The sequence below is a fragment of the Methylotuvimicrobium sp. genome (assembly GCF_050611805.1).
In the GTDB taxonomy this organism is placed as follows: Bacteria; Pseudomonadota; Gammaproteobacteria; order Methylococcales; family Methylomonadaceae; genus Methylotuvimicrobium.
On sequence record NZ_JBNGHF010000012.1, the window covers coordinates 1 to 40975 of the forward strand.

Consider the following 40975-nt stretch of genomic DNA (forward strand, 5'->3'; position numbering starts at 1 on the left):
TCAATTTTTGAAAACTTGGCTTGCAATAAACGAGGAGTCCATATATGAGTATAAGATTTCCGACTCTTTCAATAGCCGTATTGCCATCCATATCGACTATGGATGGCAATAACTGTCCTAAGCTAAAACCTCTCCTCAGCCCTTCACTGAGAGAGATCTGAGGAAGCGCCAAGGGCTTCGAGAAATCAAGCCGCTTTCGAAAACGCCAATGTACCGCCTTCGACATCGACAACAATTTTGTCGCCCGGACAGAATTTTCCACCAAGAATCTCTTGAGCGAGCGGGTTTTCCAATTGATGCTGTATCGCGCGTTTCAGCGGTCTTGCGCCGTAAACCGGATCGAAACCGGCTTCGCCGAGTTTATCCAGAGCCGCCTCGCTCAACTCCAAATCGATGTCGTGATCGAGCAGGCGTTTACGCAAATAGCGAATCTGAATATCGGTAATCGCACGAATTTGATCGCGGCCCAGCGGATGAAATACGACAACATCGTCGATACGGTTGATGAACTCGGGACGGAAATGATAGCCAACCACTTCCATCACGGCCGCTTTCATTGCCGCGTAATTTTCCTCGCCGGCAAGCTCTTGAATACGGTCGGATCCTAAATTCGAGGTCATCACGATGACGCTGTTGCGGAAATCGACCGTCCGTCCCTGCCCGTCGGTCAACCGGCCGTCGTCGAGCACCTGCAGCAGCACGTTGAACACATCTGGATGCGCCTTTTCGACCTCGTCGAGCAAAATCACCGAATAAGGCTTGCGCCGCACCGCTTCTGTCAAATATCCTCCTTCTTCGTAACCCACATAGCCCGGAGGCGCGCCGATCAGACGCGCGACCGAATGTTTCTCCATAAACTCGGACATATCGATGCGCACCATCGCATCCTCGGTATCGAACAAGAATTCGGCCAGTGCCTTGCACAGTTCGGTTTTACCGACGCCGGTTGGTCCCAAGAACAGGAAAGAACCGTTCGGACGATTAGGATCGGAAAGCCCCGCCCGCGAACGACGGATCGCGTTGCTGACCGAAATCAGCGCTTCGGTTTGTCCGACCACGCGCTTTTGGATCTGCTCTTCCATGCGCAATAATTTGTCGCGCTCGCCTTCCATCATTTTCGAAACCGGAATACCGGTCCATTTCGAAACAACTTCGGCGATTTCCTCATCGGTTACCTTATTGCGAAGCAGTTTCATTTCCTGCATCTCGGCTTGCGACGCCAAATCCAACTCCTTGACCAGCGAAGGAATCACGCCGTATTGCAATTCGGACATGCGGCTCAAATCGTTCGCGCGACTGGCGACTTCCAATTCCAACCTGGCTTGTTCCAGTCTTTCCTTGATCGCGGTTGTACCTTGCAGCGCAGCCTTTTCAGCCTTCCAGATTTCGTCAAACTCGGAATATTCTTTTTCCAGATTCTCGATCGCTTCCTCGAGGCTTTCCAAGCGTTTCTTAGAGGCATCGTCGGTTTCGTTTTTCAGCGCTTCGCGTTCGATCTTCAATTGAATCAAGCGCCGTTCGAGTCTATCCATCGCTTCCGGTTTCGAATCGATTTCCATGCGGATGCGACTGGCCGCCTCGTCGACCAAATCGATCGCCTTGTCCGGCAATTGCCGATCGGAAATGTAACGATGCGACAGCGTTGCAGCAGCGACGATCGCGGGGTCTGTAATTTCGACGCCATGATGCACTTCGTATTTTTCCTTGAGGCCACGCAATATTGCGATCGTATCCTCGACGTTCGGCTCATCGACCAGGACTTTTTGGAAACGGCGCTCCAAGGCCGCGTCCTTTTCGATGTATTTGCGGTATTCGTCTAGGGTGGTCGCACCGACGCAATGCAACTCGCCGCGCGCCAAAGCGGGCTTAAGCATATTGCCGGCATCCATCGCGCCTTCCGCCTTACCTGCACCGACCATCGTATGCAATTCATCGACGAATAAAATGATTTGTCCGTGTTGCTTGGCAATGTCGTTAAGCACCGCTTTCAGGCGCTCCTCGAATTCACCGCGGAATTTGGCGCCGGCGATGAGCGCGGCCATATCAAGTGACAACAATTGTTTGCCCTTGATACCTTCGGGAACCTCGCCATTGACGATGCGTTGCGCCAAGCCTTCGACGATCGCGGTCTTGCCGACGCCGGGCTCGCCGATTAGCACCGGATTGTTTTTGGTACGACGCTGCAAGACTTGAATCGTGCGTCGGATTTCGTCGTCGCGGCCAATCACCGGATCGAGCTTGCCTTGTTCGGCTTGCTCGGTAAGATTGATCGTATATTTGCTCAAGGCTTGACGTTGCTCCTCGGCGTTGGCATCGTCGATGTTTTGTCCGCCGCGGACATTGTCTATGGCTTTTTCGGCTGCCTCTTTCGTAACGCCGGCTTTTTTTAGAATATCTTGTAGAGCGCCCGATGTTTCGGAGGCGGCCAATAAGAATAATTCGCTCGAGATGAATTTATCGCCGTGTTTTTGCGCGAGCTTGTCGGTCACATTCAACAAGCGCGACAATTCGTTGGAAATCTGCACGTCGCCACCGATTCCTGAAACGGTCGGAGTGCGTTCAAGCACCTTAGTTAATTCAGCCTGCACGATATTCGGGTTCGCGCCGATTTGCGACAACAGCGGACGAATACTGCCGCCGTCCTGGTTTAATAACGCCAGCATCACATGGGCCGGTTCGATAAATTGATGATCCTTGCCTAAAGCCAAGCTTTGCGCATCGGCCAACGCCATCTGAAACTTGCTGGTCAGTTTATCCATTCTCATGTTGTTTACCTCATCGGTGAATTTGTATATTACTCCTAACATGGAGGGTAACCGGCTGTTTTTCAAGCTCGCCGAGAAAAATTACTCTTTTTTCCGGCCATGTTCGCGTTAATCCGAGAAAAAGTATTTCAGCTCGTTTCTGTCGTTACTGGACGCTGGAGCGTCCAGGGCTGCATTCCCACGCTGGAGCGTGGGAACGATAATCTTTCCTCTTTCCCCTTTCCCCTTTCACCTTTCACCTTTCACCTTTCATCTTTCACAAACTAGCCTTACCCACATCCATTAAGATAGAATCTTAATGGCCTACAAGGAGTAATCATGTTTTTGCGCAATAATCGTTTTGTCAGACAGATCTTCAGCAGTTTTTTGGATTTAGCCCCTATTTTGGTCGTGGTATTGGTTTTTCAAATCGCGGTCATACAACAACCCATTCCCGATGTACTCAACTTGATCGTTGGCTCCTTGTTTGTTGTATTGGGCTTGACTTTTTTTATGCTCGGCCTTGAACAAAGCCTGTTTCCGATCGGCGAGTCGATGGCTTATGCGTTTGCCAAAAAAGGCAGCTTGTTTTGGCTGTTGTTTTTTTCGTTCTGCCTCGGCTTCGGCACGACCGTTGCCGAACCGGCGTTGATTGCCGTAGCGAGCGAAGCGGCCAATGTTGCAGCAAAAGGCGATGTCATCGAAAACACCGAAACCGCTATCAATCAATACGCTCTCGGCTTAAGACTGACTGTTGCAGCATCTGTCGGTTTCGCTATCCTAATAGGCGTACTCAGAATTATCCGAGGCTGGCCTCTGCACTATATAATCATCGGCGGCTATTGTACGATTGTCGCGATGACACCGTTCGCTCCTGCTGAAATCATCGGCATTGCTTACGATTCCGGAGGCGTGACGACTTCAACCATAACGGTACCGTTGGTGACCGCTTTAGGTGTCGGTTTAGCCAGTTCTATCAAAGGCCGCAATCCGATGATCGACGGTTTCGGTCTTATTGCTTTCGCCTCGCTAACACCGATGATGTTCGTCATGGCTTACGGGATGTTGGTATGATCGATTGGTTAATTCATTTTTCTCAAGGCTTTTTGGAAACCTGCCGCGACGTTTTGCCGATAGTAGCTATTATCATCGGTTTTCAAGTATTGGTCATTCGTAAACCCATTCTTCATCCGGCACGAACCTTTCTCGGTTTCGTCAATGTCCTAATCGGTATTACGTTTTTTCTGGACGGTTTAAAAATGGCGCTGTTCCCGCTCGGCGAATTGATGGCCACGCAATTAACCGCGCCGGAATTTCTCGGTATTGCGGCCGATACAGAACAGGCCGATTGGCATGACTATCTATGGGTCTATTTATTCGCCGCTTCCATCGGTTTTGCCACGACATTGGCCGAACCTTCGCTGCTGGCAGTCGCGGTTAAAGCCGAGGAAATATCGGGCGGTGCAATCGGCGCGTGGGGACTTAGAATCGCGGTCTCGATCGGCGTTGCATTCGGCATCTCATTAGGCGCCTATCGTATTGTTACCGGAACTGAACTTTATTATTACATCATTGCCGGTTATATCGTTGTAATTATCCAAACCGTCTTCGCGCCTAAACTCATTATCGGATTAGCCTACGATTCGGGGGGCGTCACAACGTCAACCGTGACCGTACCATTAGTCGCCGCATTGGGGTTGGGGCTTGCTTCGACGGTACCGGGACGCAATCCCTTACTTGACGGTTTCGGTTTAATCGCTTTTGCTAGTTTATTTCCAATTATTACTGTTTTGGCCTATGCACAGCTCGCCGAGTGGCGAAATAAAAAACGAAATTCATCCAATCAAAGCCCATCCAAATAACCGAGGAATGCCATGCGTTTCAAATTAATCATCGCCTTTGTTGAAGACTCAAAAACCGATCTTGTGCTCGATACCGCCCGAAAAAGCGGCGCCAAGGGCGCAACCGTGATCAACCATGCCAGAGGTGAAGGCATGAAGCAATCCAAGACCTTTTTCGGCCTGACCTTGGAAACTCAACGGGATGTATTGATGTTTCTGGTTGAGGAACATTTGAGCCGCTATATCCTCGAAAAAATCGCCAAAGCAGCCGAATTCGACGCCACATCAGGCACCGGCATCGCTTTTAAAATCGATGTTGAAGATGCGATCGGGGTGATGCATCAAGTCGAACAATTAACCCAAGAACTGGAAGATGAAATATGATCGATAAAACTAAAATCATTCATGTCAGAGACGTCATGAAAACCGACTTTTCGATGATCGAAGGCTCGGCCTCGGTCAGCGATGCATTAAAGCTGATGAAGTCGCAAAAAACCTCGGTACTGGTCGTCAATAAACGCCATGAATTCGACGAATACGGCTTGGTTACCTCCGGCGATATCGCACGCCATGTATTGGCTAAAGATAAGGCTCCAGACCGCGTAAATGTCTATGAGATCATGGCTTGCCCGGTGATTCAGGTCTCGCCCGATATGGATATCCGTCTTTGTTCAAGATTGTTTGCAAACTACAACTTAGTTCGCGCGCCGGTTATCGAAAACGGCAAGGTTATCGGCATGGTTAGTCCGAATGCACTGGTGCTGGACGGCATGTACCGAAACCTTTAATGGTATTAGGCTTTAAAAAAAGCTACAATTTTGCCCGATCAGAAAACCGATCTTGAGTGAACGCCTACCTGTTTTAGGTTGATGTCCGGCAATCAATCAGGTCGTTCTGCGTCACACAGTAAGTTAATATTAGTAGGAGTTTTAAAAAAATGGCAACAGGCACTGTAAAGTGGTTTAACAACACGAAAGGCTTCGGCTTTATTGAGCCGTCGGAAGGTACGGAAGACGTCTTCGTTCACCATTCAGTCATCCAGGGAGAAGGTTTTAAAACATTGAGCCCCGGACAATCGGTACAATTCGAAATCGAATCGGGCCCTAAAGGCCTGACAGCCGCGAACGTTATTCCAGGCTAACGGACGCTTCGCTCAACGAAAAAGGCCCTTACCTGGATGGAAAGGGCCTTTTTTAATGTCTTAACTAGAGCGTCGCCACACACTTGCTAAAGGTTATAAAATCGACCTAGGAAATAGACGCCAACTAAAGAATAACCCGAAAGCACTGGCCATCAAGAAAAAGGCTGCTGGTATAGGCACCTCGGACAAACTTGGATCCAATACCCGAGAGGAAACTGCCGCTTGAAATTGGTGGTTAGGCAACTGATTATTGAATAAGATAAAAAATGGATCCGAAGGCGTAGGTCGTTGATCCGAAAACAGACTCATTTCCACTAAATAAGCTCCAGCAGGACCGCCATTCGCTGTTCCAGGGTTGGTTTCCAGAAACCAATTCAAATGCGTATGCAATAAGCCATTGGCGGCAGCCGAACCTACTATCAGAGATTCCGCACCGGACACGCCTTTTCCTGAATAGTTCGTAGAGCCCTCGGTTTTGGGCGGACAGATAAGACGGCCGCAGCTTTGATCAATAACCGGATCTAATAGTCTTCCACCGGCTAGCCTAATCTGAACATTATCCGGTGCAATATTCCAGGCACCTGTTGCGGGATTCCAGAACTCCATCACACCGAGTGCCTGATAAAAAACCACCTCGTTTCCAGCAAGCGCACCGGCGGCAGACTGAAACCCGGGATTGTCAGTTGCATGCTGCCCGGAAAATACAAAATGTGTAAAAGCGGTGACATAAATATCTTTACCGGTTTCAAAATCGGTCGGCAGAGTATTGGGCGGAAGCCCCAAACTTTCGACGCCGGCAATATCGCAGCCAAGCTCGGGACGCGAACAAAAACCGGCTTGGATACTCGAGCTTACACGAGACACCTCAATATCTTGATGAAATGACGCCAACGCCTGAGTAGATGGTATAAAAAAAACCGCAGCCAGCAACAAGCTTGGCCAAACGATGGGTTTAATCGACACACTCATTGTATTCTCCCGCCCCTTGAAGGCCTTATAGTCAAAAAGTTGATACTATACCTTTCGCACTTCAAATTTCGGCAGTGCCTAACTAGGGACCGATCACCCCAGTACCGAATCTTGATCTACGATGGGTATAAAAAAATTTAAACGGTTTACCTATTGCCTGAGACTTCGGGCAAATATCCGTTTTGATTTTGAGCTCTACAAACTCACAATATTATTATTGCAATAATATAACATTACTTATAATATTTTTACCCAGACTTATTTGTAAAAAACTGGCATAATTTCTAAACCATATTATTCAATATCTTAGGCCATAGGTACTGAATTTGTTAAGACTGGATAGCTTTCACTTCCCTCGTTCATTCGTCTGTTTCGTGGCTAAAAATAGGCCCGGAAACCTATTTCCAAACTCATTCCGGGCTCCGGTGCAATGTTGCGTAAAAAAGATGTGGAATTGCGGATCGGCGAATCGCTTAAATTCGAGGCCTTTCCAAACAGAAGGACTCTTTGCCCCGACTCCGCATGCCAGTCATATGAAACGTCGAGATCGAAACGGTGATAAGAAGGCGTCTCGGTTTCATCGATTCCTGGCCTGTCTTGCGCCAAGGCCTGGGTAAAACGTAGCGCACCCTGCCAAGCGTTTTTCTGCAAACCGACTTCGAATCCGTAACGTTGCGGCGGCAAACGCGGCACGTCGCCCAGCGTCCTATCCTTAAAACGCCCGCGAACGTAATCGGAGAATAAGGTCAGATGCGGCATACCCCAATCGAACGACGGGTGAATTTTAATTTCCACTTCGTAACCGTAAAATTCCGCATCGTCGCCGCGAAAACCAAAGACAGGAAAACACCCTTCCAACTTGACACAAGCAGCTACTAATCTATTGCCTTCCAATTCGAAAAAGCCGAATTCAGAAGTTAAATTCTCCTGATAAATGAAATCTTTGACATCCTTTTGATAAACATTGCCTTGTAATGAAATCAAGGCATCATCGTAACGAATCCCGAGTTCGCGGTTACTTGCCCGCTCAACCGACAAATCCAAGGTACCGATATCAAAAGTGCGATTGGCCGGGTGCGGCCCTAGCGAATACAATTCATGGATATCCGGCGCGCGCTCCGAGTTTTGCCATGCCAAATAAATCGAACCGCCTTCGAAAGGTCTGTATGTAATACTCGCGGCCAACGAACTGGGTTTATGCGTCAATTTGCGAGTCGGCACCTCAAGCGCCTGCCCGAAAACCGTCCCTTTCAATAGTTTTGCATTGGGCTCGGTCACCTGCCGTTCATAACGGCCGCCGAACTCCAAGGTTAACTCATCGAAAAGATCCAGTTTTTCGGTAAAAAACAAACCCAAAGAATCGATTTGCGACTGAGGAACAAGATCGATTAGCTTTTCCCCTTCAATTTTCGGACTTTTAGCCAAAAACTCGCGTTCTTGCCATTGCAAACCCAAAAAACCGGACCACTGATCGATCAATCGATGCTCTAGTTCAAAACGAGTTTCCAAAACCTCATTGGTAAATAAGACCGAAAATTCAGACTCGCCTTCTTCATGTTCGTAATCGACAAAACCGGTCTTGACCGAGACCGACTCGATGTAGGGAATTGGATTGAACAACATGGCCTCGACATCGTAACGTCGCTGCTCCATCGCAAAACGCACCGCCTCGCCCTGATCGCTCCCCCCCGGTGCCACTCCGACATGACTATGGCCGCCCGGGTCGCCCGGCGGCAAACCGTAAGCCTTATAGGTATGGTTGTAACTGGTTCCTATATAGCCGAGATCGCCGATCAAGGAGATCCCGGCCGAACCGCCCCGGCTTTCCCCATCAGTATTTTTGATTTCGCCTTTGCTGTTGTTCAAAGGCGCATCGGTTTTCAGTTGTTTACGAAGCGCCGCTTCATCTAATGCGAAGCCCGGAATCCGGGTATTTTCGTTGCCGCGTTGAAAATAATCGAGATGGACGGCAACGTTACCTTTGCCGGCGTCGATGCCGACCATGCCGGCATTTTCTTTGGGATTGTGGTCATAGCGGTACTCGGCAGTGCCTTCGATCGGTTTTAACGGTACGCTATCGGGAATGCGCTTATGCTTGACATCGACGACGCCGCCGATTGCCCCGCTGCCGTAACGCAAGGTAGCCGGTCCTCTGTGAATCGTAATACTATCGGCAAGTAACGATTCGGCCGCGACCGCATGATCCTGACTCATCGCCGACGCGTCGTGCGAGCCGATTCCGTCATGCATCACTCGCACCCGAGGACCGCCCATGCCGCGAATGATCGGCTGGCCGACTCCGGGACCGAACGAAGCATTGTAAACCCCCAGTTCGCGTTCCAAGGTTTTGCCCAAGGTACTCGCCGATTTCAAGCGTAAATCGATATCGGATAATTCGGATGTCGAATCAGCCGTCGGCGCGATGCCTTCGATGACCATCTTTTCAAGTTCCACATCGTATTCGCCGGTTTCGGGCTCGGTGCTTTCGGTTGTTTCTATCGAGTCTTGTTCAGCACTTTCGAAAACAGTCTCGCCGTTTTCAGAATCATCCGCTTCGGATGCCCAAAGCATGCCGCTCGCCGTTAAAATGCTCAACGTTAACGCTATCCAATTAATGACGGTGAGAATTTTCATGGTTCAGAGACCCGGCAAACGGTAAAGCACATCTCTTGCGCCTGGAATTTCAGGACGAATCTCAATCAGTTTTTCCAGCCATTGACGCGCGGTTTCAGGTTCTTTTTGGGCTTTGCCGATCGCCATGCTGACAATTTGAGCATAAGCCAGCGTGAAATCGGGACTGGTTTCAACCGATTGCAAATAGCCGCTCAATGCTCTGGCTTCGTCCTCGTTGTGGTTGATCATCGTCGCAAAATAAAGATTACGCGCCTTGACGAAGGCATCAACCCTTTCGGTAAATTCGGCATTGGCGTCACTGCTCAAGGACGACAAGGCGCTTGCTTGTTTAAACTGTAACGAGTTTAACAACGCTGCGAAGGAGGCATAAGAAGCAACGCCGCGTTTAAGAGTAAACTTCGGCGCATCGAATAAAATAACGGGGTGATCATCGGTATTGATTGGAGCACCTTCGGCATAATCGGCCAACATGCGATGATCGGCCAGAAAATGCCCCGCCAATTGCACGGAACTTCGCACCGCCGCCAAATGCAGGTGTTGTTTTAAAGGTTGATTGAAGCCGATCGTGCTTTCGATTGCTTCGGGACGGGCCGTATCCCCGGACAATGCAATCAAAGCCAGCGAGGGATAGCCCAAATCGAAACCCGCCAACCAAGCTTCGGTCTTACCGAACACCGATTGAAAGGTTTTGATCACCGAACGCAGCATCGCTTCATCCATTTGATATAGAGGCAGCCATTGGCAATAGAGCCCTCCCGGCATCAATCGCTCTGCAATCGCTTGGAAATGTTCTTTGGTATAGAGCAGACCGCCGCCATCGCGGCCGGGATGAAATAGATCCCCTATCACTACATCATATTGCTGAGACGACGTTCGAACATAACGTCTGGCATCGGACGTATAAAGACGAACACGAGGGTTCTTGTGTAATTCGGCATTGTACGGCGAAAAATAAGGCAATAACGCCAAGGATTCCGGCACTAATTCGACCGCATCGATCCGGGATGCTCGATGAGTCAGCGCGGCGCCGGCGGTTACGCCTGTTGCTACGCCGAGATACAGAACATCGGACGGCTTCGGGTGTAACAACATCGGCACATGAGTTTGCATGCGTTGCAGACGCAGTGCGCGAACGCCTGTTCCGCCCATTTGGAAACGATTGTTGACACGAAGATTGCGTTCGTTCTGCTGTTCGATTACAGCCACCGAGGCCATCGCGCCTTCCCGGTACTCCAATACCGACTCGCCGGGCCTAAGGGTAACGATCTGCAAACGACCGGGTAACAGCAATACCAGGATTGCCGGTAGCGCATAAGCCCAGCGGGGTAAAATCGAAAACTTAGGCAATAGCAGCCAATAAGCCAATGCAATGCCGATCAATGTCCATTGGACACCGAGCAGCGGCACCAAAACGACACCCGCGACCAAAGGGGCTGCCAAGCCGCCGGCCATATTGACACCTAAGGCCCAACCGACGCCACCCGTAGCATGCCGGGCCGATTGTGCAAGATGACTAAATAAGGCACCCATGATTAAAGTCGGCGGCAACAGCACCGGTAAGGCCACGGTCAATTCGGCTAACAGCACAGCATCTAAACTATCGCCGAGACCGGTTCTTACCCACCAATATAAACCATGCGTTAAATAAAGCACCGAAAGTCCGGTGAGACAAAACAAACTCAAAGAGAACAACAAGCTCGTCAACAAACGATCGCCATCGCGGTTGCGACCGAAGCGGTGATAAAGCCCTGCGCCGATTGCTGTGCCGGTCAAATAAACGGCCAGCACCGCTGCAAAACTGTAAACGGTGCCTTCTAGCACCTGAGCCATCACCCTTACCGTAACGACTTCATAGGCGATACCCAAAAACCCTGTGATCAACAAGCGCCAAAACAGCGGCAACGGTTGCTTATGCGCCTTTATGACTCTCGTTTTTTCGGGAAGCGATAATTCAGACTTTAGAAAGTAAAACAATCCGGCGGATAATGCGACCAAAGCATTGATAAATGCCAATGCAAACAGTGTTTGACGGTACCCTAATAGCGGCATCAGAGCATAGCTTGCAACCAGCACGCCCAGCACTGCACCGGCCGTGTTGACCGAATACGCCAGCGCTATTTGACGCGGATCGGCTTTGATTTGCGCTAACCAGCGATCGGCTGCCGGCAGCGTTGCGCCCATCGCCAGTGTAGCCGGTAACAATGCGAAAAACGGTACGAGAAAGGCGACAAACCAAAAATGCAGTAAGCCCGGCTCGACGCCAAGCCAAGCTCGCGCCCAATCATTGGCGGTTGGAATGACAAACGCGCTAACCAACGCCCAAAGGCCGATGATCAACTCCAGACCGGCGTACCATAGGGCAGGACGCCGGCTCACGCTGACCCACTTGTCCAGCACAAAAGCACCTAAAGTAAGCCCTCCGAAGAAAGCCGCAACCACTGCCAACATCGCGGTGAGTTCGTGTCCCAGTCCGACCGCAAACATGCGCGTCCAGACCAGTTGATAGCCCAGACCCGCAACGCCGGATAAAAAAAGCAACACTACCGCGACGAATGAAGCCATTGTTAATAAAACCTATAAATCACAAAAACGTTTCGACGCCATTTAAGGCGACGAAACGTCATTAACTAAAACGGATGGAGTGAGGAAAACTTAAGCTCAAGCAATCATGACTTTCCGTCGACCAAATCCCAACAATGCCAATGCCGACCCGAATAGCCAAACCGCCGCGGGGACTGGAACGGCGGCGATCGCTTGCTCGAATGACTCGTGTCCGAAGGTCCCGCCTTCATTCAGGTGAAACGCCAAAAAGAATTTATCGGAAACATTACCGATAGGTGTCAATCCAGTATCATTAAGCGTATCGAACACAGACAATTCCAACAAATAAGCGCCATCGTCCGGATTAACGCCGCCGGCTTTGCCGATTTGGAATTCGACATGAGTATGCAGACCGCCGCTGCTACTTACAGACCCGATAAAACCCTGATCACCAAGGCCATTGGTTGCAGAAACAATGTTGGTTATCGAAGCTTTCTCAATCTCAATTTGTTCATTAAAACCTGTGGAAAGCCAGCTCGAAGAAAGTACATCCCATTTTTTCAAGGTGTTTTCGACTTGGTACCAAATTAGACTATTGCTAACTAAACCGAAACCATTGAACCCCGGATCGTCGGTTCCGTAAGGATTGCCGAATTCACCGAAATCGGCTTCAAATAATTTATAACCGCCGGCCAGCATCGCTTCATTGTGCGGATCGACAATGATTTTATTGTTCTGCAAGGTCAGTTCGATATCCGAATGCGCCAATGCATTCGAACTCATAAAAACGGCCAAAAGGCCGATCGAAAAGAGTTTTAAGCTTTTCATGTTTAAAGACTCCCAATAAAAATAAGAATGAAGAATTGCTGCAGCAATATTAAATCGCCAATGAAATGTTATAATGTAACATTCAAAATTGCAAGCCACTTCTCATTTTCTCCATTCATACCGTTCGCACTTCAAATTCCAGCCAATTTCTGCAAGTTGATTTCTTAACCCAATAGTGGAGTTGATAATAATTTGTCACGTAGACTGAAATTTAAATTGCTTTCCTGATAAGCCGGCTATATTATAAGAACCGTTTATTTCAACGCCATCCTGGTATGGCACATTACAAGTAAAAGAGAGTGTTATGTCCGAGTTAGTTACAGGTACCGTTAAGTGGTTCAATGATGAAAAAGGTTTTGGATTTATTGAACAAGAAGGCGGCAAAGATGTCTTCGTTCACCACAGCGCAATTAACGGCACCGGCCGGAAAACTTTGCGTGAAGGCCAAAAGGTCACGATGGAAGTGAGCCAAGGTCAAAAAGGCCCTCAAGCAGAGAACGTAACACCTGCTTAAGTCCGATTAAAAAAAACGCCCGTTTCTAACGGGCGTTTTTGTATCGAACGATTGATACAATCTTTGTCATAGTCTTTCAAATCGGCTTCGTGACGTTTTTTGTTCGCGACAAAAAGTCAGCTAAACGAATTGACTCTTTGAAAATGCCTGTCTTTCGCGATCGCAAGTATTGCCACCGCAATTACATTCGTTTAATTTACTTCTATCGGTTCTTAGCTGCATTTTTGATCCCGCTTGACGGCAATTGATTGCTTAGCAGCACGCATGATATAACATAACTTCCTAGAGTAAGCCGAGCGAAGCGCGTATCCGATTAAACCATCTCGTTTATCCCAAAACAGTATTGACTATGAAAAGCCGATTCTTAATCCCATTCCTGTCGCTTTACCTATTTTCCGACCCTACCTTGTCGGAAAAACGCCATCATGATGCTCATATTCATGGCGTCGCCGAACTGAATATTGTCATCGAGAACGATAGTGTATTAATCGAATTCGAGTCCCCTGCGATCAATCTGATCGGCTTTGAGCACAAGCCTAGAACCGATGCACAGCAACTCGAATTGCATAATGCTTTGGCGTTATTGAATGACGTCGACATCATTGCATCGTTCGAAAAAGGCGAATGCCGCGCAGCCGAAACGCATATCAGCGGACCTTTCGACGATGACGATCAAGAAGAATCGGAACACGGCGAACCGGAAGAACATTCCGAATTTCATGCTACTTATACCCTATCGTGCCAAAACGCATCGACCATCGACTCTGTCCGCACTCAACTATTCGACCGTTTTCCCGGCTTTGAAGCCATTCGAGTTCGCTGGATCGGTAGCAAAGGGCAAGGCACGGCACTCTTGAACAATCAATCGTCGATTTTTTCGATCGAATAAAACCTATTCTTCCTCGTAATCTTCGATCGTTGCGACTTGCATCGAATAGGCGGATACGGCCTTGCCGGTGCCGACATCCTTACTAAATAGCGAGGTATTCAATACCCCTTGAAACCAAAACGGCATATAAAGATCTTCCAGCTTAAAGCCTTTCGGGTAGGCGACATGAATCAACTGATTGGGCGGCGGCGGCGGAACATGGATACAAGCCCCGAAATACGGCACCACGAAAAACTCGGTAACCTGATGTTTGTCGTTAAACTCCAAAGGCACCATAAAACCCGGAATTCGAACTTTAGTTTCGTTTAATTCCGGCCTCACGTCGGTCGAAACCAAAGCCTTTTGATAGGCACTGTCCGCCGCCTGCTCGATGGCTTGACGCACTTGATTCGAAATCTGCGAATCGAGCGGGATTTCTGGCGTGTCGTGCGTGATCTCCGGCCCGTTCATTAGAGCATCCAAATCGCTTTGCGGCATCAAGTCGGTCCACTCGAGGGTCTTATAATTATCCGCCGACACCGACAAAACCGGCATCGCCAACGCCAAGCACAAGATGAGTTTTAACAAGGTATGAACTATTTTCATCGGAAAGTAACCTATAGTGATTTAGTGTAACATTATAGCTTTTAGCAACACACTCTCGCACCCGCATGACAGATTTCGACTATGCACTCGATCTACAAAACGTCTCTTTCAGTTGGCATAAACGCCATGCGCCGGTATTGAAGATTACCGAGTGGCGAGTCGAACCGGGCCGGCGTATTTTTTTGCACGGCGCATCCGGCTCCGGCAAATCAACCTTACTGAGCTTAATCAGCGGGATACTCGTTCCGACAAGCGGACACATCAAAGTGCTCGACACCGACTTAACAAAAATCGGCGGCATGGCCCGCGACCGTTTCCGTGCCCGCCATATCGGCGTTATTTTTCAGCAGTTTAATCTATTGCCCTATCTTTCTGTTGAGGCAAACATCAATCTAGCCGTCAAGTTCGGCAACCGTCATGACGCCAATAATAATGAAATTAGCGCCTTGACCCAACGCTTGGGCCTCGATCGATCTATTCTTACCCGCAAAGCAGGTCAACTGAGTGTCGGCCAACAGCAGCGCGTCGCTGTTGCTAGAGCCTTGATCAACCATCCCGAATTGATTATCGCGGACGAACCGACTTCTTCTTTGGACAGCGATACGCGCGATGAATTCATGCGCGTTTTACTCGAATCGGCCGCTCTGAATCGAACCACGGTTATTTTTGTCAGTCATGATAAATCGCTGGGGCACTATTTCGACCAAGAAATCAGCCTACATGATCTGATGCAAGCCGGAGAATCGAAAGTATGATGTTAAAACTGGCCATTGCCAGCCTTTGGAACCGAAAACTTACCGTAACGCTGACCGTGTTATCGATCGCGGTCGGCGTTTTTCTATTACTTGGCGTCGAACATATTCGTAGCGAAGCCAAGAACAGCTTCAGTAAAACGGTCTCGGGCGTGGACCTAATCGTCGGCGCCCGCACCGGCCCTTTGAACTTGCTGCTTTACTCGGTATTTCATATCGGCAATGCTTCGAACAATATCTCTTGGCAAAGCTACCGGGAATTCTCGCAAAAACCCGAAGTGGCCTGGAGTATTCCGATTTCGCTCGGCGACTCGCATAAAGGCTATCGCGTGGTAGGCACCAGCCGAGATTTTTTCGAACATTTTCATTATGGGCAAAAGCAAAACCTAGCATTTAAATCGGGCCGCGCCTTCGATGGCGTCTACGAAGCGGTAGTCGGTGCACAAGTCGCCAAAACGCTAGACTACCAACCCGGCCAATCGATAACGCTGGCGCATGGCATCGCTAAAGTCGGCTTCAGCAAACACGACGACAAACCGTTTATTGTGACCGGCATTCTCGCCCCGACCGGGACGCCGGTCGACCAAGCCGTTTATGTTAGCTTGGCGGGCATCGAAGCGATACATATCGATTGGCAAGGAGGTGTGCACATACCGGGCCGTTCGATTGGCGCCGAAGACGCGCTCAAACATGACTTAACGCCGAAATCAATAACAGCCTTCATGGTCGGTTTAAACTCGAAAATCTCATTGTTTTCACTGCAACGGGAAATCAATAACTACCGAGACGAGGCCTTAGTCGGCATCATGCCGGGCATCACGTTGATGGAACTGTGGCAAATGATAGGAGCGCTCGAAAACATTCTGCAATTGATTTCGATACTGGTATTGTTTGCAACGCTTATGGGACTGTCGACGATGCTGTTGGCCTCGATGAAAGAACGCGAACGCGAAATGGCGGTGTTACGCGCAATTGGCGCGCATGCCGGATCATTGTTTTTCTTAATCGAAATCGAAGCCTTGGTTGTCACAGTAACCGGAATCCTAGTCGGCAGTACGGCCCTTTGCATTGCTCTATTGACTGCGCGGACGGAACTCAGCGAACAATACGGCCTATTTATCGGCATCAATCCGTTTACGCCGCTTACATTCCAATATTTACTTGGAATTTTAGCGGTCTCTTTTGTACTGGCACTGCTACCGTCGGTTTCAGCGTATCGCAATTCGCTGGGCAGCGGTTTGGTTGTCAGAACTTAGCTAAGCGGTGAACGGTGAACGGTGAACGGTGAACGGTGAACGGTGAAATAATGCGGCATTTAATCCATTTGTCAAGCCCTAATTTCCCCTTTCCCCTTTCCCCTTTCCCCTTTCCCCTTTCCCCTTTCACCTTTCCCCTTTCACCTTTCCCCTTTCACCTATTTCAAGACTCCCCCAACCCCTCTCCCCGCCCATGATGTTTATGCCGTTTTTCTCCGCGCTCCATACGCTTCAACCAATAGGCTGCTTCTTGTTTGACATCGGCCACATTCAGCACCGCCTCCAACGACTGACGAGCCAGCGCTTCATCTTGAGACTTGAGGGCCGCAATACCCAACCACAAACGCACATGCGCCTTGCGCTTCAAGCCGCCTTTGCGCAAGCTTTTTTGAAACGCCTGTTTGGCTAACGCCCAATCGCCGCGTTGCATTGCAATACGTCCGGACAACATATAATCCTCGCCGTTAGGGGACAGCGCCGCTGCCTCGGTCAAAATCCGGCGGGCTCTATCGTGTTCTCGCGCCAATTGCCAGCAACCGAACAAGAGCTTCAAGTTTTCATAATTGCGAGGCATCCGCTTATTCTCGATTTCCGTTTCCAGCAATCGGGCTGCCTTAGACGGATAACCTTGTTGCGCATGGAATTTCACTAAATTCAAAACGTCTTCTTGCCGGACTTCACCGATATAATAAGCCAGCATCATCGTGGATATAGCCCGGTCATGGCGATTTTGCTGGGTGTAGAGACCGCTTAGATAACGCCACCATTGACGCTTGTTAGGCGAATCGGCGATCAAGCGTTTAACGAGAGGCTCGGCTTTCGCAAAATCTTTGCGATCGACATAAAGCGACAATAACAATTGAATCCACTCGGACGGAGGCGACTTTTTTAGGGCCACGGCTCTTTCCAAATGACGGATTGCCGAACGGGACATGTTCGCACGATAGGCGGCATAGGCCACCATATAATAACTATCCGCATCGGCTTTCGGTTCTCTTTGCAGCCACCGCTCCAAATGCGTCACGCTCTCCCGGTAAGCTTCCAAATGAAAAGCCGCTTGACCGGCAATGTTACGCAATCCATGTTCCGCATCGGCGTCGAGCAGTTTACTGTTTAAAGCCTCGTTAGCGGCTTGCCTGGCCCCCCTAAAATCGTTCGCTCCGGAATAGGCATAAGCCAGATATTGCTGAACGACAGCATGATCGTAGGATTTGTCGGCAGTCTTGCTTTGGATTGTTCTCAATTGACGCAAGGCTTGCTCGGATTGGCCTTTCCGTAATGCTACATCGGCTTCTTTGAGAACCTTGAAAGTTTCTTCGCTAACGGCTTTTTCCTGTGCGTGAACAGCCAGCGCGCCAAACAGAGTCAACCCAACTAAAAAAGCGGTCCTAAACAATCGAAAATAAGTTTGTTTATTCATTAATTCAACGTAAATGCAAAAACTTGCCGAGCGCGCACCGGTACTGGATTCCCTTGTTCGTCGCGACGCGGCTGAAAACGCCAGCGACGTACGGCACGCAATGCCGAACGATCGAAAGCACCGGAAGGCTTACTGTTGATTATGACCGGATCGGTCACGGTCCCTTCGGTCGTCACCGTAAATTCAATGAGGACTTCGCCCTCGACCCGGCGAAAGCGTAATCGATCAGGATAGTTAGGTTGAATACGCGATATGGCTGTCAACTCATCGGCCATGATGAAAGACGGTGCAGCCGGAGCGGAACCTCGCCCGGATCCCGGGACAGTTCCAAACTTGCCCGTCTTGCTTTGTCCGCCACTAATTACGGACGGCAATGTTGGGCCCGAAATATTCATCCGAGGACTTGCCGGCACATCGACTCTCAAAGCCGGTACTTGCAAGGGTAAGGCTCGCAAATCGGCAGCCGGAGAACGTTGTTGCGGCATCTGCTCGGAGAAGGTTTCCGTTTTTTGCGGCTCGGGTTTCGGTGGCGTTTTTCTCGGCGAACGCGAAATCGCCTCCGGCTCCGGCCTTTGCCGGATAAAGTCGAAAAACGCCGAATCAGTGGTTCGAATCCATTGCTTACCCTGTTCGGCGGTAACCAATTGGATCATGACCCAAAACAGCAGCAAGTTGATCGCCGATGCAGCCGTGAATGTCAGCACCAGTCTCATAACTCTTCAGTCGCTGCCACCGCGACGCGGGCGATTCCGGCCAGTCGCGCCTGATCCAAGACTTGCATGACGAGCCCGGTTTCGGAACGTTTGTCGGCCAGAATCAGTGCCGAGGCCTCCGGTGCTTCGGCATGCAAGCGTTCGACATGACCGCGTACCGCGCGAACGTCGACTTGTTGTTGCTCGATCCAAACTTCGCCGTCTCTGGTCACGGCAATCAGAATGCCGGCCTGATCCTGGCGTTCGGCGGTCTGCGCCGTCGGGCGGTCGACCTCGACGCCGGTTTCCTTGACGAACGACGAATTGACCGCAAAAAATATCAATAAAATGAACACCATATCGATCAACGGCGTCACATTGAGCCCGGCTCCGAAACTCGGCGGGCGAGTATGTTGACGTTGCATTAACGTAATCTCATCATTCGGTTAATTGCGAAGTAAATTTTTCGCGCGCACGTCTGGCGCGGGATTCGAGATTGGCGGCGAAGAACAAGCCCGATAAGGCCGTAATTAAACCCGCCATCGTCGTGATTAGCGCTTCCGATATGCCTGCGGCCATGCCGCGCGCATTGCCGGCGCCGAACGCATTGATCACTTCGAAGACCTTGATCATCCCCGATACGGTCCCAAGCAGCCCGAGCAATGGTAAGATTTGCGTCAATATGTCAACCGTCTTGAGTCCGCGCAACACTTGCGAAAAATATTGCGAAGCCAAGCCTTCCTTCAAGCGTTGCTGGCAAAAATGCCGCGAAGCCGAACGATTTCGCCAATAATCCAATAATTCGGCCTGCAAACGCGGCAATTGAAAATAAAAAAACCAGTACCGTTCCAATATCAACGTCCACATCAACACCGATACCACGAGAATCGCCCAAAGCAAACCGCCGCCTTGATCGAAAAAACTCAGCACCTTTTCCATAGTATTTAAAGCTCGGTTGTCGGTTGCTCGTATTGTTCGAACAATCGAGTGCTTTGTTGATCGAGAATTTCGACGATACGGTTGGCCTGGGCATGCAAGAAACTTTGCAGCAGCAATAACGGTATCGCAACGGCCAAACCAAGTTGCGTCGTCACCAAAGCATAAGAAATGCCGCCGGCCATCAATTTCGGATCGCCGGTACCGAATAACGAAATCGACTGGAAGGTCTCGATCATACCGATCACGGTACCGAGCAATCCCATCAACGGTGTAACCGCGGCAAATACCGTCAATGCCGTCAATCCGAAAAACAAACGACTGCTTTCCTGACCGACCGCCTCGTCGAGACGCGCGGCCAGAATCTCGCTACTTCTAGCCTGTACCGAAACGATGCTGTTTCTGAGCCGGCCCAAAGGATTATTGTCGAGATTCTCATCCTTAAGCAATTGGCCTTTGATACGCAGCCACGCCATCGACAGAACCGCACCGCGCCATAACACGATTAAAAAGCCGGCGGCGCCGATCGCCAGTATCAAATAACCGATCGCACCGCTCTGATTGATTCGTTCGATCAAGTCAGGCGATTCCACCAACAAGGCTAAAATCGCGCCTTTCGACGGATCGACCGCCATCATGCGCCAACCGTCCTGGGCCTCTTCCAATTCGAAAGCCATACGCTGGTGTCGCGGCGCGGGCTGCCGGGCGAGTTCGACCAATTTATGCCCGTCCGGTAAGAAACGCAGAAACTTGCCTTCCGACACGGCATTGAACGCACCGATACGCGTCACGGTTTGCTGTTTTTCCTCGCCGTCCAAAGTAATAACCGGACCGGTAAAGCGCGTGACCTTGCCGGTTTCATGCATTTCATCGATCAAAACCAGCCAGAGGCTTTGCAAGGTTTCCATCGACACCGCCGATTCGCGTTGAATGATCTTATTCAGAAACTCGCCTCGATCCCGATATTGCGCCGAAATCATCGAACGGTCCAGCAACGAGCCGATTTCGGCCGCATTTTGCTGAACCATCGCGAATAATTCGTTCAACTCGCCGGCTTGAGAAGCGATTTGCCCGTCCATCTCGGCCAGCTTGTTTTCGTTTTCTTGAAACGAACTCCGCAGTTTCTCCGCCTTTTGATCGGCGACGGCCAATTCATTACGCAGTTTATTCAGTTTGGCTTGCTGCCGATCGCGCTCCTGAATGAAAAGAAGTTCGCGTTCTTGATCGAAACGAATATCCTTGGCAGCCTCTCTTCGAACCTTGCTCACCAATTCGTCTAAGGTCGAAGCAGCATGAACCGAGCCATTCGCCCACAAAAGAAGAAAAACTAAAAACCAATTCAGCCTCTTCATGGCTTAACCTCCGGCGCTACGACAGGCAGCATCAGCAAATCGGGCGGCGTTTGTTTTTTCGCAACGCGAATCGCCTTCTCGAGCGAATCCCGTTGCGCCGCATCGAGCGCTATCCATTTTTGTTCCGACGGCAACCAGAAACCGCCTTCGTCACCCTTAAGCGTCAGATAATACAAACCGACCCGACCCAGCCGTAAAAATTCGACCGAGCGAGGCTCGCCTTCGCCGTTCAAGGTGCCTTGATAGGATTCCAAGTTATGCCCATACTCGGCCTCGACGCGATAGGCTTCCATGATGCGCCGATATTTTTCGGTCACGGAGACGTCGGAGCGGTGCATCATTTGCTTTAATTGCTGCAGGCGTTGCAAGCGTTCATCAAGCAGAAAAGGCGTATCCAGGCTAACGAATTCATCCAGCACATCGATCATGCGTTGTAGAAACGGCACGATCTGCTGCTGCATCTCGACGATATCGCGCATTTGGGTTTCTTTTCTATGCATTTCGGCTTTTTGATCGTCGACCAATCGCGCCATTTGTGTGACGTATGCCGATAAATCCTCCAGCCGGACGGCTCCGCTGCGATATTCGTCAAGCATGGCTTGATTCTGATCGTCCAGTTTATCGATGCGTTTTTGAACTTGAGCGCCTTGCTGCTGAGCGGAAAGTTGTTCCTGCAAGGCTAGATCGACGGCTCTTTGCGCGGGAGCTTGTGCACTAAAGACGATGGCGCCTAGCCCGAACATACTTCGTAAAAAATGATTCATGGTTTTTATTGCACAAGAAGAAAATACAGAGGAATGATACAAAATAACATAAAACACCGCGAGATTTTTGATAGCGGTTTTACAAAGAATTGTCAGATCAGTGACGCAAGCATCTTTAGCACTTTTAGACAGCGCAGATCTTGCGAAACGAAAAGAGATTCGATGCCTGCCGTCGGAATAGCCAGCCACAAATCGAGTTACACTGACTATTATCAACTGACATTGTCAACCGAGGCAGATAGTGGGAAAGACTTATCCGGCTTGCCGTCCTTGGCTGCGAATATCTTTATTCCGTCACCCGACGAATGAAAATGGATTTAAGCTTCTCCCAGCTCCAAAAAAATAGCCGGGTAAAACCTAAAAGCGGTCGGTCCTACCATTCATAATTCAGCGTCACATAGACATTGCGGCCAATGCCGGGTAAGCGATCCCCAACCGCTATCCCGCTGGCTTCATTATTGAGGGAGCGGTTCAAACCGTTCAAATGCACCCGGTAATCTTTGTCGAGCAGGTTTTCGACACCTACGCCAAGCTGCAGACCCTTATAGAGTTCAGCCTGGCCTCGAATGTTCCAGAGCGCATAACCCGAGGTTTTCGGTTCGGCATTGAACTTCGATACATCGCCTTGCCGCCAATAACCGACAACTTCGGTCCCTAAAGTCCACTTTTCGTGATCATAAAACAGCGAAATCAAGCCATTCAAAGGCGCGATACGATAAAGATTGTCATCGGCATCGGCCCGATCGCCTTTGACGTAACTGATCATGCTGTCGACTCGCCAGTTGTCCATGAACCGGAAACCGGCTTCTACGTCTGTACCGTATAGAATCGCATCGATATTGTTATATTGCAGCAAGGGATTGGGATTTTGATTGGCTGCAATCGTTTTTGCCACGCCGTTGGGCCCGGGAGTTCCCTGAATATAATCGTCGACATAGCGATAAAACGCACGCGGAGCGAAATAAAACGAACCGTGTCGCCAAGTAATGCCTAATTCACCCTGGTAAGATTTTTCCGGTTGCAAATCCAGATTACCTATATAGAGATAACCGTCTGCCAAACCGCCGGTCGCTTCAAACGGCGCCCATAGGAAGCGCTCCTGATAACTTGGCGAACGAGTCTTACGCGCGAAACCGAGTTCCACTTCCAGATCATCGGTCACATTATGACGAATGATACCGGTCAGGTCGTAATTGAAATCGGTTTTCTCACGATTTTGACTATTGAAATTGTTAGCCAACGTGGTTAGCGGGGGAGGCGTTCCAGTCGATGAAACCGTTCTTGAATTCATTTCGATATGATTGACCCGCGCGCCGAGCTCGACGGTCCAATCCTGTATCGGCGAGACAATCCATTCGGAGAAAAAACCGTAACGATCGCGCTCGGCCCCGTTGAAATTTTTTATCGAGAAATTAGGGTCAGTCGGATTAGTCACTGTCGCGTCATGATTCGCATTGTCGCCGTCGGCTCCGACCGTCATCGTACCTGACAACAGTGGAAAATCGATCGCCAATTTATAGCCGAAGCCGTCCGAATAATTATCTGAAACGCGTTTGTTCTGATTTTGCTGAGCGATCGTATTGCCTCTAACTCTTCGCAAACTGAAGTTATCCATCGTGTGCCGGATGTCCTGATAGTTGTAACTGGCTTTGATACCAACAACATCGTTGATTCTGCCGGCGTAGCTTCCAGTCAAGATGCCGCCTTCGGAAACGGTAATATCCATCGGCAACGCAGGTGTACCGGTCGGCCGCGTATAGTTATAGTTATAATCGACATCGAAAACATGGTCTTCGTAGCGGAAACCGTAGCCTACCTCGGCCGCTTCACGGTCGTGCTTAGTAGGAATATTGGCGCCGCCGGGAAATTCGAAATGATTGCCGAATTCCTTGCTACCGTAGGCATGGATTCGATGATTTTCATTCGCCAAGCCGTTATATAAGGCGCCATACCAACCGTCGTTGACGCTGTTGAAACCGGCCGAAAACTTGCCGGTCCAGTCAATCGGCTCTCCTTCCTCGGTAAATTCGGGACGCTTGGTTTCCTGAACGATCGCACCCCCGATCGTCTCGATGCCGCTGCTAACCGGCGCGATACCGCGGTACACTTTCAACAGACTGGTCATTCCCGCCGGCACATGACTCAACGGTGCATCCATGGAATTAGTACAAGCCGGTTTATAGTTCATGCCTTTAAAATCGACATTGACTCTGTCGCCGAACAACCCCCGATATTGGGCTATTCCGGACAAGGGGCCGAGCCCGTTGACATTAGCACCTGGTACACGCATCAGCAAATGCGCAGCATCATTAATACCCCCCTGTTCGGGCAGAACACCCGTCATATTCGGACGAATGATTTCACCGCGAATTTCCATGCGTTCCAGTTCGACGGTTTCTTTTTTCGGCTGCGTCTCTTCGTCGTTATCCGCATCCTGGGCAATTAACGGTTGAGAAACCATAAGCGTTACGGGTATGGCGATTAAATTTGCGGAAATAGATTTTTTAAACTTCATAAGACTCAAAAGGTTAGCTTGTTAAATACACATCAGCGCAATAAAAAATGGGGCATTCAACGAAAAATTTTTCAATAGAAAGATCATAAATTTGATAGATTGCAAAGAACAACCCGCAACACATTGGGTTAGGCCGAATAGCCTCAGAAGATAAGCACAATATAGCTTTTGAAATAAATAACTTAATAATAAACTTAACAAAAGCTGGCGCATGAAATTATACAATATCCATGCCACAATTAATTAACGACAAACCGACATCCGTTATCCTGCCAATCGATACTAGGAATTTAATTACATTACTCTTTCATGCTGAACGATTTTTATCCGCTAATGTTTAATATCTCTAACTTTGAAAGTTATCTGCGGAGAGCGAAATAATTCAATAGGGCATATCCCCTATTAATGGAGCATTTAACACACCAATAGGTCATTTCACACACATCAAAAAATGAACTCCACGTCAAAATCGCAACAACTGCAGCAATTTCCAATTTGGGGTATCAAAAAGGGCGTGGGGGCGGGGTGCTTGGCGAGGATGTCGGCAGCAGGGAGCTGCCACCAAGCCTCACGGATGGGCTTACAGCGCTCCTCGACAGGTATACCCCACACCTAAGATTAGGGGGCTGCTCAAACTGAGAATTGCTGCAACGACTGCGTTTTTTGATTAAATCTGTTACACCTAATCTATTGATTTTGTCCATCGGCCGCTAACATTTGCTTTACTTCATGCCAAACCGAAGCCATTTTTTGACGCACCGACTCATAATTTCCCGTCACCTTTCCTCGACCGGCTTCTGCTGTCGTAGCGGTTTGATCCACGACGATAAACGCTCCGGGGATCATGCCCATCCAACAACTCCACGGGACCACCCCACTTTCCGGCGGCGTAAACTCAATCGTTTGCTCGCCTTGCTGCAGCTTGATTTCCAATCCGTATTGAGGCACGACGATCGCGTTGTTGCATGGCGTCAACTCCTTACTATCGATTACCCATTTGACCGGAATGCCTTTGCGCAAGGTAAATTGATTCGGCGAATAACCGCTTCTTAACACATCCATGTGAATAATCTGTTCGGAGGGAAATTCTTGAGTCTCGGCAACGACCGGTGAAAAATGCAGCGACGCCCGTGCCAGCATTGTATTGAAATCCATGCCGGTACCGGTGACCGCCAAACCTCGATTCAACATGATCGCTCCCAATGCCATCACGATCGCACCGGATGCCTTCAATAATTTCGGCGTTAAATTCACCGACAATAGACTGGTTAGAAAGCCGAATCCCATCAACAATGGCAACGTGCCGAGGCCGAAAAAAAACAACAATACCGCGCCTTCGGTCCAACTGCCGGTGCCGGCTGCCATGACATACATCGCTTGCAAAGGACCGCATATGATCATCAAACCGTTCAATAAACCGATGATGAACGGATTACTGTGTTTGCGGTATTCCTTGCCGATAAAACGCATTACAAAACCGGGAGTTTTGATACGAAAATGACTCAACGACGGAAACCAATCCAGCATGTGCAATCCGAACAATATCAAAAAAATCCCGGCAGCGACGCCGACCGCTCCCTGCGTATAAGGCGTAAAGGCGACAACCGCTCCAAACGCGCCGAACAAAGCGCCGATCGAAGTATACGACAACGTTTTACCTATCCCATATAGAATATGCGCCCCGTGTGCCTTGTGTCCTTTCGCGGTGCTTTTGGCCGTGTAGCCGATGATCAACGGACCACACATGCCGACACAATGAAAGCTGGTGAGAAAGCCGACGATAAACAACAAGCCGTAACTCATATCTCTACCAAGCTTCGGCATGTCGGCGTGATTCATGAACCAGCTATCCAACCATAAAATGAGGCCGATGCCCGACAAAGCAATGATTATGAAGACAATTTTTTTTGTTGCGGTGATAACCGAGTGTTTTGCGGAAGTTTCGTTTGTCGTACTCATGAGCCGTTATTGACTTGAATAAATGCGTATTAATCGTGAGAATCGAATCCACGTTTTTTTTGGACCCTTTTTCACTAAAAAGAATCCTCTTAATTAAAATGGATTTCAGGCAGTTTTCCCAGGCATTATTAAGGCAATTCCCATGCCTGCTTTTTTACATCACTCGAGAACACTAGAGCGCCGCAATTACCGTGCATGCGCCGATAATCTTTATATACATTTCGCACTTCAAATTTCGGCAGTGTCTTAGGAGGCGCCGGGGTGCTCGACAAAGGCTTTGCCAGCATGGAGCTGGCATAGAGCCTACATGGACGTATTCACGGCGTCCTTTGACGGGCACCCCGGTGCCGAATTTTGATCTCCGATAGGTATATCTTTCGCATTTCAAGTATCAGCATTAGCATATTGAGGTAACGGGGGGGGTCGGAAAAGGCTATGCCAGTCCCTCAACTACTCCCTTTATACTCAAAAATTAGCTAACTTTGTGAAGGCATGGGGTGTGGCTAGCGAGGATGTCGGCAGCAGGGCAGATTTTTGCTCCATGCAAAATCTGCATTCACGCCATCCTTGGCGTTCGAGCGCTGCCGTCAAGCCCCCATGGACGGGTTCACGGCGGTCCTCGATAGACATATCCCATGCCTTTTTATTCTTAGACGGTTTTTTTAATCAAAAGGGAGTAGCTTTAGGTGTTGGGTCTTTGACGGGCACCACCCCGGTACCGAATTGTGATCTATGTTGGGCATTTATCAAGAAATCCTTAGACCAGACGAATAAACAGACTTAATTTTCTCCCAAGCCATCAAAACATGGGCTAAGTCACTCATGGCTCGACAATGCCGCTAAAACTCTTCCTGATTACGTATAAGCTTCAGCCTATTTGAAGTCCAGACAAGGTTTTGTGTCGCTATCGCGACGTATATGTGGCGTCGGTTCGCGGACCGACAGCCGCGATACTGCTACGAAACCCATCCCTGGGTTTCGCCCTGCGGGCCAGCTAAAGCTGTTCAAAATCGCTCCAGGCGATTTTGTCTTTGCTTGTCCAAAGAAAAGTATCCAAAAGAAAAGACACCCGGAGGCCGCTGCATCCTGCGCGCTGACGATTTTGCCGAGGGTTTTCGGAAGGGCTATCCCTAGCCCTCCGAAAACGAGCGGCATCCCTGCCGCCCCCCTGGCGGGCTATTCTCGGCAAAATCGTCAGTGCTCGGCGCGGCCTAACGGGGCCCGGGCGGGAGCTCTAAGCCAAAGTAAATTGGCTGAAGGTTCTAAGTAATCAGGAAACTCTTTGCCAACGACAAGAAAAAATCTAACGTCTATGTAAAGGCATCACCTCCCTCTGCGAAGGACCGACATATAATTGCCTCGGCCGCCCAATAACATTGCCGGCATCTCCAGTCATTTCCAGCCAATGCGCGACCCATCCGGCAGTGCGTGCTATCGTAAACATTACAGTAAACATATCAACTGGAATACCTAGGGCTTTGTAGATAATACCGGAATAAAAATCGACATTGGGATAGAGTTTTTTCTCGATGAAATAATCGTCTTGCAAGGCATATTCTTCCAATGCCATCGCCAAATCGAAAAGCGGGTCGGGCTGGCAAGATTGTCTCAACACCTCATGACAGGTTTGACGAATAATCGTCGCGCGTGGATCGAAATTTTTATAAACACGGTGACCGAAGCCCATCAAGCGAAACGGATCATCCTTATCCTTTGCTTTGGCGATGTATTCCGGTATCCGCTCCACCGTACCGATTTCCTTAAGCATGCTCAACACCGCTTCATTCGCGCCACCATGCGCGGGGCCCCACAACGCGGCAATACCGGCCGCTATGCAGGCATAAGGATTAGCTCCTGTACTTCCGGCCAGTCGAACCGTCGACGTGCTCGCATTTTGCTCGTGATCGGCATGTAAAATAAACAATAGATTCAATGCCTTGACCGCAGTTTCATCAATAGAACGCGCTTGTTCTATAAAACGTTTTTCGGGGCGCGAGAACATCATATTCAAAAAATTCTCACAATAATCTAAATCGACACGAGGATAAACGAACGGAGCGCCAATTGAATGCCTGTAACAAGCAGCAGCAATGGCAGGAATCTTTGCAATCATTCGGGTCGCGCAAATATAGCGATTATCCGGATCGGAAATATCCAAATCGCTATGATAGAACGCCGATAACGAACCGACGACACCGACCATCATCGCCATAGGATGGGCATCGTAATGAAATCCGTCGAAAAAAACGCGCAGAGATTCGTGTAATACGGTTCTGTCGTCAATTTCGAATTTAAAATGATTGAGTTCTTGCTCGTTCGGCAATTCGCCATGAATCAATAGATAAGCCACTTCCAAAAAGCTGCAGTTTTCAGCCAATTCCTCGATAGGATACCCGCGATACAACAAAATGCCTTGCTCTCCATCGATGTAAGTGATTGCACTTTTACAACTTGCAGTCGACACAAAACCTGGGTCGAACGTAAAATAACCCAGATCGTTTTTCAATGCTCTAACATCGACGGTAGGGTTTCCGAGGGTACCTTTCAGCAATGGATATTCGACTTCGTTTCCGGTCGAATTGTCAGTAATTGTTAAGGTATCTTTTGACATGATGATCGCCTGTTAATTTTCCTTGTCGGGTTTAACAAAGAATCTGTGAGGATAAAAGCTCGACATAAATGTCGAGCCAAGGAGAACCAGTGCACTGACATCGCAGAGCGATTCGGGACGCCAGTGCGTCCCTACCCGAATTCCCACGCGGGGCGTGAAAACCATTTAGAGGAAGTAATTTTAGACCAAATCCTAATCAAAAATTAATCGCTCAATTCAACCGTTTCAGCTTTTTCCCGGTAGCTGTCAAGCCGATCGAAATTCAAATAGCGGTAAGTGTCGCTCGCAGTTTCATCGATCGTTTGCGCGTATTGCATGTATTCTTCGATAGTCGGAATTCGTCCGAGTATCGAACAGACGGCCGCCAGTTCCGCTGAAGCCAAAAACACATTCGCGCCGTTACCTAAACGATTAGGAAAATTTCGTGTCGATGTCGATACGACGGTTGCGTTATCGGCGACTCGCGCCTGATTACCCATGCATAGCGAACAGCCTGGCATTTCCATACGCGCACCGGAACGGCCGAAAATGCCGTAATAGCCTTCCTCGGTCAGTTGCGACTGATCCATTTTGGTTGGCGGCGACATCCAGAGCTTGGTTGGTAATTGCTCCTTATGCTTATCGAGTAATTTACCAGCCGCACGGAAATGGCCGATATTGGTCATGCAGGAACCAACAAACACCTCGTCGATCTTTGTCCCGGCGACTTCCGATAACGGCTTAACATCGTCAGGATCGTTCGGACATGCGAGCAGCGGTTCCTTGATTTCGGTCATATCGATTTCGATCGTTTCGAAATATTCGGCATCGGCATCGGGTTCGAGCAACACGGGATTTGCCAGCCACTCTTCCATCGTCTTGATGCGGCGACTAATTGTACGCGCATCGCCGTAGCCTTCCGACAACATCCATTTAAGCAGCGTGATATTCGAATTCAGATATTCGCGGATCGGCGCTTCGCTCAGACGAATCGTACAGCCACCGGCCGAACGCTCGGCCGACGCATCCGACAATTCGAAGGCTTGCTCGACCTTCAAATCAGGCAAACCTTCGATTTCGAGAATCCGGCCCGAAAAGACGTTTTTCTTGCCTTTCTTTTCAACCGTTAACAAACCTTTTTGTATCGCCGCATACGGAATCGCATTGACAAGATCTCGTAACGTAATACCTGGCTGCATTTCGCCGGTAAAACGCACCAGCACCGACTCCGGCATATCGAGCGGCATCACGCCGGTCGCTGCAGCGAAAGCGACCAGCCCGGAGCCGGCCGGGAATGAAATACCGATTGGGAAACGCGTATGCGAATCGCCGCCGGTTCCGACCGTATCGGGCAGCAGCATGCGGTTCAACCACGAATGAATGATGCCGTCGCCGGGCCGCAATGACACGCCGCCGCGATTCATGATGAAATCGGGCAAGGTATGCTGCATTTCGACATCGACCGGTTTCGGATAGGCCGCGGTATGACAAAACGATTGCAGAACCAGATCGGCCGAAAATCCGAGACAAGCTAAATCTTTCAATTCGTCTCGCGTCATAGGCCCGGTGGTATCCTGCGAACCTACCGTCGTCATGTGTGGCTCGCAGTAATTATCCGGTCTAATACCCTTAACGCCGCAAGCTTTGCCGACGATTTTTTGCGCGAGCGTAAAGCCTTTGCCCGAATCGGCAGGATCGACCGGGCGTTTGAATACAGTCGATGGCGGCAAATTCAAAGCCTTACGCGCACGATCGGTCAAGCCGCGACCAATAATCAAAGGAATCCGCCCGCCCGCCCGAACTTCGTCGAGTATCACTTCGGTTTTCAATGAAAACTCGGCGATGACTTCGTCATTATTATACCGTTTAACCACTCCTTGATAAGGATAGATGTCGATCACATCGCCCATGTTCATGTTGCTGACATCGCACTCGAAGGGTAGCGCTCCCGAATCTTCCATCGTGTTGAAGAAGATCGGAGCGATTTTGCCGCCTATACAGACGCCGCCTTCACGCTTGTTCGGTACGTAAGGAATGTCTCGGCCGGTAAACCATAACACCGAGTTCGTCGCCGATTTGCGCGACGATCCGGTACCCACGACATCGCCGACATAGGCGACCGGAAAGCCTTTTTGCTTCAGCTCCTCGATTTGCCGTTCGGCATTGGTGATGCCTTCGCGCGGCATTTTCAGCATTGCCTTGGCATGCAGAGGAATGTCCGGACGCGACCAAGCATCGGGCGCCGGCGACAAATCGTCGGTATTGGTTTCTCCGACGACCTTGAACACGGTCACGGTCAGTTTTTCGGGGACTTCGGGTTTGCTCGTGAACCATTCGGCTTCTGCCCAAGAATTCAAGACCTGTTTCGCGAAGGCATTACCGACATCGGCTTTTTCCTTAACATCGTGGAAGGCATCGAAAACCAATAGGGTATGCGAAAGCCCTTTTGCGGCAATCGGCGCCAGCTCGGCGTTATCAAGCAATTCGATCAACGGCGCGACATTGTAGCCGCCGAGCATCGTGCCTAACAACTCGACCGCTTGTTCCCGCGTCAATATGGGCGACACGACTTCTGCCTTTGCGATAGCCGTTAAAAATCCGGCCTTGACATAGGCGGCTTCATCGACGCCGGCCGGAATACGGTTTGCCAACAAATCCAGCAAAAATGCTTCCTCGCCGGCCGGCGGATTTTTGATCAATTCGACGAGGCTCGCAACTTGCTCGGCATTCAACGGTTTGGGAACGACGCCTTCGGCAGATCGTTCCTCGACATGTTTACGGTATTCTTGCAACATAGTGAAACCTTAAAATCAGTTAATATTGGGTAAACGGCAGGGCGATTGGTAAAAGTAATCGATTGAATAAGAATTGGGTTAGAGCGGGAGAGTCATGCAACCCAACACCGACCATAATCTTGACTCAAAATCCCTCGGCATCATCCTTCAACGATCCCTGCTTCAGGATTGTTCCGGCTCGAAATATACCTACTCCCTTTTGATCGAAAAACCGTCTAAGAATAAAAGGTATGGGATGTGTCTATCGAGGACCGCCGTGAACCCCTCCATGGAGCTTGACGGTAGCGCTCGAACGCCAAGGATGGCGTGAATGCAGATTTTGCATGGAGCAAAAATCTGCCCTGCTGCCGACATCCTCGCTAGCCACACCCCATGCCTTCACAAAGTTAGCTAATTTTTGAGTATAAAGGGAGTAGTTGAGGGACTGGCATAGCCTTTTCCGACCCCCCCCGTTACCTCAATATGCTAATGCTGATACTTGAAATGCGAAAGATATACCTATCGGAGATCAAAATTCGGCACCGGGGTGCCCGTCAAAGGACGCCGTGAACCCAGCACCTAAATCCAGCACCTAAATTCCATAGGTCTTTGGCAATGATTCAAAATCATGGCTTATTTAGGTGCTGGGTGAATACATCCATGTAGGCTTGACGGCGGAATCTGATTGCCATGGATGGCATGAATGCAGATTTTGCAGGAGCAAAAATCTGCCCTGCCGCCGACACCTGTCAATCGAGCCACCGAACACCCTTCCAAAGTTGTCGACGTTATTTCATGCTTGTTCCTAAGTAAGTAAGAAAGAAGTATGTTTGGCGCTGGGTTATGCTTAAGCGCAATTTGTTTTGATTTTATGCTGTTACCCAAGCTCCAGCTTGGGTAACCTGTTCAGGAAGCTCTAGCTTCCCGACAATCAAGAAAGATTGAACGAGCGAGTCGGGGTTGATTGAGAATGTGCGGAGGTTGTGTCGGTCTCAGGAAGCTGGAGCTTCCGGTGTGTCTTTCCCAAGCTGGAGCTTGGGAAAGAGCGTGATGTGGGTGGCCGTTTTTAGCTTGACGCGCATGGCTTACGAACCCCGTCTTTCTAGGGGTTATGTCGATCTTTGGGCTTTAGCTGAAGAAACTTGCTAATCAGGATTTTTCTTGAACGATTGCTCGATAAACCTAAAAAGAGCAGTTGACATGTGTTGTAGACCGTTCGTGCTGAGCCAAGTCGAAGCATGAAGGGTCTACAACACTTTCACCGGACTGGTGAAGCCTCAAACTACCGCTCACCCTTCGACAGGGCTCTCCTGAGCGCAGCCGAAGGGCTCAGGGCGAACGGTAGTTTGAGGCTCTCAGCTACTCTTTTTAGGATAATCGTTTCACGATCATAACCCGAACATCGATAGAGTAACTATTCAGTCCCCGGCAATTATCGTTCCCACGCTCTACCACTGCCATTAAGTTAAGCCATCACAGAGATAAGTAATGCTTGCATTCAGGCTCTAATGTGCCTCAAAAGCTTGCCATCCATGGCACAGGATCCCGCCACAAATCCGTACGGAACGGATTTGCATTTACCCGAAGGGTTCCGGGCAGGATAGCCCGGAGTGAATCCATGGCGGAATGACGGGCTTACCTTAACTTAATGGCAGTTACGCTCTCCCGCTCATCGTTATACATAAGTCAAAAATTACCCTTTTGCAATCTTAGCCAATGAGAGCTCGATACCTTTATTGTCATTTAACACACTCGGCTATCCTTCACCTAGCGCTAGGCGATCCGCGTAGGGTACGCTGTGCTCACCATGGTAACCCGGCAATGTTCATGTGCCAATCGAACCGTCAGGGCACGGCTTTGGCACGCGCAGCGTACCCTACAATTTATACCTTTAACACTTCAAATTTCGGCAGTGCCAGAGGAGGCGCCTGGGTGTCCGGTCGATTTTCGCTCCTGCAAAATCGACATTCACGCCATCCATGGCGCTCATAAAGGCTTTGCCAGCATGGAGCTGGCATAGAGCCTACATGGACGTATTCACGGCGTCCTTTGACGGACACCCCGACGCCGAAACATGACTAGCAATAGTTATAGTTATGCCGATTATGTCAATTGGCAAACGGAGCAACGCTACGAGTTAATCGACGGCGAGGCGTTTATGATGGCTCCTGCGCCGGACCTTGCCCATCAGGATATTGCCGGAGAGCTATATTTTCAACTTCGCTTGGCGTTAAAAGGTAAACATTGCCGCCCCTTCATCGCACCGGTCGATGTGCGTTTGCCGAAACATGACGAAGCCGACGAGCGTATCGACACTGTCGTGCAACCGGACGTGTTCGTCGTGTGCGATACTGCCAAATTGGATCGCCGCGGCGTACTCGGGGCGCCGGACTGGATCATCGAAGTCTTGTCGCCGTCCACTGCCGGCCACGACCAAATCCGAAAATTAAGCCTATACGAACGCTCTGGCGTCAAAGAATATTGGCTAGTTCACCCGATCGACCGGATATTGACCGTTTACCGTTTATGCGACGGTAAATATGGAAAACCGGAAATATTCGAATTGCAAGGCGCTACATCATCGAGGAGTTTGCCGGAAGTCGTCATAGAATGGGACGAACTGGCGGCACGCTTACCGACCGAATATTGACTCAGGCGTCAAAACACATCTTTTCTCGATCTCAATTCCGTAAATACCGCCAGGGGCGGTCGTATTTCCATTGCCATAGCTGTCTTCAAAGCTTCGACATCCGCTCTAAAAAAAGGATTGGTCGCCACTTCGTCTTCGATCGAAAAAGGAACGGTTGGTTGATCCAACTCTCTCATACGACGAACGTCGGCCATTCTTTGTTGCAACGCGGCATTATCGGGTTCGACCGTCAATGCAAAACGGCCGTTATTCAACGTATATTCATGCGCACAATAAACGCGTGTCGTAGAAGGCAATGCTCTTAGCTTTTGCAAGGAACGCCACATTTGTTCGGCTGTGCCTTCGAACAAACGCCCGCAGCCCATCGCAAACAAGGTATCGCCGCAAAACAAAATGCCGTCCTCGGCCGAATAATAAACGATATGACCTAAAGTATGTCCCGGCGTTTCGATTATTTGGAAAACGGTGTTTCCTAAACGAAAATAGCCGCCGTCGGATAATTCGATATCGATTTCTGGAATGCGGTGTTTATCCGCTTTCGCACCGACAATCCGGCACCCGGTCTGCTTCTTGAGCTCGCGGTTCCCACCTACATGATCGCCATGATGATGTGTATTTAAGATAAAATCGAGCCGCCAACCCTGTTCGGCTATGGCATCCAGCACTGGTCCTGCAACAGCGGGATCGACCGCTGCCGTTAATCCGGACGCAACGTCTTTTGCCAGGTAGATATAATTGTCTTTCAAGACCGGGATTTGAATAACCTTCAACATGGACCCACCTCTAAGTTAATCAGAATTTCGCGATAAATATGAGCTTTGAGCGATGTCGAGGGCTCTATTACCCCACACCAAAATAGGAAAATTATTGGCAACCAAATTCTAAGAGAAACCTTGTTCGGCTATAAAACGCGGGATGCGCCGCTCAAGCCAATACTTAGGTTTTAGAGGGTTACGACCTTCCACAAAGCCCACATGCCCTCCTCCGGGCGTGACTTCCAAGATCACGTTCGGAGATAATTCTTCAGGAGTAGGCAATACAGCCGGCGTCATGAAAGGATCGTCGAATGCTTGAATCAATAAGGTCGGCACCCGGATAGCTTTAAGATATTGCCTCGAACTCGAGCGCCGGTAATAATCATGAACGTCCTCGAATCCATGCAGCCTGGCCACAACCCGGTCGTCATATTGCCAAAACGATTTTACCGAGGATAAATCGCCCAAGCGTTGAATTTTGTCGGCCTCTTCATGACGCCCAATGCCCACTAAATAGTTGAGCTTAGTGTCGAGATATTCCTTCAACTCCAATAATAAGCGGTCGCGATAAATTTTAGAAAATCCGCTATCTAATTTTGTCGCGCAAATATTCAATACCAAAGGCACCGATACGGCAACCGCTGCCGAGAGCGTCACGTTACTACCCTGTTCGCCCAACCATTTTAGCAAAACATTACCGCCCAACGAGAATCCGACTGCAGCCAAAGGCGTCTCCGGCTCACGTTGGCGAAGGATTCGATAGAGGAAATCGATGTCCTCGGTATCGCCTGAATGATAACAACGAGCCAATTGATTCGGCTCGCCGCTACAACCGCGAAAATTAAGCGCGGCACTTCGCCAACCTTGTTGCCGAAAAACGGTCTGCAATCCCTTTATATAACCGGATTGAGAACTTCCGGTCAGTCCGTGTAATAGTATGACTAAAGGCCTACGGCCTTCTCCGCAAAAATCGATATCGATGAAATCGTTGTCCGGCGTCCTAAGCCTCTCACGTCTAATTTTTAAATTTATTGCGGGCTTTCTGCACAAAGCCGGATATACGGTTTGCAAATGGGCGGTCTTTAGCCACCACGGAGATTGGTAGATCATGAAAACAGGAGTATAAAACAATCAAATACCGAATTCGGTTGCGATAATCATATCATCGATTTTCGCAAAATTATCCCGAAGCATGAAAACCTAATTTTGACTTAGCTCCAATCCATGACTATGTTTTCTCATCGTAAACGGAAAACTCAACAAAACAAGGTTATACCATGATTAAAAAAACACTAATTTATCTTGCGGCATTCGCATTAATGCCGATATCGAGCCATGCTCAATTGGGTAATATGACCGAAGCGCAAATGCAGCAGATGATGCAACAAGGCCTTAAGATGCAAGAATGTTTCGGTCAGATTGATTCTTCAGCGATGAAACGGCTTTCCGAACGCGGCCAATCGATCGATGCCGAAATAACGGCACTGTGCCGCGCCGGCAATCGCGACCAAGCGCAAAGCAAAGCAATGGCCTTTGCTCTTGAGATGGCAAACGACTCGGCAATTCAAGCGATGAAAAAATGCGGAGAAGGCATGGCCGATATGTTGCCTAAAATAGTCACCGAATCTGAAGATTATGGAAACTCGGAAACTTCAAGCCGTCACGTTTGCGACAATCGTTAAGGGCCGGGTATGGAATAAGTTAGCCAAGTAACTCATGCGGGACGGGGTTGCAAACCCTGCCCCGCATGAGTGGGGCATTCCTGTCGAGTAACCGAACCTTCTACCACACCAGCTTAGGAGTATGCACAAAATAACTGATACAAGTAGTAGGCTTTGTGGCGATTCGGTGACTCGCTTGACAGGACGCCGTGAACCCAGCACCTAAATCCAGCACCTAAATCCAGCACCTAAATTCCATAGGTCTTTGGCAATGATTCAAATTCATGGCTTATTTAGGTGCTGGATGAATTATCCAAGATGATTAACCATAGCCAATGGACTATGGAATTTAGGTGCTGGGTGAATACTTCCATGTAGGCTTGACGGCGGCTTTCCCTGCCGCCGACACCTGTCAATCGAGCTACCGAACCCCCTCCCAGAAGTTGTCGAAGTTATCTCATGCTCGCTCCTTAATATCACTTTGCATCGCGAAGCTAGAGCTTCGTGTGCATGTTTCCCAAGCTGAAGCTTAGGAAACAGCGGGCAGCGGATTCCTTATTCAATTGGCTGTGATTGACTATCTTGGATAATCTAACCGCCGATAGTTTCATTAATATAGTCAAAATCAAAAAAACGTCGTTCTTGTCAATCTATTTTTACCGGTTTGATTAATATGAGGTATAATTGCAGCCTTAACTCCCCTCCGCGCCACGCGTCTTAAATTTACCCACAGGCTTTGCATGTCCAACGATGTTTCCTCTTTTCCAACTTTTCGTGAATTAACTCTAATCGAACCGGTGCTTAAAGCATTGGATGATGTCGGTTACGAATCCCCCTCCCCGATTCAAGCTCAAACCATTCCGCACTTAATGCAAGGCAAGGATGTTCTAGGCCAGGCGCAAACAGGCACCGGTAAGACCGCAGCTTTTGCTCTTCCGATATTATCTCGCCTCGACCTAAAAAAAACCGAACCGCAAGTTTTGGTTCTAGCCCCTACCCGCGAATTAGCCATACAAGTTGCCGAGGCCTTTCAGCGCTATGCCGCGCATTTAAAAGGTTTTCATGTATTGCCGATCTACGGCGGGCAAGACTACACGACACAACTTCGCCAGCTCAAACGCGGCCCGCATGTTATTGTCGGCACACCGGGACGGGTCATGGATCATATGCGTAAAGGCACGCTAAGGCTGGGTGAATTAAGCTGCTTGGTGCTCGATGAAGCCGACGAAATGCTACGAATGGGCTTTATAGACGATGTCGAATGGATTTTGGAACAAACCCCTAAACAACGCCAAATCGCGCTGTTTTCGGCAACGATGCCGGCACCCATACGCAAAATCGCGCAAACCTACTTACATGACCCCGAGGAAATCACGGTCAAGGTCCGCACGTCGACCGCCGAAACGATACGTCAACGCTACTGGCTAGTCAGCGGAGTCCATAAACTCGACGCACTTACCCGCATTTTGGAATCGGAAACCTTCGACGGCATCATTATTTTTGTCCGCACTAAAACCGCGACGGTCGAACTGGCCGAAAAACTCGAAGCACGCGGCTATTCGGCAGCGGCAATCAATGGCGATATGTCGCAAGTACTGCGCGAAAGAACAATCGCGCATTTGAAAAACGGTAAATTAGATATTCTAATTGCAACCGACGTGGCGGCGCGGGGCCTCGATGTCGAACGGATCAGCCACGTCATCAATTACGATATTCCCTACGATACCGAGGCCTATATTCACCGCATCGGCAGAACCGGCCGTGCCGGTCGAACCGGCGATGCGATATTGTTTGTCGCACCGCGTGAAAGAAGGCTGCTCAGTAATATCGAGAAAGCAACTCGTCAAAAAGTCGAAGAAATGGGACTGCCTTCGACTGAAATTATTAACAATAAAAGGATTGCCCGATTCAAACAACGTATAACCGATACACTGGCCGCGGAAGAATTGAGTTTTTTTATTCAATTAATGGAACAATACCAAAACGAACATAATGTATCGGCGATCGAAATTGCTGCAGCCCTGGCAAAGCAAGTCCAGGGCGAAACGCCGTTGCTGATGAAAAACCCACCAAAAAAAGAAACCGAACGCCGCGAACGAAAAGACTCGATAGACCGAGAATCCGGGACGGAACGCAAGAGCAAGCGTAAGGCAAATCCCGACATAGAAATGGAAACCTACCGTATCGAAGTCGGCAAAGCACATGGCGTAAAGCCCGGCAACATCGTCGGCGCTATCGCTAATGAGACAGGACTTGATGGGGATCATATCGCACGAATCAAAATCGAGGAAAACTACAGCACCGTTGAGCTTCCTGCCGGCATGCCCAAGGATATTTTTCAAGAATTGAAAAAAGTAAGGGTTGCCGGTCAGCAATTGAATATTTCCAGAATGGGCGAAACCTTGAAAAAAACTTTCAAGGCTAAAAAACGTGACGGTTCGGATAGCAAACGAAAAAAAGCCAAGGTTGGTAATTAACTCATTTGTCGGATAATCACTATCCGCATTATCCTAAAAAATCATTTGGTGCGCTTGGAATCAGTTCGTACTGAACCCTTCGACTAGGCTCAGGGCGAATGGAATTTAGAATACCAACTGATTTTTTTAGGCTTACCCGATATCAGCCAGCAATTTGAGTAGTTTCGACGATCTTATGCCGTGGGATAGACTGTTCGAGGAACGCCGTAAAAAGGCCCGGTCAATTCTTCCAAAGACAAACTCCGCCCGCTTTTTCAATGGCCGCCAAGCGACACTGATGTTCGGCAACCTCTTCGGCATCGCATTGGATCACTTTTAGCCTGGGACGATTGGAAGGCAGGCGAACAATGACCGACTCGACACCCCCTTCCTCTTCCGACGGGATTTCTTCATCCAACAATGAAGCCTGTCCGCCGGTCATCAATAAGTAGACATCCGCCAGAATTTCCGCATCCAAAAGCGCGCCATGCAAATCGCGATGACTGTTATCGATGCCATAACGCTTGCATAAAGCATCCAAACTATTGCGCTGTCCGGGATGTTTTTTTCTGGCAAACGTCAAGGTATCGAATACCGAGCTGTAATTCTCGACAACTCCGGTCTCATTATTCAATAAACCGAATTCATGATTTAAAAACCCGACATCGAATGGGGCGTTGTGAATGACCAATTCGGCATCGCGAATAAAATTAATGAAGTCTTCGACTATCGAGGAAAAAACCGGTTTATCGGCCAAAAACTCATTAGTAATTCCATGAACCTCGACCGCACCGGCATCGATTTCCCGTTCCGGATTGATGTAGACATGAAAATGGCGACCGCTTAGGCGACGATTCAATAATTCAACACAACCTATCTCAATGACACGATGCCCTTCTTGCGGATTAAGCCCTGTCGTTTCGGTATCCAGCACGATTTGCCGTATGGTCGGCTTACTCATCACACATAGCCCTCTAGATGAAAACATTGCCGAATGAAGTCCGCGATATCCTGAACTTCTTCAAGGCAGACCGAATGCGCCATCGGGTATTCTTTCCAGTCCACTGAATAGCCCATTGACGTCAATGCCTCGAAAGCCGCTCTGCCCGCTTCACGGGCAACGACATTATCGGACAAGCCGTGCGCCATCATTATCGGAAGCGATCGATTCGCCTCGGAAAGCACCGGAACGATTTCAGGCCATGTCGGTAAATAGCAAGAAAGCGCTAGGATACCCGCCAATCGATGCGGACATTTCAAACCGGCATCGAGCGCAATTACGCCACCTTGCGAAAACCCGGCCAGCAAGATATTTTCGGAAGACACGCCTCCTTCAATTTCCCTGTCTATCAATTTCAAGATCGACGCCGACGACTCGGCAATACCGGCCTTGTCAACTTGCCGTTCCAATGACATATCCATAATGTCATACCAAGCCCGCATGGCCATTCCTCCATTGATCGTCACCGGGCGAACAGGCGCATTAGGAAAGCAATAACGAATACCTAAGTCATCGGACAACCTCAATTCCGGTACAATGCTCTCAAAATCATGCCCATCGGCCCCCAAGCCATGCATCCAGATAATCGTATACCGATGCGGCGCTCTAGGAGCAATTTCAACCCAATCAATCTCATCCGTCATTTTTTAGATTCCTCGCCCATTCACCTTGCACCATTCACCTTGCACCATTCACCATTCATCTTTCATCTTTCATCTTTCATCTTTCATCTTTCATCTTTCATCTTTCATCTTTC

Annotated in this window: 32 protein-coding genes; 12 read left to right on the top strand and 20 right to left on the bottom strand. The window is 49.3% G+C overall.

Annotated features, from left to right (window positions below; genetic code table 11):
• Nucleotides 1-185: 185 nt before the first annotated feature.
• Nucleotides 186-2765, bottom strand: coding sequence for an ATP-dependent chaperone ClpB (gene clpB / locus ACRJJO_RS07840; protein ID WP_431065295.1), 2580 nt, complete (start codon nucleotides 2763-2765; stop codon nucleotides 186-188).
• A 318-nt stretch (nucleotides 2766-3083) separates the two neighbouring features.
• On the opposite strand from clpB, the gene ACRJJO_RS07845 reads away from it, so the two are divergent.
• From ACRJJO_RS07845 to ACRJJO_RS07865, 5 genes are all read left to right on the top strand, one after another.
• A complete protein-coding gene (locus ACRJJO_RS07845; RefSeq protein ID WP_125220269.1) occupies nucleotides 3084-3818 on the top strand; it encodes a DUF1538 family protein in 735 nt (244 codons plus the stop codon).
• Nucleotides 3815-4606, top strand: coding sequence for a DUF1538 domain-containing protein (locus ACRJJO_RS07850; protein WP_125220270.1), 792 nt, complete (start codon nucleotides 3815-3817; stop codon nucleotides 4604-4606). The genes ACRJJO_RS07845 and ACRJJO_RS07850 overlap by 4 nt, the downstream gene beginning before the upstream one ends.
• Nucleotides 4607-4618: 12 nt before the next feature.
• Nucleotides 4619-4969: a P-II family nitrogen regulator gene (locus ACRJJO_RS07855; protein ID WP_014149434.1), complete on the top strand. Its 351-nt coding sequence runs from the start codon at nucleotides 4619-4621 to the stop codon at nucleotides 4967-4969.
• Nucleotides 4966-5373, top strand: a complete 408-nt coding sequence (locus ACRJJO_RS07860; RefSeq protein WP_431065296.1) for a CBS domain-containing protein — start codon at nucleotides 4966-4968, stop codon at nucleotides 5371-5373. Before ACRJJO_RS07855 ends, ACRJJO_RS07860 begins: the two co-directional genes overlap by 4 nt.
• A gap of 149 nt (nucleotides 5374-5522) precedes the next feature.
• Entirely contained in the window at nucleotides 5523-5726 is a 204-nt protein-coding gene (locus tag ACRJJO_RS07865; RefSeq protein WP_014149436.1) for a cold-shock protein, read from the top strand.
• Between the two features lie 93 nt (nucleotides 5727-5819).
• Here the strand turns inward: ACRJJO_RS07865 and ACRJJO_RS07870 are convergent, their stop codons facing one another.
• The 4 genes from ACRJJO_RS07870 to ACRJJO_RS07885 form a co-directional block, all read right to left on the bottom strand.
• Nucleotides 5820-6695, bottom strand: coding sequence for a hypothetical protein (locus ACRJJO_RS07870; RefSeq protein WP_431065297.1), 876 nt, complete (start codon nucleotides 6693-6695; stop codon nucleotides 5820-5822).
• Nucleotides 6696-7073: 378 nt separating this feature from the next.
• Nucleotides 7074-9329 (bottom strand): TonB-dependent receptor, encoded by a 2256-nt coding sequence (locus tag ACRJJO_RS07875; protein WP_431065298.1) that lies wholly within the window; start codon nucleotides 9327-9329, stop codon nucleotides 7074-7076.
• A gap of 3 nt (nucleotides 9330-9332) precedes the next feature.
• Entirely contained in the window at nucleotides 9333-11891 is a 2559-nt protein-coding gene (locus ACRJJO_RS07880; protein WP_431065299.1) for a fused MFS/spermidine synthase, read from the bottom strand.
• Between the two features lie 96 nt (nucleotides 11892-11987).
• Nucleotides 11988-12698 carry a hypothetical protein gene (locus tag ACRJJO_RS07885; RefSeq protein ID WP_431065300.1) on the bottom strand — a complete coding sequence of 237 codons (711 nt, stop codon included), beginning with the start codon at nucleotides 12696-12698 and terminating at the stop codon, nucleotides 11988-11990.
• Between the two features lie 304 nt (nucleotides 12699-13002).
• On the opposite strand from ACRJJO_RS07885, the gene ACRJJO_RS07890 reads away from it, so the two are divergent.
• On the top strand, nucleotides 13003-13212 hold the full coding sequence (locus ACRJJO_RS07890; protein ID WP_014149441.1) for a cold-shock protein: 210 nt from the start codon (nucleotides 13003-13005) through the stop codon (nucleotides 13210-13212).
• A gap of 349 nt (nucleotides 13213-13561) precedes the next feature.
• The gene (locus ACRJJO_RS07895; protein ID WP_431065301.1) at nucleotides 13562-14101 is read left to right on the top strand and encodes a DUF2796 domain-containing protein; all 540 of its coding nucleotides are present in this window, start codon (nucleotides 13562-13564) and stop codon (nucleotides 14099-14101) included.
• 3 nt (nucleotides 14102-14104) lie between these two features.
• Here the strand turns inward: ACRJJO_RS07895 and ACRJJO_RS07900 are convergent, their stop codons facing one another.
• On the bottom strand, nucleotides 14105-14686 hold the full coding sequence (locus ACRJJO_RS07900) for a DUF3299 domain-containing protein (RefSeq protein ID WP_431065302.1): 582 nt from the start codon (nucleotides 14684-14686) through the stop codon (nucleotides 14105-14107).
• 65 nt (nucleotides 14687-14751) lie between these two features.
• Between ACRJJO_RS07900 and ACRJJO_RS07905 the strand changes: the two genes are divergently transcribed.
• Both ACRJJO_RS07905 and ACRJJO_RS07910 read left to right on the top strand, forming a co-directional pair.
• Entirely contained in the window at nucleotides 14752-15441 is a 690-nt protein-coding gene (locus tag ACRJJO_RS07905; RefSeq protein ID WP_431065303.1) for an ABC transporter ATP-binding protein, read from the top strand.
• Nucleotides 15438-16694, top strand: coding sequence for an ABC transporter permease (locus ACRJJO_RS07910; RefSeq protein ID WP_431065304.1), 1257 nt, complete (start codon nucleotides 15438-15440; stop codon nucleotides 16692-16694). The genes ACRJJO_RS07905 and ACRJJO_RS07910 overlap by 4 nt, the downstream gene beginning before the upstream one ends.
• Nucleotides 16695-16857: 163 nt before the next feature.
• Here the strand turns inward: ACRJJO_RS07910 and ACRJJO_RS07915 are convergent, their stop codons facing one another.
• The 10 genes from ACRJJO_RS07915 to acnB all read right to left on the bottom strand — a co-directional run bounded on the left by ACRJJO_RS07915 (nucleotide 16858) and on the right by acnB (nucleotide 31717).
• Nucleotides 16858-18114, bottom strand: coding sequence for a tetratricopeptide repeat protein (locus ACRJJO_RS07915; RefSeq protein ID WP_431065305.1), 1257 nt, complete (start codon nucleotides 18112-18114; stop codon nucleotides 16858-16860).
• Nucleotides 18114-18827, bottom strand: coding sequence for a TonB family protein (locus tag ACRJJO_RS07920; protein WP_431065306.1), 714 nt, complete (start codon nucleotides 18825-18827; stop codon nucleotides 18114-18116). Before ACRJJO_RS07920 ends, ACRJJO_RS07915 begins: the two co-directional genes overlap by 1 nt.
• The gene (locus ACRJJO_RS07925; RefSeq protein ID WP_125220281.1) at nucleotides 18824-19231 is read right to left on the bottom strand and encodes an ExbD/TolR family protein; all 408 of its coding nucleotides are present in this window, start codon (nucleotides 19229-19231) and stop codon (nucleotides 18824-18826) included. The genes ACRJJO_RS07920 and ACRJJO_RS07925 overlap by 4 nt, the downstream gene beginning before the upstream one ends.
• 13 nt (nucleotides 19232-19244) lie before the next feature.
• Nucleotides 19245-19745: a MotA/TolQ/ExbB proton channel family protein gene (locus ACRJJO_RS07930; RefSeq protein ID WP_014149449.1), complete on the bottom strand. Its 501-nt coding sequence runs from the start codon at nucleotides 19743-19745 to the stop codon at nucleotides 19245-19247.
• Between the two features lie 5 nt (nucleotides 19746-19750).
• Complete coding sequence (locus ACRJJO_RS07935) at nucleotides 19751-21094, bottom strand: MotA/TolQ/ExbB proton channel family protein (RefSeq protein WP_431065307.1); 1344 nt, start codon at nucleotides 21092-21094, stop codon at nucleotides 19751-19753.
• On the bottom strand, nucleotides 21091-21858 hold the full coding sequence (locus ACRJJO_RS07940; protein ID WP_431065308.1) for a DUF3450 domain-containing protein: 768 nt from the start codon (nucleotides 21856-21858) through the stop codon (nucleotides 21091-21093). The genes ACRJJO_RS07935 and ACRJJO_RS07940 overlap by 4 nt, the downstream gene beginning before the upstream one ends.
• Before the next feature lie 373 nt (nucleotides 21859-22231).
• Nucleotides 22232-24373 carry a TonB-dependent receptor plug domain-containing protein gene (locus tag ACRJJO_RS07945; protein WP_431065309.1) on the bottom strand — a complete coding sequence of 714 codons (2142 nt, stop codon included), beginning with the start codon at nucleotides 24371-24373 and terminating at the stop codon, nucleotides 22232-22234.
• Nucleotides 24374-25060: 687 nt separating this feature from the next.
• Nucleotides 25061-26332 (bottom strand): sulfite exporter TauE/SafE family protein, encoded by a 1272-nt coding sequence (locus tag ACRJJO_RS07950; RefSeq protein WP_431065310.1) that lies wholly within the window; start codon nucleotides 26330-26332, stop codon nucleotides 25061-25063.
• Between the two features lie 1303 nt (nucleotides 26333-27635).
• Complete coding sequence (locus ACRJJO_RS07955) at nucleotides 27636-28943, bottom strand: citrate synthase (protein ID WP_431065311.1); 1308 nt, start codon at nucleotides 28941-28943, stop codon at nucleotides 27636-27638.
• A 203-nt stretch (nucleotides 28944-29146) separates the two neighbouring features.
• On the bottom strand, nucleotides 29147-31717 hold the full coding sequence (gene acnB / locus ACRJJO_RS07960; protein WP_431065312.1) for a bifunctional aconitate hydratase 2/2-methylisocitrate dehydratase: 2571 nt from the start codon (nucleotides 31715-31717) through the stop codon (nucleotides 29147-29149).
• 2053 nt (nucleotides 31718-33770) lie between these two features.
• On the opposite strand from acnB, the gene ACRJJO_RS07965 reads away from it, so the two are divergent.
• Nucleotides 33771-34346, top strand: coding sequence for a Uma2 family endonuclease (locus ACRJJO_RS07965; protein WP_431065313.1), 576 nt, complete (start codon nucleotides 33771-33773; stop codon nucleotides 34344-34346).
• Nucleotides 34347-34354: 8 nt separating this feature from the next.
• Here ACRJJO_RS07965 and gloB read toward each other — a convergent pair whose 3' ends face one another.
• Together gloB and ACRJJO_RS07975 are read right to left on the bottom strand one after the other, a co-directional pair.
• Nucleotides 34355-35119 (bottom strand): hydroxyacylglutathione hydrolase, encoded by a 765-nt coding sequence (gene gloB, locus ACRJJO_RS07970; protein WP_431065314.1) that lies wholly within the window; start codon nucleotides 35117-35119, stop codon nucleotides 34355-34357.
• A gap of 108 nt (nucleotides 35120-35227) precedes the next feature.
• Nucleotides 35228-36211: a hydrolase gene (locus ACRJJO_RS07975; protein ID WP_431065315.1), complete on the bottom strand. Its 984-nt coding sequence runs from the start codon at nucleotides 36209-36211 to the stop codon at nucleotides 35228-35230.
• Nucleotides 36212-36378: 167 nt separating this feature from the next.
• Here ACRJJO_RS07975 and ACRJJO_RS07980 point away from each other — a divergent pair, with 167 nt between their 5' ends.
• Nucleotides 36379-36783 (top strand): hypothetical protein, encoded by a 405-nt coding sequence (locus ACRJJO_RS07980; RefSeq protein WP_431065316.1) that lies wholly within the window; start codon nucleotides 36379-36381, stop codon nucleotides 36781-36783.
• A 719-nt stretch (nucleotides 36784-37502) separates the two neighbouring features.
• On the top strand, nucleotides 37503-39239 hold the full coding sequence (locus tag ACRJJO_RS07985) for a DEAD/DEAH box helicase (protein ID WP_431065317.1): 1737 nt from the start codon (nucleotides 37503-37505) through the stop codon (nucleotides 39237-39239).
• A gap of 220 nt (nucleotides 39240-39459) precedes the next feature.
• Here the strand turns inward: ACRJJO_RS07985 and dnaQ are convergent, their stop codons facing one another.
• Nucleotides 39460-40179: a DNA polymerase III subunit epsilon gene (gene dnaQ, locus ACRJJO_RS07990; RefSeq protein ID WP_431065318.1), complete on the bottom strand. Its 720-nt coding sequence runs from the start codon at nucleotides 40177-40179 to the stop codon at nucleotides 39460-39462.
• On the bottom strand, nucleotides 40179-40862 hold the full coding sequence (locus ACRJJO_RS07995; protein WP_431065319.1) for an alpha/beta hydrolase: 684 nt from the start codon (nucleotides 40860-40862) through the stop codon (nucleotides 40179-40181). Before ACRJJO_RS07995 ends, dnaQ begins: the two co-directional genes overlap by 1 nt.
• Between the last annotated feature and the right edge of the window lie 113 nt (nucleotides 40863-40975).

Coding starts and splice junctions, on each gene's coding strand:
- clpB (WP_431065295.1), bottom strand. CDS start 2,765: ATGAGAATGGATAAACTGACCAGCAAGTTTCAGATGGCGTTGGCCGAT.
- ACRJJO_RS07845 (WP_125220269.1), top strand. CDS start 3,084: ATGTTTTTGCGCAATAATCGTTTTGTCAGACAGATCTTCAGCAGTTTT.
- ACRJJO_RS07850 (WP_125220270.1), top strand. CDS start 3,815: ATGATCGATTGGTTAATTCATTTTTCTCAAGGCTTTTTGGAAACCTGC.
- ACRJJO_RS07855 (WP_014149434.1), top strand. CDS start 4,619: ATGCGTTTCAAATTAATCATCGCCTTTGTTGAAGACTCAAAAACCGAT.
- ACRJJO_RS07860 (WP_431065296.1), top strand. CDS start 4,966: ATGATCGATAAAACTAAAATCATTCATGTCAGAGACGTCATGAAAACC.
- ACRJJO_RS07865 (WP_014149436.1), top strand. CDS start 5,523: ATGGCAACAGGCACTGTAAAGTGGTTTAACAACACGAAAGGCTTCGGC.
- ACRJJO_RS07870 (WP_431065297.1), bottom strand. CDS start 6,695: ATGAGTGTGTCGATTAAACCCATCGTTTGGCCAAGCTTGTTGCTGGCT.
- ACRJJO_RS07875 (WP_431065298.1), bottom strand. CDS start 9,329: ATGAAAATTCTCACCGTCATTAATTGGATAGCGTTAACGTTGAGCATT.
- ACRJJO_RS07880 (WP_431065299.1), bottom strand. CDS start 11,891: ATGGCTTCATTCGTCGCGGTAGTGTTGCTTTTTTTATCCGGCGTTGCG.
- ACRJJO_RS07885 (WP_431065300.1), bottom strand. CDS start 12,698: ATGAAAAGCTTAAAACTCTTTTCGATCGGCCTTTTGGCCGTTTTTATG.
- ACRJJO_RS07890 (WP_014149441.1), top strand. CDS start 13,003: ATGTCCGAGTTAGTTACAGGTACCGTTAAGTGGTTCAATGATGAAAAA.
- ACRJJO_RS07895 (WP_431065301.1), top strand. CDS start 13,562: ATGAAAAGCCGATTCTTAATCCCATTCCTGTCGCTTTACCTATTTTCC.
- ACRJJO_RS07900 (WP_431065302.1), bottom strand. CDS start 14,686: ATGAAAATAGTTCATACCTTGTTAAAACTCATCTTGTGCTTGGCGTTG.
- ACRJJO_RS07905 (WP_431065303.1), top strand. CDS start 14,752: ATGACAGATTTCGACTATGCACTCGATCTACAAAACGTCTCTTTCAGT.
- ACRJJO_RS07910 (WP_431065304.1), top strand. CDS start 15,438: ATGATGTTAAAACTGGCCATTGCCAGCCTTTGGAACCGAAAACTTACC.
- ACRJJO_RS07915 (WP_431065305.1), bottom strand. CDS start 18,114: ATGAATAAACAAACTTATTTTCGATTGTTTAGGACCGCTTTTTTAGTT.
- ACRJJO_RS07920 (WP_431065306.1), bottom strand. CDS start 18,827: ATGAGACTGGTGCTGACATTCACGGCTGCATCGGCGATCAACTTGCTG.
- ACRJJO_RS07925 (WP_125220281.1), bottom strand. CDS start 19,231: ATGCAACGTCAACATACTCGCCCGCCGAGTTTCGGAGCCGGGCTCAAT.
- ACRJJO_RS07930 (WP_014149449.1), bottom strand. CDS start 19,745: ATGGAAAAGGTGCTGAGTTTTTTCGATCAAGGCGGCGGTTTGCTTTGG.
- ACRJJO_RS07935 (WP_431065307.1), bottom strand. CDS start 21,094: ATGAAGAGGCTGAATTGGTTTTTAGTTTTTCTTCTTTTGTGGGCGAAT.
- ACRJJO_RS07940 (WP_431065308.1), bottom strand. CDS start 21,858: ATGAATCATTTTTTACGAAGTATGTTCGGGCTAGGCGCCATCGTCTTT.
- ACRJJO_RS07945 (WP_431065309.1), bottom strand. CDS start 24,373: ATGAAGTTTAAAAAATCTATTTCCGCAAATTTAATCGCCATACCCGTA.
- ACRJJO_RS07950 (WP_431065310.1), bottom strand. CDS start 26,332: ATGAGTACGACAAACGAAACTTCCGCAAAACACTCGGTTATCACCGCA.
- ACRJJO_RS07955 (WP_431065311.1), bottom strand. CDS start 28,943: ATGTCAAAAGATACCTTAACAATTACTGACAATTCGACCGGAAACGAA.
- acnB (WP_431065312.1), bottom strand. CDS start 31,717: ATGTTGCAAGAATACCGTAAACATGTCGAGGAACGATCTGCCGAAGGC.
- ACRJJO_RS07965 (WP_431065313.1), top strand. CDS start 33,771: ATGACTAGCAATAGTTATAGTTATGCCGATTATGTCAATTGGCAAACG.
- gloB (WP_431065314.1), bottom strand. CDS start 35,119: ATGTTGAAGGTTATTCAAATCCCGGTCTTGAAAGACAATTATATCTAC.
- ACRJJO_RS07975 (WP_431065315.1), bottom strand. CDS start 36,211: ATGATCTACCAATCTCCGTGGTGGCTAAAGACCGCCCATTTGCAAACC.
- ACRJJO_RS07980 (WP_431065316.1), top strand. CDS start 36,379: ATGATTAAAAAAACACTAATTTATCTTGCGGCATTCGCATTAATGCCG.
- ACRJJO_RS07985 (WP_431065317.1), top strand. CDS start 37,503: ATGTCCAACGATGTTTCCTCTTTTCCAACTTTTCGTGAATTAACTCTA.
- dnaQ (WP_431065318.1), bottom strand. CDS start 40,179: ATGAGTAAGCCGACCATACGGCAAATCGTGCTGGATACCGAAACGACA.
- ACRJJO_RS07995 (WP_431065319.1), bottom strand. CDS start 40,862: ATGACGGATGAGATTGATTGGGTTGAAATTGCTCCTAGAGCGCCGCAT.